Source organism: Desmonostoc vinosum, from assembly GCF_059505385.1.
This window is the reverse complement of sequence record NZ_JCACKM010000059.1, coordinates 1-41,255: the sequence shown is the minus strand read 5'-3', so window position 1 is coordinate 41,255 and position 41,255 is coordinate 1. Positions and strand designations below refer to the sequence as shown.

29 protein-coding genes and 1 pseudogene are annotated in these 41,255 nt (G+C 41.2%); 12 read left to right on the top strand and 18 right to left on the bottom strand.

Annotation, left to right across the window (positions count from 1 at the left end; genetic code table 11):
- Nucleotides 1–206: 206 nt before the first annotated feature.
- The 3 genes from grpE to AC5JMF_RS10580 form a co-directional block, all read right to left on the bottom strand.
- Nucleotides 207–911 carry a nucleotide exchange factor GrpE gene (gene grpE / locus AC5JMF_RS10590; RefSeq protein ID WP_495795668.1) on the bottom strand — a complete coding sequence of 235 codons (705 nt, stop codon included), beginning with the start codon at nt 909–911 and terminating at the stop codon, nt 207–209.
- Nucleotides 912–1,239: 328 nt separating this feature from the next.
- Complete coding sequence (locus AC5JMF_RS10585; RefSeq protein WP_495795667.1) at nt 1,240–1,731, bottom strand: Dps family protein; 492 nt, start codon at nt 1,729–1,731, stop codon at nt 1,240–1,242.
- A 109-nt stretch (nt 1,732–1,840) separates the two neighbouring features.
- Nucleotides 1,841–2,101 (bottom strand): ParB N-terminal domain-containing protein, encoded by a 261-nt coding sequence (locus AC5JMF_RS10580; protein ID WP_495795666.1) that lies wholly within the window; start codon nt 2,099–2,101, stop codon nt 1,841–1,843.
- 118 nt (nt 2,102–2,219) lie between these two features.
- Between AC5JMF_RS10580 and AC5JMF_RS10575 the strand changes: the two genes are divergently transcribed.
- Entirely contained in the window at nt 2,220–3,887 is a 1,668-nt protein-coding gene (locus AC5JMF_RS10575; RefSeq protein WP_495795665.1) for a SpoIID/LytB domain-containing protein, read from the top strand.
- Nucleotides 3,888–4,223: 336 nt separating this feature from the next.
- Here AC5JMF_RS10575 and AC5JMF_RS10570 read toward each other — a convergent pair whose 3' ends face one another.
- Nucleotides 4,224–4,523: a ferredoxin gene (locus AC5JMF_RS10570; RefSeq protein ID WP_495795664.1), complete on the bottom strand. Its 300-nt coding sequence runs from the start codon at nt 4,521–4,523 to the stop codon at nt 4,224–4,226.
- Between the two features lie 257 nt (nt 4,524–4,780).
- Here AC5JMF_RS10570 and AC5JMF_RS10565 point away from each other — a divergent pair, with 257 nt between their 5' ends.
- The 4 genes from AC5JMF_RS10565 to AC5JMF_RS10550 all read left to right on the top strand — a co-directional run bounded on the left by AC5JMF_RS10565 (nt 4,781) and on the right by AC5JMF_RS10550 (nt 7,832).
- Nucleotides 4,781–5,797 carry a Gfo/Idh/MocA family protein gene (locus AC5JMF_RS10565; RefSeq protein WP_495795663.1) on the top strand — a complete coding sequence of 339 codons (1,017 nt, stop codon included), beginning with the start codon at nt 4,781–4,783 and terminating at the stop codon, nt 5,795–5,797.
- Nucleotides 5,797–6,564 (top strand): type I methionyl aminopeptidase, encoded by a 768-nt coding sequence (map, locus tag AC5JMF_RS10560; protein ID WP_495795662.1) that lies wholly within the window; start codon nt 5,797–5,799, stop codon nt 6,562–6,564. The genes AC5JMF_RS10565 and map overlap by 1 nt, the downstream gene beginning before the upstream one ends.
- 59 nt (nt 6,565–6,623) lie before the next feature.
- Nucleotides 6,624–7,436 (top strand): DUF4058 family protein, encoded by an 813-nt coding sequence (locus AC5JMF_RS10555; RefSeq protein WP_495795661.1) that lies wholly within the window; start codon nt 6,624–6,626, stop codon nt 7,434–7,436.
- 90 nt (nt 7,437–7,526) lie between these two features.
- Nucleotides 7,527–7,832 (top strand): threonine dehydratase, encoded by a 306-nt coding sequence (locus AC5JMF_RS10550; RefSeq protein WP_495795660.1) that lies wholly within the window; start codon nt 7,527–7,529, stop codon nt 7,830–7,832.
- 192 nt (nt 7,833–8,024) lie between these two features.
- Here AC5JMF_RS10550 and AC5JMF_RS10545 read toward each other — a convergent pair whose 3' ends face one another.
- A complete protein-coding gene (locus AC5JMF_RS10545; protein ID WP_495795659.1) occupies nt 8,025–10,220 on the bottom strand; it encodes a lytic transglycosylase domain-containing protein in 2,196 nt (731 codons plus the stop codon).
- A 371-nt stretch (nt 10,221–10,591) separates the two neighbouring features.
- Between AC5JMF_RS10545 and AC5JMF_RS10540 the strand changes: the two genes are divergently transcribed.
- Nucleotides 10,592–11,944, top strand: coding sequence for a lamin tail domain-containing protein (locus tag AC5JMF_RS10540; protein WP_495795658.1), 1,353 nt, complete (start codon nt 10,592–10,594; stop codon nt 11,942–11,944).
- A 101-nt stretch (nt 11,945–12,045) separates the two neighbouring features.
- On the opposite strand, the gene AC5JMF_RS10535 is transcribed toward AC5JMF_RS10540, so the two are convergent.
- The 3 genes from AC5JMF_RS10535 to AC5JMF_RS10525 all read right to left on the bottom strand — a co-directional run bounded on the left by AC5JMF_RS10535 (nt 12,046) and on the right by AC5JMF_RS10525 (nt 15,327).
- Complete coding sequence (locus AC5JMF_RS10535) at nt 12,046–12,957, bottom strand: hypothetical protein (protein ID WP_495795657.1); 912 nt, start codon at nt 12,955–12,957, stop codon at nt 12,046–12,048.
- Between the two features lie 695 nt (nt 12,958–13,652).
- Nucleotides 13,653–15,128, bottom strand: coding sequence for a sensor histidine kinase (locus tag AC5JMF_RS10530; protein WP_495795656.1), 1,476 nt, complete (start codon nt 15,126–15,128; stop codon nt 13,653–13,655).
- A 70-nt stretch (nt 15,129–15,198) separates the two neighbouring features.
- On the bottom strand, nt 15,199–15,327 hold the full coding sequence (locus AC5JMF_RS10525; RefSeq protein ID WP_495795655.1) for a hypothetical protein: 129 nt from the start codon (nt 15,325–15,327) through the stop codon (nt 15,199–15,201).
- Nucleotides 15,328–15,332: 5 nt separating this feature from the next.
- Here AC5JMF_RS10525 and AC5JMF_RS10520 point away from each other — a divergent pair, with 5 nt between their 5' ends.
- Entirely contained in the window at nt 15,333–18,215 is a 2,883-nt protein-coding gene (locus tag AC5JMF_RS10520; RefSeq protein ID WP_495795654.1) for a hypothetical protein, read from the top strand.
- Nucleotides 18,216–18,335: 120 nt separating this feature from the next.
- On the opposite strand, the gene AC5JMF_RS10515 is transcribed toward AC5JMF_RS10520, so the two are convergent.
- The 4 genes from AC5JMF_RS10515 to AC5JMF_RS10500 form a co-directional block, all read right to left on the bottom strand.
- Nucleotides 18,336–18,785: a hypothetical protein gene (locus tag AC5JMF_RS10515; protein ID WP_495795653.1), complete on the bottom strand. Its 450-nt coding sequence runs from the start codon at nt 18,783–18,785 to the stop codon at nt 18,336–18,338.
- A 752-nt stretch (nt 18,786–19,537) separates the two neighbouring features.
- A complete protein-coding gene (locus AC5JMF_RS10510) occupies nt 19,538–19,972 on the bottom strand; it encodes a hypothetical protein (RefSeq protein ID WP_495795652.1) in 435 nt (144 codons plus the stop codon).
- A 335-nt stretch (nt 19,973–20,307) separates the two neighbouring features.
- Nucleotides 20,308–20,961, bottom strand: a complete 654-nt coding sequence (locus AC5JMF_RS10505) for a hypothetical protein (RefSeq protein WP_495795651.1) — start codon at nt 20,959–20,961, stop codon at nt 20,308–20,310.
- A gap of 254 nt (nt 20,962–21,215) precedes the next feature.
- Nucleotides 21,216–21,644 carry a hypothetical protein gene (locus tag AC5JMF_RS10500; RefSeq protein WP_495795650.1) on the bottom strand — a complete coding sequence of 143 codons (429 nt, stop codon included), beginning with the start codon at nt 21,642–21,644 and terminating at the stop codon, nt 21,216–21,218.
- A 689-nt stretch (nt 21,645–22,333) separates the two neighbouring features.
- Here AC5JMF_RS10500 and AC5JMF_RS10495 point away from each other — a divergent pair.
- Nucleotides 22,334–25,030, top strand: coding sequence for a tetratricopeptide repeat protein (locus AC5JMF_RS10495; protein WP_495795649.1), 2,697 nt, complete (start codon nt 22,334–22,336; stop codon nt 25,028–25,030).
- A 6-nt stretch (nt 25,031–25,036) separates the two neighbouring features.
- The gene (locus AC5JMF_RS10490) at nt 25,037–26,683 is read left to right on the top strand and encodes a class I SAM-dependent methyltransferase (protein WP_495795648.1); all 1,647 of its coding nucleotides are present in this window, start codon (nt 25,037–25,039) and stop codon (nt 26,681–26,683) included.
- A gap of 196 nt (nt 26,684–26,879) precedes the next feature.
- On the opposite strand, the pseudogene AC5JMF_RS10485 reads toward AC5JMF_RS10490, so the two are convergent.
- The 6 genes and pseudogenes from AC5JMF_RS10485 to AC5JMF_RS10460 form a co-directional block, all read right to left on the bottom strand.
- Nucleotides 26,880–27,074: pseudogene (locus AC5JMF_RS10485) on the bottom strand (IS701 family transposase); the annotation flags it as partial.
- Between the two features lie 393 nt (nt 27,075–27,467).
- Nucleotides 27,468–32,714, bottom strand: coding sequence for a hybrid sensor histidine kinase/response regulator (locus AC5JMF_RS10480; RefSeq protein ID WP_495795647.1), 5,247 nt, complete (start codon nt 32,712–32,714; stop codon nt 27,468–27,470).
- 80 nt (nt 32,715–32,794) lie between these two features.
- Nucleotides 32,795–35,683 carry a methyl-accepting chemotaxis protein gene (locus tag AC5JMF_RS10475; RefSeq protein WP_495795646.1) on the bottom strand — a complete coding sequence of 963 codons (2,889 nt, stop codon included), beginning with the start codon at nt 35,681–35,683 and terminating at the stop codon, nt 32,795–32,797.
- 15 nt (nt 35,684–35,698) lie between these two features.
- Nucleotides 35,699–36,229, bottom strand: a complete 531-nt coding sequence (locus tag AC5JMF_RS10470) for a chemotaxis protein CheW (protein WP_495795645.1) — start codon at nt 36,227–36,229, stop codon at nt 35,699–35,701.
- 161 nt (nt 36,230–36,390) lie between these two features.
- Nucleotides 36,391–36,756 (bottom strand): response regulator transcription factor, encoded by a 366-nt coding sequence (locus AC5JMF_RS10465; RefSeq protein WP_495795644.1) that lies wholly within the window; start codon nt 36,754–36,756, stop codon nt 36,391–36,393.
- 244 nt (nt 36,757–37,000) lie between these two features.
- Complete coding sequence (locus AC5JMF_RS10460) at nt 37,001–38,197, bottom strand: response regulator (protein WP_495795643.1); 1,197 nt, start codon at nt 38,195–38,197, stop codon at nt 37,001–37,003.
- Between the two features lie 225 nt (nt 38,198–38,422).
- Between AC5JMF_RS10460 and AC5JMF_RS10455 the strand changes: the two genes are divergently transcribed.
- From AC5JMF_RS10455 to AC5JMF_RS10445, 3 genes are all read left to right on the top strand, one after another.
- Nucleotides 38,423–38,659, top strand: coding sequence for a hypothetical protein (locus AC5JMF_RS10455; RefSeq protein ID WP_495795642.1), 237 nt, complete (start codon nt 38,423–38,425; stop codon nt 38,657–38,659).
- Between the two features lie 48 nt (nt 38,660–38,707).
- Nucleotides 38,708–40,447 (top strand): pilus motility taxis protein HmpF, encoded by a 1,740-nt coding sequence (gene hmpF, locus AC5JMF_RS10450; RefSeq protein ID WP_495795669.1) that lies wholly within the window; start codon nt 38,708–38,710, stop codon nt 40,445–40,447.
- Between the two features lie 139 nt (nt 40,448–40,586).
- Nucleotides 40,587–41,132 (top strand): hypothetical protein, encoded by a 546-nt coding sequence (locus AC5JMF_RS10445; RefSeq protein ID WP_495795641.1) that lies wholly within the window; start codon nt 40,587–40,589, stop codon nt 41,130–41,132.
- Nucleotides 41,133–41,255: the final 123 nt, after the last annotated feature.

Here is a 41,255-nt window from a genome sequence, read left to right as displayed (position 1 = left end):
CTACGGCATAGCTTCGCTTAGAGCGACACAGGAGCGTCGCGTCATTACGAATTATTTAAGCGTTCCTACCTACACAAATAAGTTCAGAAATTAAAGCGAACTGCAATAGCTGTTTTAGTATTCCCAATGTCTACAATTTCTCAACAGGCAATGTCTATGAAAATGAAATTTACCGACAAAATTTCCGAGTTTTCTCCGTTTCCTTGCTAAACTATGTTGGATACGATGGGACTTACTTTAGCCCGATAAAGTAGCTTTTCGCCTTGACGGTAGCCAGTATAACGTACTTTAACTTGTTCCCCTGGCTGTACGTTTCCTTCCATCAATTGGTGTATCTGAGGATCATAGGATATTTCTGCTCCTACGGATGCGATCGCTTCTACTCCCCACCCTTGTAACAATTTCTCTAGAGGTTTTTGTACCAACGGCAATATTTTGACCGCTGCCAGTTCTAGATTTTCCTGCGCTTTCTGGGCTGCTGTTGGCCATTGTAATAATAAAGACTCCAGCAATTGCAAACTCGACTGCTGAAACTCCTGTAGCAATAGCTCTCGCTGCTGTTCTAATTGCAGTTGCGATCTTTGATACTCTGTTTTTAGATTTGCAACTTCTTGTAATAATTCTTGCTCAGTAGTTTTGGCAACTGAGTTTTGAGTGCTGAGTTTTGAGTTCAGTACTCGATTTTCAGTACTTGGCACTAAAAACATTGCTACTAATTCACTCAACGACACCTGTAGCACCGATGACAGCTTCAGCAACACATCTACCCGCATCTGCTCTAACTTTCCCTGACGCAATCGCAAAATTTGACGCTCTGAAACACCACTAGCACGGCTCAACGCCTTAAAACTAGAAATACCAATCCGTTGCATTAAATCCTGCAACTTCTTTGTAAAATCAGTATTGGTCATGGGGATTGGGGATTGGGGATTGGGGATTGGGGATTGGGAATTGGGGATTGGGGATTGGGGATTGGGGATTGGGGATTGGGTTAAACCTCTCATAAAAAAATCTCTCATAAATTTGAGAGACTTGGGATGATATCAAAGATTGAAGTGTTGAGTTTTGAAGGAATATTGCATATTTGAGATCAGGGGAATGAGAAAGACAAGGAAACTGGGGAGGTAGACTTCGACTTCGCTCAGTCACCGGGGAGAAATAACAAATACCCATTCCCAATTCCCCATTACCCCTAATCCCCACTTCCTCCGGGAGCGGTGGGCCGCAAGTTACCCAGTCCTATTCCTCCAACAAACTTCTCAACATCCAAGCTGTCTTTTCGTGAACTTGCATCCGCTGTGTCAATAAATCGGCGGTGGGTTCGTCGTTAACTTCGTCTACTACGGGGAAGACAGTTCGCGCTGTTCGGACTACGGCCTCTTGTCCTTCAACTAGTAAGCGAATCATTTCTATGGCTTTAGGAACTCCTGGAGTTTCTGAAATTGAACTCAGTTTAGCGTATTCGCTATAGGTTCCTGGTGCGGGATGGCCAAGCGCTCTAATTCTCTCAGCAATTAAATCAACTGCTAGGGCTAGTTCTGTATACTGTGTTTCAAACATCAAATGCAACGTTTGAAACATCGGCCCTGTTACATTCCAGTGGAAATTATGAGTTTTCAGATACAGTGTATAAGTGTCAGCCAACAGGCGAGACAATCCCTCGGCAATTTTAGCCCTACTAGCTTCGTCAATACCAATATTCACATTTTTTACTGTTGCTTGAGATGACATAATTTTCTCCTGATTTAGTAAATTTAGTTATTGGAGATTGGGAATGGACAAGAGGACGCGGGGACAAGAGGACGCGGAGAACATTTCTCCCTCATCTCCCTCATCCCCTCTACGCCAAGTGCATCTTCAGAACGCTGCGGGGAGCTTTACGGACTCTGGCTAGAATAGTTTCTTTGCCCAGACGCTGGCAAGCTTCATAACGATGGCAGCCAGAAAAGCCATAATATTGTCCATCTACTTCTAGGACATCTATCGGCTCTTGCTGCCCAATCTCCGCTATCGATTCCATCAAGACTTGCACTTTATTTTGATCATTTTGACGTGGCAACGGCCGCCGAATCTGATTTAATGGAATTTCTTGGACTCTCATTGTCAGGAGTTTTCTTAACTAGTTCTGTTTTATATCTCTAAATAAATCATAGTCGTTATGACTTCGTTTTGCAACTTTTATTTGGCGCAAAACTGCAAATGGTATCATTGGAGTACTCATGCGACAAAAACACCGCGCTAAGAACCAGTCGGAATATGGGCCCCAACGCCTCATTGAGGGGCAAAATCAGGAAACGATGAAATTTTCTTGCTGGCGTTTTTCCTGCACTGTACTAACAACATTTTGTTTATTGGGATTAACAGCTGCCTCTGGCCCAGATAGTAAGACAAAAGATATAGAACTGAGGATTGGGATTATACAGCGATTTGGAGAAAAATCAACGGCCAAGCTGCAATTGGAACCAACAAAAGGCGATCGCTTAAAATTGAGGTTTCGAGTCGGTAATAAGCAGCGAACCGTAGCCACTCAAAAGCCTGTCAAGCTGGAAACAGTGATCCAAACTTTATCCAAGCCAGCAGTTGAGGAAGTGATAGTTTTAGGTACATACCGCACCTTCGAGACTGCCGAAGACAGTGCCCAAAACTGGCGTTCTCAAGGCATAGATGTAGAAATAGCTCAGCCAGATCGCTGGCAAGTTTGGGCAAAGCGGGATACCTATAGTACTCCCCTACTACGACGGCTGCTATTGCAGAGCCTCCAAGCAACTGACAAGAAAATAGCATATCTTGATACAAAAGTTTTGCAACAAGTACCGCGAGTTAGTTGGGAAGTAGACGGTAAGCGCTACACCCCAGATTATGTAGAAATCAGCACAGACAAAAACTTGATTAAGGTGAATCAAGGCGAAAAACCAGAAAATACTCGTCTTTACGCTGGGCGATTGGATTTACAACCCAATGCGTATGGGACATATACTTTAGTCAACGAGGTGCCTTTAGAAACATATCTGCGGGGGGTTGTACCTTACGAAATTGGCACGAATGCACCAAAAGCAGCACTGGAAGCTCAAGCAATAATTGCACGGACTTACGCGTTAAGAAACTTGCGTAGATTTGCGGCAGATGACTATCATTTATGTGCTGATACTCACTGCCAAGTTTATTATGGAATAAGTGGAGCAGCGACAATCACAGATCGAGCGATCGCTTCCACTAGAGGTATGGTGCTAGCCTATGAAAACCAGCTAGTAGATGCCTTATACTCCTCCACTACTGGTGGCATTACCGCCTCTTTTAGCGATGTCTGGAATGGTGAAGATCGTCCTTATCTGCGCCCAGTAGTAGATGCTGCTACCAATTTTTGGAACTTATCGACACAAAGCCTAGCAGATGAAAAAAACTTTCAGCAGTTTATCAGTTTGCAACAAGGATTTAATGAAAGCAAGTGGGACATGTTTCGTTGGCGCAAAGAAACACCTATAGAGGATATCACCAAAGGCTTGCAGAAATTTTTACAGGTGAAAAAAAGTCCCTACGCCAAATTTAAGACAATTGAGGCAATGGCAGTAGTTCGGCGCAGCCAAAGCGGACGCATCCTTAAACTCGCTGTAAAAACAGACATTGGCATTTTTACCCTCAACAAAGATGAGGTTCGTAGTGCCTTTGCTGCCCCTAAAAGCACACTCTTTTATCTAGAACCTTTGAACAAAGGCAAATCGAATTTGTGGGGATACGCCTTCGTTGGTGGCGGATTGGGACATGGAGTTGGTTTAAGTCAAACTGGCGCTCAAAACTTGGCTAAACTTGGTTGGTCTAGTCCAAAAATTCTACAGTTTTACTATCCCGGTACTCAAATCAAAATTCTCAATCAAGAGATCAAGCTGTAATTACGAATTACGTTAGCGCAGCGGTAGCGACGTAGGAGCGTCATTACGAATTACGAATTATGTAAGGGTGTGATTAGTGGTAGCTTTTACCAAGCCCTGTTGGGGCGGGTGTAGGGGCGTAGGGCAGAGGTTTAGCCCCAACAACCCTGATATGAAAAATCAAGGGTTTGGGGAAGGTGGAGGAGTGTAGGTATTCAAAACCCTTACACTACACCCCTACTTCGACTTCTTTGCTCAAAGACGCTACGCATAGCTTGCTTAAGCGTAGGGGTACGCTCAGTAACGCACACCCTTACACCCAGTCTCAACAGGCAACCTTAGTACGTAAGTTGTATCTTAGTAAAGTGCTTCTTCTTGGTGAGTTTCAATTGTGACATCAGAAGTTGGGTAGGCGACACATGTCAGCACATAACCAGCTTGTATTTGGTCATCGTCTAAGAAAGACTGATCAGACTGGTCAACAGTACCTGATACGAGTTTACCTGCACAAGTTGAGCAAGCACCAGCGCGGCAAGAGTAAGGCAAATCAAGACCTTGTTCCTCAGCTGCGTCTAGAATATATTCATCATCAGGAACTTCAATTGTTGTGTTTAGTCCTTCTGCCTCGCTGACTAATGTCACTTTGTAAGTAGCCATTTAGTAATCCTCTCTTTTGCAAACGGCAGTATAAGTTATGCTAAAGCATTGCTACGGCTAATCTGATGATCAGTCGCTAGTTCAAATTTGCTTCAATTCTGATACTACGAGAAAAGCCAACATATGTAACTGGAATTTGAACCCGATTAGTAATGAAATTTAGTTAGTTAATACTGATAAGTTTTAGTTATAAATTATTGGTGGGGATTGGGGAACTCGGGGCCCCGCTCCCCTGCTCCCTCACATGCGTGAGAATCGTGTATAATTCAGAGGCAGCTTTGGAAAAAGCAAAAGTGCGTGTAGGTTTAGTTGGTACAGGGTATGCAGCGAAGTTACGGGCTGAGAGCTTGCTGAGTGATGAACGATCGCATTTAGTCGCAGTTGTTGGTCATACCTCAGAAACAACACAAGCCTTTGCCAAAGAATATCAAACCGAAGCATTGACTTGTTGGCAACAGCTAGCAGAGCGCGAAGATGTAGATTTGGTGATAATCTCTACAATTAATCGAGATCATGGAGCGATCGCTCGTGCGGCACTCACTAATGGTAAACACGTAGTTGTTGAATATCCCCTTAGCGTGGATCTGGTGGAAGCTGAGGAACTCATCGCCTTGGCTAAAGCTCAACAAAAACTACTGCACGTTGAACATATTGAAGTTTTGGGCGGATTGCATCAAGCTTTAAAGCAACACTTAGCAAAGATTGGTAAGGCTTTCTATGTTCGCTACAGCACGATCAATCCCAGTAATCCTGCTCCCCGCAAATGGACTTATAACCATGAGCTTTTCGGCTTTCCCTTAATTGGAGCGTTATCTCGATTACATCGACTCACTGATTTGTTTGGTGAAGTTTTCACGGTTAACTGTCATCAGCGATATTGGGAAGTTGAACCAGAATATTACCAGACTTGTTTTTGCATTACTCAGTTGTGCTTTAGTAGCGGACTGCTAGCGCAAGTAGTCTACGGCAAAGGTGAAACCATTTGGCAACCAGAACGTAAGTTTGAAGTTCACGGCGAAAACGGTGGATTGATTTTTGATGGCGATACAGGATGTTTTATCCAGCAAGGAGAAACAATACCCATAGAGATTGGGACTCGCCGGGGTTTGTTTGCCAAAGATACGAGCTTGGTATTAGACCATCTATTTGACGGTACTCCTTTATACGTCACTCCAGAAGAAAGTTTGTACACCTTGAAAGTCGCTGATGCTGCCAAAAGAGCTGCACACTCAGGGCTAACTATATTTGTGAATGATAATTTAGACAAAATTTAATGAAGAGTGAAACAATAGTTATCTTATCCCAGAGAGAATTAGACAAAATGCGTCAAGCAGGACGCTTGGCAGCCAAACTTTTACAGCACCTAGAACCAATGGTGAAGCCAGGAGTGAGTACCCTAGAACTCAATGATGAAGCCGAACGCTGGACGCAGGCTTATGGAGCAAAAAGCGCACCGCTTGGCTATAAAGGCTATCCTAAATCAATCTGTACCAGTGTGAATGAAGTAGTCTGTCATGGTATTCCCAATGCTAAGCAGATCCTCAAAGAAGGTGACATCATTAACATTGATGTGACGCTGATTGTTGAAGGCTACCACGGCGATACATCTAAAACATTCTTTGTCGGTACTCCTTCCCCAAAAGCGAAAAAGCTAGTAGAAGTGACGAATGAGTGCCGTAGTCGAGGAATTGCGGAAGTCAAACCAGGGGCGCGGATTGGAGATATTGGTGCAGCTATTCAAGAATATGCTGAAGCCCAAGGCTTTTCTGTAGTTCGAGACTTTGTTGGGCATGGTATCAGTAACATTTTTCACACTGCGCCAAATATCCCTCATTATGGTACACGTGGCAAAGGTAAGCGGTTAAGACCAGGGATGGTTTTTACTATTGAACCGATGATTAATGAAGGTACTTATGAGGTGGAAGTTCTCAGCGATGGATGGACTGCTGTAACACGCGATCGCAAGCTTTCAGCCCAATGTGAACACACCCTAGCAGTGACTGAAGAGGGTGTAGAAATTTTTACCTTACTTGAAGAGTAGGAAAGCTTTGCTGTGCGATTTAAAATGAAATCATCGCCAGCATTCTGATGGAATTGTTTATGTCTTACAACTTTCCAGGAATGAACCCTTACCTAGAAGCTCCCGTATTATGGCAAAAAATACATAAGCGGGCAATTGTGGCGATCGCAGACTCATTATCTCCACAATTGCGCCCTAAATACATCGTGGACATCGAAGAACGAGTTTATCAAACTAGTGGAGAAGATTCTTTGTTGGTTGGTATTCCCGATGTAGCAGTACAGCGTCAAAATAATGCCATCAACTCACAAACTGCACATGTGGCGATCGTCTCACCAAAAACCCAAGCTGTAAAAGTGACAGTTCCGATACCTGAAACTATCACAGAAAGTTATTTAGAGGTGCGAGAGGTAGCCACAAGGGAAGTAGTAACAGTAATTGAAATTCTTTCCCCGAAAAATAAACGTTCTGGAGAAGGACGCCGCGCCTATGAAAGAAAGCGTCAGCGAGTACTAAGGAGTTTCACCAATCTGGTAGAAATTGATTTATTGCGAGATGGCAAACCAATGCTAGTTTTTGGTGATGGGACACAGAATGATTACCGAATTTTAGTAAGCAAAGGAGAAAGTCGTCCCCAAGCTGATCTATACGCCTTTAACTTGCCGGAGGTAATTCCTTCATTTCCCTTACCACTGCGAAATGGTGATAGCGAACCCTTGGTAGATTTGCAGACTATACTATCTGGAATTTATGAACGCGCGGGTTATGAATTAGTTATAGATTACAACCAACAGCCAATACCAAAATTGTCTGAAGCAAATGCAGTTTGGCTAGATGCACTTTTGCAAGACAGAGGATTACGTCCAAAGGGAACAGGGAAACCACGTTGTTAAAGGTGGGATTATGGCACTATTTTTGTCTTGCTATCACGTTATTATGAAATTAAGTAACGATGATATTAAGCAATCATAGAGGGGTCTGCCATGTTTCGTTTACCTCCATTCATTCGGAACTTGTTTATTCGGATTGAAGGCTTTTTATCTTTTGTTTTCGGTAGCATTTGGGGTGCTATAAAAAGTTTCTTTGGTTTTTTTGGTAAACTCTTTGGATTGAGTGATTCGGGTTATTTCTTAGCGTCTGATGAGACACAAGGCGTCAAGCAGGCTCAACAGCCAATTGAAACTAAGCAAGACACTACTCCAGAAATTCCCGCTACTACTCGTCGCCGTCCCAATGCCAGAACAGAAGATTACTACTTGAATATGGCTCGTGATCTGAAAAAGAGATAAGCTCAACAACAATATTGTCTTGGATACCTAATTTAGACAAATGAGCCTGTAATTGAGCCTGCATTTTCTGTTTATCTAAAATTACACTCATTCTTAGATGCACTATCTTTTTAGGCTGTAAACTCGCTGCTTGTGGACTTGTGTATACACCGTAGCTCCGGGAGCGGGGGGGCTTGAGTTCCCCAGCTCCCATCACTGCGTCGGTAATTGCGGGTGTTGAGATGAGTATTTGGCGACGATGCTGGAAATCTCAGGATTATAAAGTCTGAGGTAATTCCAGTAGTTACCAAATACTTGGCGCACGTAATTTTTGGTTTCGTCAAAGGGAATTTCTTCGACAAATTCGTCTGGGTCTTCTTTTGACAGAGTTTGTAGCCATTTGGAAACGTTGCCAGGGCCAGCATTGTAACTGGCGATCGCCAGCAAGGAGTTATTGTTATATTGCTGATGGGTATGATCCAAATACCATGTCCCTAACATGATGTTGTTATTGGGATCTTCTAAGTTGATTTGTTTGCTGTCTAGCTGAATTTTGGGGGCTATCCATTTGGCGGTGTCTGGCATTACCTGCATTAAACCAGTAGCGCCAACAATAGATTTGATTTTAGGCTCAAACCGAGATTCTTGCCGAATGAGGGCAGTGACTAGCAAAGGATTAAGTTGACGTTCAGTAGACCATTTTTGAATCACTTGGAAGTAGGGAAATGGATAACGGGCTTGCCAGTAAGTAATTTGTTTGCTGAGAGTTTGGTATTGAGCTTGTTGTTCGGGTGTTTCTTGGTCTTCGACTTTGGAAATTTGATCAATTCCAGAGATGTTTTCTCCCCTTGCCAATCGCATCAAGCCTTCGGTAAATTGCTCTGCAACGGTAGGCTGAGTTTTGTTTTGAAATTCTGTTTGCCATTGCAACCATGCATCGCGGTCTTGACCTAAAAGATATAATTCCTTAAAGGTTTCCGAGCCTGCGGTAGGTACAGGACGCTCGGGTGAAACGATTTCGGGATTTAATTGGCGCACGTTGTCAAAGTTGCCAACATTGAGTCCCAAAAGTGATGCGGCTCGCCATGCATAGTAAGAGTATGGAAACTGACTAATCACATATTCATACGCAGTTTTGGCTTCCTGCTGTTTTCCTAGTGCAGTCGCCCATTTACCCACCCAAAAACCTGCTCTAGGAGCCAAAATACTGTTGGGATTTTTGGTAACGATTGGTTCTGCCCATTGCCATGCACCTATGTAGTCTTTAACTTTGGCTTTATCTTGCGCTACTTTCCAGCGATATTCTGCTGCTTCTTCAGAATTTTCGTACTTAGCGATGAGTAGTTGCCAAGCTGCGTTAGCTGACTTTTGATCTTTGAGAGTTTGGAAAGTCTTAGCTTTTTTGGCGACTGCTTTGCTAGCTTGTTCGGGAAATTTATTGATTACTTGGTCAAGATATGGTATCGCATCTTTACCTGTTTTTGACATTTCTGCTAAACGCAAAAGAGCAGTCCCTGTTTCTTTGGCATTGGGAAATTGCTGTACCAGTTGTTTATAGGTGGCGATCGCAACTTCTCTATCTTTGCCTCCTACCTGCAAACCTCTGGCTGTTCGGTAAAGGTTGAGGGGTGTTTTGGGTGCTTTGGCATAAGCTGTGGCTGCTTTGCGAAATTGATTATTTCCCCAGTAGGCTGCACCAATAATTTCCCATTCTGCGGGTTTGAGGGTTGGTTGTTTGATTAGTTGATCCAATACACCCACCGTTCCTGCTTGATCGTAGGCGTATTTTGCCAAAATCAACTGTAATTTTGGCTGATTGGGATTTTCTTGTAGTCGTTTGCGAATGATTTCCCAACTTAGGGGATGAGAAGGAAATTGGGCGATCGCTTGTTCTTGTTCCTTGGGTTGGGCAATCAGATATAGGGCTTTAACTGCTGCGGCTTCTTTGGGATAAAGCTTTAACACTTTGCGCCTGAGATCTGAAGCTTTGCCATCCTCACCCAGCAAATCTTGTGCTTGCGCCTGTTTGAGCAAAACATAAGGTGCGAGGGTGGGATAATTTTTATCCAGTCCTTCTAGTAAAGTCAGCGCTTTTTGGGCTTGCGTTCTTTCAATAAAATCACTCGCCAATAGGTAACGGGCGCGTTCCCGATCTGGCGAAGAGGATTGTTGAGCGATCGCTGCTAATTTTGTGGCTCGTTCTGGCAGAGATTGTGATATGAGTGGGAATACAGCTGACTTGGCTTTGTTTGCCTCAGATATTTGTTCAGACTGGTTTTTACCCAGCTTGAGCAATTGCCCCAAGGTTCTTCCCATCTCAGGTGCTGACACCATCGCACCCGCCAAAAAGGCGAACAGTGCAGCACCAGCAAGTATAGAGATTTGTTTTTTTTGTAGTTTCTTCAGCATGAATACTCGCTGAAAATTTCCGATCAATTTCCTGAAACTTTAGCATTCCTGGCCGGAAGTGTTATTAATTTTTAATCTTAGATTTTTAATTTCGCGTAGAAAAATGTTTTTGCTGAACTTTTAGCGTACTCATGATTTCATCCCATCTATCCATGGTATGTAGTTAGTTCAGGATGAGGAGGATGTGGTACCCTGCGGGTTCTGCTTCGCAGTACGACTCCGCTCACCAACCGGGGGACGCGGGGGACGCGGGGACGCGGAGAATAATCAATGACAAATGACAATTCCCCATTCCCAATTCCCCACTCCCTACTCCCTACTCCCTACTCCCCATTTTCAAGTATTGCTAACAATAACCGGAGGTATATTTTATGAACGATATCTATCAACAGATCTGGAATAGCGATGACAACGGATTTTCTGTTAGTTTGAGAAGTGGAGACAGTTGGCAAAATCCAGATGCTGATATTCTTTTGGATTTGCAGACAGAAGCAAGCGGCAAAACCAATATCGATCTAGCTACTCAGCCTCTGTTTTTCAAAGTCAATGAAGAAAAATTAGAGGGTAAAACTTACACTACTTTTATCAATCTTCTAGATAATTTTATTGCTAATTTCCGTTCTGAAGAAATTCTCACAGCGCCAGAACAAGAAGAAATCGAGAGATTTCTTGATGCCATTCAATCTACTAACCCAATGAAGTTGGCGTTAGAGTACATTAATCAAGAACTGGGAGAAAATCTTTCAGAGCCAAAATTTCGCTCTAAAATTAAACAGATTTGGTTTGAGTTATTCACTAACTACTATCAAGGAAAATCTACGAACTTCTGCTCTGGCTTTGAACATGTTTTTGTAGGAGAAGCAAAATATGACGAAAATTTCCGCAGCACTAGGGATAGAACACAAAATTTAGGAGAAATTTCTGGTTATCACTCCTGGATTAAGTTCTACATTGATGAAAAAGTTCGGAATGTTAACTTTCTTGGCTACAAATATGATTTACAAGGTGATGAAATACCTAAAAATCCAAATGTAGTAACTTTGCAAATGCTACAGTATTTAACTAATGTTCGAGGCGAAGTAATTGCTCAACTATTCAAGAAAAAAGGTGGTTTCTTTGTCGGCCCTAGTCCAGAGTGCGAAATTGCCATGGGAACTGTTGCTTACTTTGAGAGTATCAATGACAAAGTTAAGCAAGATAAACGGCGTACTACTATTAATAGTGGTCTCTACGATTTAGTCATATACCGTAACATCACAGTTAATGGTAGTCGAGGAGAGTTTATTCGTTCATTCTTTCCGATATTTCTCGGCAATAAAGGCACGGAAATATCACCAGAGATTCCTAAAGATCGTCCTGATGTGGAAGTTGTACCAGTAGAAATTAATAATAACGAATCGGTAATAATTGTAGAAGCATTAGCAAATCCTGTAGGTGCAGAGGATAGAGGAGAATGGGTAAAATTACAAAATATCACAGATGAACCAATTAACTTAACAGGTTGGGAGATGCGTGATAAAGCAGGTCGTCCTCAACCATTGAGTGGTATTTTGCAACCCAATGAAGTTAAACAGTTTAGAATTACTCGCTCTAATCCCAATTCAATGCAATTAAGTAATCGAGCTGGATTGATTACTGTCAATAATAAACAATCACAAATTGTAGCTGCTGTTAGATACAACCGTGCTAATAGTGGCGAAATTATCCGCTTTGAGCGAACTTAAATAGGGGCTGGGGTGTGGTTCGACTTCGCTCACCATTCCCCATACTTCGACTGCTTCGACTATGCTCAGCACAAGTCCGCTCAGTACAAGTTCCCAATTCCCTAATTCAAGAATACTGAACCGTTTCGCTGAATTCTCATTGCACTTCTACCTTCGCTTGCATCACCTGTTTCATTAAATCTGACTTCTAACATTCCTGCTTGTGAAGATGGTTGTGGAGTAACCAACAAAAATCCACCATCTTCTCGTTGGAATGTAATTGTAATTGGGGTGCTTAAACTTTTTAGCATTACATCCGACCTACCTTGTAGCGATCGCGGTGCAGTATCACCGATTACTTGGTAAGTCACTTTAGCCATAGTATCATTTACCAACCTGACGTTAACCCTACCATCTGCTAGTGCGATCGTTGTAACGGGGGGTTGTTGTGGTGCTACTAATGGTTGAGTTGTAGGGGTTTGTGGGCTGACTGGAACTGCTTGAGTGGGTCGATTTCTAGGGGTTCGTGGGCTAACTGGGACTGTTTGATTTGGTTGAGTTGTAGGGGTTTGTGGGCTGACTGGGACTGCTTGAGTGGGACTCGTCTCTCGTACTTGCTGTTGTTGGGTGAAAGCATTCGGTGGACACCCTTGAGGGACTAAGCTTCTACTGTTGAAAGGGTCTTCGTAAAAAACACGAGGGCAAGGATTAAGCGCTGTAGGAGTTCCTGTCTGGGGTATTTCTCCACCAACCCCTAGTCCAGGTTGAGAAGGTGTTGAGGTTGTAGGACTAACAGGAAGTAGCCCTTGAGCTGCTAATCTTTGAGTCAAAGCATTAGGTGGACATCCTTGAGGAACCACAACTCGATTGTTGTGTGGTTCTTCATAAAAAATACTAGGACAGGGGTTAACTTTAGATGTAGGCTGCTGTGCTAAAGCTGCTTGAGGAATTACTGGCAAGCTAATTAGTAATCCTCCGCATATAGCACCGACTAATTCAGCCGACTTGCGGAAATTTTGACAATACTTATTCATTTTTGCCTCCTGATAAAATATCTAAATACTAATTTGTAATTGAGAGAGTCAGATATTATCTGAATTTTCGGGCTTGAGAAAATTTAGTATTATTATGCTTGGCTAACAATGGCTAAAATTGATGCCATTAAAATAGTAAACAAAACTAAAATAGTTTTGTCTAGATTCTATAAACTTAGAGGTTGTTTGAAAAGTCTAAATTAATACTAACCCCGGCGATTAGAAATCGCGACTATACAGACAAAACCCACCTCTGTGAGTTTCAAGAACTCGATTTTCCGTGTTTTCCAAAGGAGATGGACTTCGCTTGTGTAATAGCAAATTATATTTGTCCAAAACTTTTCAAACATCCTCTTAAATAAGCTTTATCTTAAAACTATAAATACGTGATAACTATTTCCTCTAACCATAGAAGTGAAAAAATAATAAATTTAAATATATTTTTCAGCCATAAGTAGGAAGTAAATTAGGGGCTAGGGATTAGAGGCTAGAGTGTAACTCATGCAATTAAAATTATGTGCCATATCAAAGCCAACAGTTTGTACAACTACTTTAGAAAAATATAAAGAGTCATAAAAATATTAAACTGCTAGCCGCTCAAGTGATGGCTAAATATTGCACCTGTTGTTATATCAACTTAGTAAATAAGTTTATTTTTCTTCATCTGTCACAGGAAACAAATATTTATTGCAGAATTATGACTCCAGAGTTATTGGTAAAATGACGATCAAAGTCGTGCCTTTACCAACGATGCTTTCTACGTGAATTTGACCTTGGTGATGTTCCACAATAGCTTGAGCGATCGCTAGCCCCAATCCTGAACCAGTAGTACTTTCTTTTGCTGTATTTCCCGTTCTATGGGTACGGGCTGGGTCTACGCGGTAAAAACGGTCAAATAAGTGTGGTAATTCCTCGGCTGGAATGCCAATACCAGTATCAGTTACTTTTATTTGTAACTGGGCGCTGGCGTAACGTAATCCCGAAACTCGATTCACTCCATCTAAACGTGCTAATTCTACGTTCACCCGTCCTTTGGTTGGCGTATACTGCAAAGCATTACCAATTAAGTTGGTAGAAAGGCGAGCTAGTTGATCCCAGTTACCCGCAAGCGTAAACCAACTGTCAAGTAATTCCGGGTTGGTTTCAGAAGCAGGAGGATCAACCAGCTTTAGATAAAGCATGATTTCTTTTTCCGCAGCTAGCAGTTGTTGTTCTTCCACTACATCCATTAGCAAAGCATCCAACGGGCAAGGTGCAAAAGTATCTTTGCTCATACCGCTATCCTGTCGTGCTAAAAAAAGTAGGTCATTGACTAACTTACCTAAACGCTGCGTTAACCGTTCCACCACCTTTAATTGTTGCCGATATTGTGAAGAAGTATTTTCGGCTGGTGCTAACTCTAAATCAGCAAGGGCGACTTGCACATTAGTTTGAATCAAAGTGATGGGGCTTCTGAGTTCGTGAGAAGCATCAGCCGTAAATTGCTTGAGGCGTTGGTAAGACTCACCCACTGGTTCCATGGCTTTACCCGAAAGAAACCAGCCACTCGCGGCTACAGAAAGCAGCATCAAACCAGTACCTAATGCCAAATCAAATATTAATTGGCGACTGGGTTTAGTGACTTCAAACCAGGGATGACTAACGCGCAAATATCCCAATACTTGGCGTCCAACTTCTACCCGTTGTGTGACTTGTCGTAATAGGAGTGGGGAGTGGGGAGTGGGGAGTAGGGAGTGGGGGAGTTTGTTACTTTCCCACCTTGCCTTTTCTTGCTTGACTATGCGTACAGTTTCGCCAGTGCGGTTGGTACGAATGGGAATATTTAGGGGTTCGGATAGAGTTGACCACAGTAATTCCCCAGTTGGGTTGAACCATTCTAAATCAATGTGGTCGTCTTCTACCGTGTCGGCATTGTTGCGGAGACTGGCTTCTATATTGATGCGAAACTGATCAACGCCGCTGTTAATTGGTTCGATGACTAGCGTAGATGCACATCGGCTTGTCGTTAGACATCGCTCGACTATCTCTACTACGTGGTTAAGTGTATCGTCAATTCGCTCTACTAGGGTACTGCGGACATATAAGTAAACACCGCTAGCAAATAGCAGTAGTAATACGGCAGTTACGGTAGTATACCACACAGCAAGACGGCGACGAGTAGCTTGAAACATATTTTTGTAGTTAACGCAATCTCTTTTTTTACGTATTTATACAGTTAATTCATAGTGATTTTTTTCATTTTTAGTGATTCTGCTGAGGTTTAATCTCTGCTTGGAGGTTAGAGTCTACTTGCAGTAAATCTACGGATGCTTGTTTCATTCTGTACGTAATAAATAGCAAGGTTTTGCTCACATCAACACTAAAAATCATCACTAATGAGACTCACAATAAATATACGTATTATTTTTTTATGGTTGCTTTCACCTACTATTCTAATAAAAGTAGTATTTACTGAAGTAGTTGCGATCGCCTTAGCATCAAACAATCAAAATGACATTGATGTAGTCGTAGTTCATAGTGCAATCTCTAGTGAAAACTTTCAACCGTCTTTTAAAAGTTCGCATAAGTCGGTAACACAGCCAAAACAGAGTCAACCAAGCTTACCGAAAACAGCACAGCTAGGCGAGTTTATCATCGCTGATGTCATCCCCATCGAAGATTTTAAGGTACAACCTCCCAAACCACCCGAACGAGATGATAATGAACCGGAACCAGGCACAACTAAACCATCAAATTTAAATCAAAAAAAACCATATACACCAACGCAACAAATCCTCATTCAGAAACTGCGTCAAGCTAAAAAGCAATATCAAAAAAAAGTAGTTCTTGATGCTCTTACATCTAGTGCTAGTAAATACTCTTGGATTGTTAATCCTACAGATAATCTGACTTTCAATGCTCAATCATTTAAACCTAATGAAGACGAAAACTACATAGAGACAGAGATTAATATTAGAGAGTCACAAGAAAGTCAGATTATTGATAAATTTACATATGCTAATTTCCCAAAAAATGATCAATTTTATTGGGTTATTAATAATAATCGGTTGGTATTTGAAACTATAGGTTCACAAGCGGGTGTTATTTATCAAGGAAGAGAAACAGACACATACATCACTCAAAATGTGACATCAAGTCAATCATTTTGGGGATTGCAAACCCTGGTAAGCTTACCATCTGATTTTGAAGCTTTAGATGGAGAAGTTGATAGTAACTTGTCTATCGTTTCCATCGCAGGACAAGTAATTAATCCTCAAAATATACCTGCTGGCAGAGTTGTAATTAATAGCGGCGTTGATTTACAAAGCGCTAACGTCACAGTATTAGAAAATCGTACACCAATTATTGGTAGCGGTTCTACTTATAGCCCCGATGGTGGCGAAGCTTTATTCCAAGCCTTAGATGCTAGCAATACTCCTCAAATTATCCAAGGCTTCCCAACAATTGACTTAAAACCTCTGTTAGACGATGGCAACACTAGACTCCGAGAAGGAGAAATCATTCCCAATAACGTATTAGAAGCAGCTGGTATTTTTTGGGGAGACATTATTACTGGAGAAGGCTTTGGTTTTTCAGCCCCAGTGACTTCATCACCAGGTATTAAGATTGCTCAGCGTAGCAAATTTGATAACTATGATTTATTGAATATAGCAGTCAATCCTTTCCTTACCCCAACAGAAAGAGATTTACATTATCTGAATTCTTTATTTTGGGTATCTTTTGGCAAAAGGACACCCACCGCTGAGACTCTATCTGAAGAACAAGAAACTTATAATTGGTACAGATTCTACGTCAGCTATCCTCATAACCGTAGTATCTTGCAATATGATCCTGTAGAAGTTAGTGCCACTTATTCTAATATTTTTGCTGCTCCAGGATTTTCTCTAACACTGAATGCCAGCGATGTTAGTATTGATTCTACGCAAACTATTAATTCCACATTAGGAATGGCATTGGGTGGAATTTTTGAAGCGATTGAAATCGATAAAATTGACCAAAGCTTAGCAGAAGCCCGTCAAGCATTTAAGAATGGAGAAGGTTTTGCACCTTTAAATACAGCTGCAAAACCTTTTCAAAGAAGACAAATTAATCAAAGACTGAATCGTACCTTAGCTTATGCTAATTCAGCAAGTCGCCTAGCACAAGTTTCTGGAACTTTCACACTACCAAGCAAAATTAATCCTAATGACTCGAATATCCTACAAATAAGGACAGGGAATCATCGACGAGCAGTTCAGTTTTTAGAAAGAAAAATTAAACTTTTAGTTCCAGGTGATACATACTTCTCACAATTAAATCTTTCTAACGAAAAGTTTGGCCCTCTGACTTTTGCTGGAATTCCAGTACCTTTGAATAACACTTCAATTAATCCTATAAATGAGTCTTCTGCTGCACAAATTATTGTTACCGACTCTCAAGGAAGACAATTTGTACAGAATTATAACTCTGAGGATAATACAGTCATACCGCTTAACGTCCGTTCATTTGATTTAGCATTCGATTATATGGAACTCACCAGAGTTGACAAAATAGGTACTACTTTTAAAAACTTTTCTGGTGATTTATTATTGCCTTCTGTTGAGCTATTAACAGCAGGCTCGTCAGGTGACTTTAACTATAGCGCTAGTTTAGGAACTTGGTTCAATATAGATGCTAACTCAGCCCCAGGCGTTGATAACAATAATTTGGGGTTAGAAGAACCAAGTTTTGGTATATATAGTAATATTTTACTTAACTATATTAAGACATATGTACATTTAGACTCAGCAAAAAGACCTGTTGCGATCGATAATCATGTACCATTTTTGAGAATTACCTGGAATAGCGCTTCAAATAGAAATAATCCTTTTACTACTTTCCTGAGTTACTTTTTTGAACATCAAGAAAAGACATTTGGATACTCTTTATCTCCTGGCATAGCATTTGTTGAAGATAACAGTAATGGAGAATTATTAGGACTTTTTAATGGACAGTTTAGTACTAGCAGTGGTTTGAATCTTAAAGCAAGTTTAGAGCTAGGTAAAGAAACTTTCTTTGAAATCCAAGGTTTGCATAGAGTAGTTCCTAACTTTTCTCTTGGAACTTATTTTAAAAATTACAGTGTGGGCAATAGAGGTTTGAATACTAGAGTTTCTGGTTTTACCTATGGAGGTATTTTCAAGTATAACTTTCCCGACAATAATGTTTTTATAGAAACCAGAATTGGTACAGGCGATAGTGGATTTGAACTTCAGCTTCAAGGTGGTTATCGATTCTAATTTTAGTGTTTGTAGATGCGCCTGATGTAGTAGACATGATCAATCATGCAAAGTATAAAAATCGCCTATTTAATATTCCTGAAGCACTTTGCAGTATAGCAATTACGAATTACGCAAAGTTTATTCCATAGCTCCTGATAAATCTTGAAATCCACCCGCCTGAATAATAGCTGCTGCATCTTCTAGGTTGTTGACGTTTTTTAAAGCTTGCACTGTTTGCCCTGTCACAGAGACAAAGGGATTATTATTAATAGTTGTAGTACTTGCAGGTGTTCCCGCAGAAATAGAAAGAGATTTTATACTTTCATTAGTTGTGCCTAAATTGTTAAAAGTGGGTGTAATTGTCAAAGTAGGGTTAGAACCTGAGTTAAAATACAGACCTTCCGGTAAGAACACTTCACCACTCAAGCTTTGATAAGCACCAGAAGGCCGGACTATTGTTACAGCACTACGGACAACAGCTTGGTCTGCATTTGCTGGAGCTATCAACAAATTACTTATACCTGCTAAGCTCAATAGGCAAGCACTTCCTTTGATTGTTATAGATAATTGGCTAAATAATTTATTCATGATTCATCAACTCTTGATATTTTTTGGTTTCACGCCATGCACAAATTCCTCCAAAGTGTCATTCCATGTGGCATGGCAGCATTAGAGTTAAGCATGGCGTGGTTTTGTATTTGTAATCTAATCATGACTTTTAATCAGGATTTGAGTACTACGATACTGAAATTTTTTGTAGTATTAAAGTTAACTAAAAGGGAAAGCAATTCAATACCAAAAAACCCGGTTTCTTATTGCAGAAATCGGGCTTTCGTATATTTATTGTTATTTGAATACTGACAATTGCTGAAAATAAATAAAATTATTATACAAAATTCTCTTTCAGTATTTTTAATAGCTGCCAGTAGTGGATTGTTTCACTGTATTAGATTGAAGAGGTATAGGTTAGATTTCGTTCCTCAACCCAACCTAATAGCGAGGCAAGCTTAAAATATTGGGTTCAAAAAATCTAGGTTACTCAACCCAACAAATTAAACTTGCTGTGCCACTACAATTTTTTGCATTATTTTAGCTGTGTCAGTTTAGTAGAGTGTGTTGTCGCCAAGCGTCGCACCACCAATAATTTTAGGTGCGTTAGGACTGATGTCCATAACGCACCTAACCAGATTCCTTATTTTTAAACACTAAAGTGCTTAGGCATCAAGTAAAAATAAGTAGTGCGAGCATCTTGCTCGCGCGGGCAAGATGCCCGCACTACAAATATTAAATTGTTCAACTTATTTTTACATGAATCCTTACTACAAACTATCAAAATAAATCTATTCCAAACCGTCAACGCCAGCAGCGGCTTTGATAATAGCAGCTGCATCATCAATGGTTACAGCGTTCACACCAGGAGCAGTATTAGTACCTCTGAGAATAGCTACAACAGCATCAGATAATGAACCTGGTACACCTGTACTTTCATTTCCACCTGCATTGAAGGACAGACTGCTTACAGATTGATTGGTGTTTCCTTGATTCATGTAAACAGGTGTAACTGTTAAAGTTGCACCTTCCGGCCCTGTGAAATAGTAACCATTAGGTAGCAGCACCTCACCGCTGATACTTTCTGTCAAAGAACTTGGTCTAGTAACTGAAACAGCAGCACGAGCCGCTGCTTGGTCTGCATTTGCGGGGGCTACTAAGAAGTTACCAGCACCAATCAAACTTAACAAACCAATACTGCCCTTAAGAATTACAGATACTTTCATGATCAACAATCTCTCCGTATTACTTGTCTTTGTGTAATCAATATAACCTTATTTGTGGAGAGTAGTTTCAGTAGTAAAACTGGAGTTTGTTAGTACATAAGTAGTATTAATAAACACATAGGATAAAATATTTTTATAGTGTAAGATATATAGAAAATTTTTTAGTGTTTTTATTACGTGCTAAATTTAGCAGCTGCTAGTGCAATAAACAAGCCGGACAATTTCTTAAACTCCAGAAATATTAACCCTGCTTCCAGTTTGAAACCTGTACTTTTTCTTCGAGTTAGTCTATGGTTGCAGTAAAAATTTTGTCCGGCTTTATAGTGTGTAAACTGTTACTCTAAACCTTCAGTACTAGCAGCGGCTTTGATGATAGCTGCTGCATCGTCCACAGTAGGAGCTTTAACGCCAGAATTGTCACCTTGGAGTATATCTACAACAGCACCAGCGACTGTCCCAGAGGTACTTGTGGCTGTGGGTGTACCTGCATTGAAGGATAAACCAGTTAAGGATTGGTTAGTTTGTCCTCCGTTAGCATAGTTGGGTGTAATTACTAAAGTTTTACCAGGTGTCCCGGGTATTTCAGCGCTTCCAGGCGTTCCTCCTGACAAGAATACTGCATAGAATGGACTGCCTGGGGAGGGTTGGTAACATGGATTGCCGCCACATGTTGAGAGTGTTGCACCTGGTGGTACAGGAATGGCACCACCACCAGAATTGTAGTATTGAGTAGGAGGTGTTGGAGGTACGGCGGGAGTTGTAGGAACTGCTGGTATTCCTTGGAAGTAATAACCATTAGGCACAAGCACTTCGCCAGCAACACTTTCAGTTAAACCAGTGGGTCTAGTAACTGTAGCAGCACTGCGAGCAGCACCTTGTTGGCCTGCACTCGCAGGTATTGCTAAGAAATTACTAGCACCAGCTACAGCTAATAGACAAATAATGCTTCTTTTAAGGATTGCAGAGTAATTAACGTCAAATAGTGTCATTTTCTTTTTTCAATATGTGAAAAACATGTAGAAAAGATGCATAGTATCCCAACTGCTCTTTTCTACATGTGTTTTACTCAACTGCTAAATCAACAGTTGTCAGTCTCTAGATAACCCGGACAATTTTCTAAAGCCTAGAAGGCATTAATTTCTATTTCAGCTAGCTTGAAATCTGTAATTTTGCCTTTTCTAGTTAGTCTACGCTTTTGTCTGGATTTTTGTAGTGTGTAAACTTGTGTAGTGCAAAACTGAGTTTATTCTAAACCATCAGCGCCAGCAGCAGCTTTGATGATAGCAGCTGCATCATCAATAGTTGTAGCGTTAACGTTAGGATTGTCACCTTGGAGTATATCGATAACGACACCAGCAATTGTACCTGCGCTATTTGTAGCCATCGGCGTACCAGCGTTGAAAGCTAAACCTGTCAGGGATTGGTTGGTTTCTCCCTCGTTGGTATAGGTAGGTGTAACTGTCATAGTATTGCCGCCTGTACCACCAAAATAATAACCTTTAGGTAGTAACACTTCACCACTCAGGCTTTCAGTAACACTACCAGGTCTGGTAACTGTAGCAGAAGCGCGAGCAGCAGCTTGGTCTGCTTTTGCTTGCTCTGCCAATAAACCACCAGCACCAACCAAACCTAACAAACAAATGCTTCCTTTAACGATTGCAGATACTTTCATGTTTACGAACTCCTCGTCGTTGTGTGTATCTTTGCGCTCTTAATATAGCCTTCACTTTCAGTAGTAGTTTCAGTGTAAATGCTGAATTTTTTAGGAGAATTACTGGTGTTAAATTTTGAATATTAATGGGCATAATTTCTAATATTGATTTTAAGTTCAGTGTTGTATTTTTCGATAAATACGGTAAATATGGACTCATATTTGATTTTTGAAATATACGTAGGGTGCGTTATGACATAGGCTAACGCACCGTGCAAAGGCTTTGGTGCTGTACTCTCGCCGATAACACACCCTACAGATACTTAGATTTTTTCAGAAGTCAAATCGGATTCCTATAGAAATTTAAGATTAATTCTTAGTTAAATAATTTCTATTGCTGTTTTTGAGTAAGTAACTTTATACAGAGTATTTTTATACAGTTAAGTAACTAACAAGATAAATTCAGCAAAAGTACTGATGTCACATCGAAATTTTGATGATGTACTAGGTATCGCTTGTGATATTTACGCGATATGCAACTTTCTCTTGAGTTCCTAATTTAGTGAGGCTACGGTGTACACGCAAGTTTGAATTGGTAGTCAGCAGTGGTGTGACTTCGTTAAATAATTCGTAGTTAAAAAGCTTGCTTGAGAAACAGTTGCATATTGCGTAATGTTTTTAATTTTACTTATCAACTTGGGGCTAAATGCATGAGTGACGGTATTGCTTTGCTCACTAAAGGTGATTACTCAGAGGCTGTTGCCTATTTCCAAGAAGAAATTATTAAAAGCCCAAATGAGCCAGAAGTTTATTTTCAATTAGGAACTGCTTTGGCGTTAAGTAGTCAAACTCAAGAGGCGGTGAGTGCTTTTCAGCAAGCTCTACAAATCAATCCAGAATATGCAGAAGCTTACAGTAATCTAGGTGTATTATTTTCTCTTCAAGGACAGATTGAGGAAGCTATTACTTGTTATCGTCAAGCTGTACGTTTACAACCAAATTTTCCTGAAGTTCTGCATAATCTGGGGCTTTTGCTGAAAGAACAAGGCAAGTTAGATGAAGCGGTAAGCAGTTTTCGAGAAGCTTTAAACCTAAACCCCAATTATATCGAAGTTCTAAATAATTTGGGTTTCATTTTAAGGCAGCAAGGAGAACTAGATGAAGCTATTACTCTATTTAGAAAAGCCCTGACGTTGAGTTCTGATGATGTTGATGCTCTCAATAATTTGGGTTTAGCTTTGAAAGCAAAGGGCATGTTAGCAGAAGCTGTTGTCTATTTCAAACAAGCAATTCAGCTAGCACCACAAGAAGCGATCGCTCACAACAATCTAGGCACAATTTACAAAGATCAAGGACAAATTGAAGAAGCGATCGCCTGCTACCGTCAAGCAATTGAGCTTGACTCCAACTATGCAGAAGCTTACCGGAATTTAGCATTAATCCTCACTCGCAAAAATCAGTTAGAAGAGGCAACAGAATACTTACAGATAGCCTTACAATTACAGCCAGATTTTCCCGAAGTTTTAAATAATTTGGGGATTATTTGCAAGCGTCAAATGAAATTCCAAGAGGCGATCGCTTACTTTGAAAAAGCGATTGAGTTACGTCCTCATTACGCTCTTGCTCATAAAAATTTAGCTGATATCTCTGTGCTAACAGTTCGCATAGATAAAGCTATTACCAGTTATCAACAAGCACTAAGTTGGGGATTGACTGACCAAGATGCTTGTGTTTCTCTGTGCAGTCTTCTGCGTCAGCAATCTCGCATGGAGGAAGCTCTATTTTGGAGTCAAAAAGGTCTAGAACAATATCCAAAATGCGCTCCTCTACATTATACTCAAGGTCTGATTTATATTCAGATTAGTAAAGCAGATAAGGCAGTTGAAAGTTTACAACAGGCTCTGGACTTAGAACTGGAAAAGCCTGAAATTTACTATTACTTAGGAGAAGCTCTCATCTCTCAAGGAAGGCTGACTGAAGGTAGAGATGTGTTGCAAAAAGGCTATTGTGTAAACCGCGATCCTAATTTTCGAGTCCGACGAGCTTTGTCTTTGCCTGTAATTTTAAGTTCTTGCGAAGAAATTGATCAAGAACGCGATCGCCTGCTTCATGAAATGCAAGCATTGGATGCTGAAGGCGTTACACTGAGAGATCCGGTTGGTATTGCTCCAGGAGTGAATTTTTACTTAGCCTATCATGGTCGTAGCGATCGCCAACTGCAAGAAACACTTGCTCGCTTTTACTTAAATAGTTGCCGAAATCTCGATTGGGTTGCTCCTCATTGTAAAGGCGATCGGCCTCTACGCAAGCGCTTGCGAATTGGCTTCTGTTCCCAATTTTTGCGTAGACATACAATGGGCAAACTCTACGGAGGTATTCTTGAGCAATTACCCCGCGACCAATTTGAGGTAATTTTGCTCCGCCTGCCTGACTTTAAGGATGCTATGACTGCAAAAATTAATAGCTATGCAGATAGTATTATCTCCTTGGACAGCAACTTAGTCAGGGCACGCCAACAAATTGCTGAGCAAGAACTAGATTTGCTGTTTTATACCGACATTGGGATGTCTCCCATATCTTGCTTCCTGCCTTTCGCCCGACTCGCACCAGTTCAATGCATGACTTGGGGACACCCTTCCACCACAGGTATCCCCAACGTGGATTATTTTCTTTCAGCAGAAGTTTTTGAATCTGAGAATGCTCAAGAACACTATAGCGAGCGTTTAATTCAACTCAAGCAACCAGGAATTTATTACAATCGGCCAACTCTGCCTCTTCCTGCCAGCCGTGAAACTTTTGGTTTGCCCTCTGAAGGTTCCTTGTACCTTTGTCCTCAAAGTTCATTCAAGTTTCATCCAGAGTTTGACCAAATTATTGGGGATTTATTGCGACGTGATCCGCAAGGATGGTTTGTACTGCTAGAAGGAACATCCTCTCACTGGGATGAGCTATTGCGGCAACGTTGGGCAAAAGCTATTCCCGATGTTGCCGACCGAATTTTAATTATGCGACGGCTGAGTTATGAAGAATATCTACAACTGTTGATGTTAGGGGATGTCATGCTAGACCCCATTCACTTTGGGGGTGGCAATACATCCTTAGAAGCATTTGCCGCTGGACTACCCATTGTTACTTGGCCAGGTGATTATTTGCGTAGCCGACTTACCTATGGCTTTTATCAACAAATGGGTTTGCTAGATTGCGTTGTTGGGGATGCTAAATCCTATGTTGAGACGGCATATCGCCTCGTGCATGACTTGGAATGGCGTAGCCACATTCAACAAGAAATCCAAAAACGAGCCTCAGTATTGTATGAAAATCAAGCCGCTATTGCTGAGATAGCTCAATTTTTCCAACTTGCTATCACTGCTTACGACTGTCATCAAACTATTCGCACCTGGAGGTAATCAAACATGCTGGTTTCTATCATCACCCCCGTAACAGGTAATCCTCTGATGAAACAGGCGATTCAAAGCGTCCAAGATCAGGATTATCCACATATTGAACATTTAATTGTCATTGACGGTCAAGAGCGGGAAGCGGCAGCTCAAGCTATTTTGCAGGAAATTGAGTTTAAAAAACCTCAAACCCATGTTCTTTGCTTACCCTACGCTACAGGCAAAGATGGGTTTAATGGACACCGGATTTATGGCATGTCGCCTTTCTTAGCTAAAGGAGATTATTTAGCCTTTCTAGATGAGGATAACTGGTTTGAGCCAAATCACATTAGTTCTTTAGTTCAGCTTGTTGAAGAAAAGCAACTTGATTGGGCTTATGCTTTAAGAAAAATAGTCAATTCCGATGGCAGTTTTGCTACATACGACAATTGCGAAAGTTTGGGTAAATGGCAAGTCTTCTACAACAACCATCATCTCATCGATACTAATTGCTACTTTCTTAAAAAACGAATTGCCCTTCAACATGCTCACCAACTATACATGAGACATGGTGAACCTACAAACGAACCTGACACAGTAAGTATTAAAAGTTCAGCGATTATTTTGTGTAATGAATTGCTAAAAACCTATCCTCACTGTGATACTCCTGGCTTTTACACAGTTAATTACCGAGTTGGAATGAGTAAGTTTTCTGTAAAGCTTGAATTCTTCCATCAAGGCAATGCTGCCATGCAAACTAAATATCCTCAAGGTTTTCCTTGGCAAAAAGAATTTTTAATTGAAGGACACACTCAGCTTGTATCTAACGCAGTCCAAGATAATTCTTTTGTTCCTGCACTTTCCGCTCTTCAAATATCTTTAGCTGACTTTGAAAATAATAGTAAGGTTACTGCATTTAAAGATTCAACTCAAGCAATTGTAGACAGCTTGGGTTTAGAGAATCCTTACATTAATTTTAACTACCAAGATTATGCTTTAGATTTACAAGGCTGGGGAAGTAACGATCCTTTATTTAACCAGTTAATCGACCAAATCAAACCCAAGGTAATTATTGAGGTTGGGACTTGGAAGGGTGCTTCTGCTGTTCATATGGCAAAGTTATTACAGGAGAAGCACATTGATGGCACAATTATCTGCGTTGATACTTGGCTTGGAGGTTTAAGACTTCTGACGGGACAAAATGCTGTTAGCTTATCGCGAAAGCACGGTTATCCAACAATTTACTATCAATTCTTAGCAAACATCATGTATAATAATTTACATGATTCTATTGTGCCATTGTCACTGCCAAGTGCTACCGCTGCCCACTGGCTACAGCAAAAAGACTTCAAAGCTGATTTAATTTACATCGATGCTGGTCATGAAGAAGATGATGTTTATGCAGATATGACACAGTATTGGGAATTACTCAAACCTAATGGGATAATATTTGGGGATGACTATGCTGACCTAAGGTACATCGGTCTTATGGTCGCTGTTCATAAATTTACTAAAGAACACAATCTCACACTAAAATCAGCAGGTAATAAGTGGTGGTTGCAAAAGCCTGCTGATCCTCAAGAGGTAATTAGTGCTTTAAATCGTCGCATTTCTCAATTGGAAATGATGTTGTTAAATCGTGATGTTGAACTTATTTCCAGTAAAATAATTACTAATTCGTAATGCTGGTTATGGTTCTTCAATTTATTGATGGACTAAAAAAGAATTACGTCTTATCAATTACTTTGGAGAACTAAGATACCCGGCTTCTTTGAGAAGCCGGGTATCTGGGCATCGCAAGTAATTTTTTTGTAAAAGCGATAAGCATGATGGCATAGCGATCGCCTGCTACACTAAGTTAACGGGACTTCAAGAAAAATCAAGCCCAAATAAAGCCGAAACTGGCTTTATGAGCGGCGAATACGTCACGATTGACAGTCAACCACTCAACAAATCGAAAAGAAATAGCAGTTCTAAAGGCGTTATTAGCCTCAGTAAAAGTGTTCAAAGGTTTAGTTGCCCACCTACGTCTAAAACCGCCAGTTAATTGATGCCAAAGAATAAAATTCCTCGCCCCCTTGTGGGCGAGGAATTTGGTAATTGGTAATTGGCCTATTACTAATTACCAAAGCGGCGGGGCGGCTTTCCTCCCCACCCACGAGGGGATGGCTTTCAAGGGTAGGTTTTTCATATTCAGTCTGAAAAAGCCTATTTTTCCGTTCCGAAATCTTTCTCCGCGTCCCCGCGTCAACCAAAACGCGAAATCTAAAAAACCTACCCATAAGAGCGAGGGGATGGGGGATCAAGCGCCGCTTTCGATAAATCATCAAACCTTTGACACCATTTTTCAAAGCATGGAGGCATGGCTGTAGGTGTTGTCTCTTTCATCAGGGTTAGTTTGATGTGAAAGCTTTGATATATCTACATTATAAGCTTTTTTGATCTCTTTTTTGCCTAAGTCCCGATGCTAAGTATTGGTGGTACTATTAACAAGTTTCTCTCCTTTGAGCATTCGCCCCGCAGCTTCCAGAAGAGCTTCTTCAAGATAAGGCTTGGTGAAGTAGCCACTAGCACCGAGTTGTACTGCCATTTGTCTGTGTTTGTCTGCGCCTCGTGAGGTGAGCATAGCGATCGGTAGGTGGTTGAGGTTGGAGTCTTTCTGAATACGAGAGAGTAACTCTAGACCATCGCAACGAGGCATTTCGATATCACAGAAAACAATATCACAAGGTAGACCAGAGCGAAGTTTATCCCAAGCTTCCTGACCATCGCGTGCCTGTTCTACGCGATAACCCGCTTTATTAAACGTCAACGAGAGCAATTCTCGGACTGTAATTGAGTCATCAACAATCAACACCGTTGGGTCAATCTTCACAGCAGAAGTATCGGGCACTCCTTTGTGTTGCCAAGTACCACCAGCTTGATTGGATATCCGTCCCTGGAAGATGTCGATGATTTCCAGCACGTCTGCAATGGGCATTATGCGACCATCACCGAGGACTGTAGCACCTGCTACACCGATTGGTTTAGGTGCTGGCCCTTCAAATTGCTTGATGACTATTTCTTGTTCACTCAGTACTTGGTCAATTTGCAGCGCAATCAGAGTATTGCCCGATCGCACTACAACCACAGAAACCATATCATCATCTCGATTACCGCCATAGACGTTACCGCGACTGAGTTGGCGATTAAAGGTCAACAGTTCCTTAAGTGGTCGGAAAGGCAACTGGGTATCTCGCCAGGAAATAAATGATTGCCCATTAGCATCTTGCTGGATATTTTTGACTGGGATATCCAATGTATCTTCGACACCATCCATCGGGAAGGCAATTCTCGCTCTATCTGAGACGCAGCAGAGAGCTTTACAAATACTTAGAGTTAGTGGTAAGCGAATGGTAAAAGTTGTGCCTTTACCGATCGCAGAATCGGTGTTAACTGTACCCCGAATTTCACTAATTTCGGAGCGAACGACATCCATACCTACACCGCGACCAGACATCTCATCTGCTTGGTCTTTGATGGTAAAACCAGATTGAAACAGCAGGTCATAAACTTCTAAGCGGGACATGGTTTTTGCTTGGGCTGGTGTAATCGTGCCAATCTTGACGGCTTTGGCTTTAATGCGTTCTGGGTCGATACCTGCGCCATCATCACCCACGGAAATCACTGTTTGGTTGCCTTGGTGGAAGGCGCGAATGGTGATAATACCTACAGGTGCTTTACCAGCTGCTTGTCGTTCTTCTGGGGTTTCAATGCCATGAGCGATCGCATTATTGAGCATATGAGTCAGCGGGTCAGTTAGATGATCCAAAATCATCTTGTCAATTAAGGTATCGCCACCTTCGATGACTAACTCCACTTGTTTGCCACATTTAATGGCATTATCGCGCACTCCTCGGCGCAAGCGGTCAATTGTTTGGGCAAAAGGTACCATGCGTGCCCTAGTTAATCCCTCTTGCAGTTGGGTGGTGACTTGGCGGAATTGCCGCGCAACTCGTTCTGTTTCTTCGGTCACGAAATCAATGTCACTAGCCGACTCACGCACCCTGACAATTCGCTCGATCATCTGCTGAGATAGTGTGTGGAACGGGGTAAAGCGATCCATTTCCAATTCGCTAAAACCCCTGTCGGTGTCGGAGTCATAAGATTTGGCACTGGAATCTTGAGTTTTGCGACCGGCGAGTAGAGAAGCTTCAAGAAGCGATCGCTCATACAATTCTTGCATCCTGGCTCCAACATCAGAGAGTTGTTGTACTTGAATCAACAAGTTATCTAGGAATTGCCGCAACCGTTCGTGATTTTGCTCTAAGGTATTGCGGTTTACCACCAACTCGCCAACCAAATTGCTCATATCGTCCAGTTGTTTGACTGGAACTTTCATTGTTTCTTCAAATTTGGCAGCGCGGCGAGTTGAGGAACGCGGAGTTTTATTTGTGTTTTGTTTTGCCAGTGATGAGTGCGATATTGTTTGATCTGCTTCTGCTAGCAACTTTTCTAAGTCACCAAATTCATCTCCTGCACCTGACAAAGATACAGCTATGTTTGCCGTGTTGTGAGGCGATAGCAAAACTGGTTGATTTTGGGGTGTTGTTAATGCCTGATTGTTATCTGTAACTAATAATGCTTCTAATGCAGCAAAATCCACTTCTGGTGTAGAGATAGACCCAGAAACGGGTGCTACTTCCTCTGCCCTCAATAATGCTTCTAAATCAGCAAATTCGTCTTGAGGGGGAGTTTCATCTTCTGAAGTAACTGCCGTTGGTGTTGTACCCAATTCTTCAGTTGCAGCCTCATCTGCTTGTGGCAGATCCTCCACCTGCTCAGACAAATCCATTGCTAGATTTTCATCTAATTTCAAGTCAAATGCTGTTATGTCTTCTTGAGCGATCGTTTCTGTCAAGTCACTATTTACTGTGTTTTCTAATAACTCTTCTTGGTTCGCTGCTGGCAAAGAGGTTTCAGTAAATAATAAATCATCGATTAAACTTGGTTCTGCACTGTCAGTTTCTGTAAAATCGAATGCAGTCTCTGTAGGATTATTTTCTGCTATGTCTGCAATTTCTAAGTTGAGTATAGGTAGTGCTGAATCTAGTTCTGTAATAGATAATTCTGTTACTTCCGATTGCATATCAATCGAGTTTTCTGTGGCAATATCCTCAAATAATTGTGGTGGTAAATTTTCATTGATATTGTCGTAAGCATCAAGAAAATTACTTGATTGCGTTTGGGGTGTTGAGTCGGAAGTTAATTCAATAGCTAGTAAATCATCAATAGAATTGTCTGTAGTTTCCGGATGAATGACGATATCTTCAAATAATTGTAGAGGCAACTCTTCATCAACAGTATCAAACAAATCAATTTCTAGCTCAGCAAATGTTTGCAGAGAATCTTCAGCCGATATCTCAGGCAGCTGGTTAGTGAATTCTGGAATAAATTCTAAAGCTTCAGGTTGTTGCGATAAACTACTAATTTCTTGTGGAGAAATTTCACTATTATCTATGATCGATTCCGTTGTTGGATTACTTGGTGCGACTTCTGAGAATAAATCATCTTCAATATCTGATGAAAATATTAGATCCAAAGGCTGCTCTTGTTCTGGAAAAGTGATGTCTAAATATTCTAAGTCAAAATCGACCACGGGGTTGAGTATTGGTTGCTGGCTATCAGCTAAAACATCATCAGCAGATACTGCGAATAAGTTTTCTTCATCGAATTCGTATTGTTGCGAGGCTATGGTTTCTTGATTCCAGAGGTTGCTTAACTCATTTTCGGAAAATGAAAGCTCAGATGTTGATGCTGAGAGTGTATCAAGCAACTCGCCAATTTCTGACTCATTTGTGAGTGGTGTCTGTTCTTCTAAGTCAGATAATAAATTGTCTAGAGAAAAAGCTTGTGGTTGAAGGGGGATATTTTGTGGTTGTATGTAGTCACTATCAGCAGTTGACTCTGTCAAATCTGCATTCTCAGTGATAGAGTTTGGTTGATTGGTGGATAGCTCTATACTGGCAATAGTTTCCGCTCCTGTGGGTAATGATTCATGATCATTTAGTGACAGATCTAATAAATCTTCCGCCACATTGCTGTTGTGAAAATCATTTTGACCATCTTCTACAGAAGAAAGCTGTAAATCGTTATAAATATCTGATATTTCTTGTGTATTTTCTGAACTATTAATATCGTTTAAGTTTAAAGATGTGGTAGATATTGGTTGAGGTTCTAGATGATCTTTTTCTAAGAAGTTGTCGCCAAATAGCAAAGACAAGTCTTCTGTTGTCTTTGTTGTTGTGGGGCGTTGTTGATGAATTATTTTTTCATCAACTAAGAGTAAATCGGATAAATCACTTTCAGTATCTTCAGTTTCATTGCTGTTAGCATCAATATCAGATTCCTCGACAGCGATGATGTCTAAAATTTCTTCTTGTTGCCAGGTTTCGTCTAAATCAGGAGTTTCGCCTTCAAATAGATCAGCAAGGGTATTTAACTCTGCTATTCCTACTTCTGGCCCATGAGGATCGATACTGTTATTTCTCGGAGCTATTTCGATTTCCTGATCTGGCAAAGAACTAAAAGGAATATCTGATGTTGGATGTAAATCTAGTGAGAGATTTTCACTAGTATTTGCATCTAAGTTGAATTGCTCAATTGGCTCAGATAAACTATCTACATTACTTGTAGATGGTGCTAACTGTAGTAATTGTTCGGTGTTATCAATAGCAAAATTGTTGGTGGATGGAATCAGTTCTGTTGTGGTTGATGTTTCTGTGACGATCGCAGACTGTTCTACAGTTAAATTAGGCGTAATTTCTAACAACTCAATTTCTGGAAAGCTCAAGAGTCCTTGTAATTGTTGACTAATGACAATTTCGGTTTCTCTATTTTGTATGACTAATTCTTGAGCTTGTTTAATTTCGGTAATAACTATTTTTGCTAAAGTAAGATATGTGTTTTCGGAGTTGGCGATCGCATCTGCTGCCGCTTGTAATAAACTACACCAATTAGGCAAGTTAAAGCGATCGCCAAGTCTAGCTAATTGCTGACAGCATTGTTGAAGATTTTGACGGCTTGCGGATGTTGCTGGTTGCTTAAATAATTGCAACATTTCTCGCAGTGTTTGTAAAACCTGGGTTTGAAACTCACTCCAATCATCTGTTGCTTGTAGCGCTAATGAAGAATTTTCGAGAGATTTATGCTGAACTGCTTCAGGCAAAGGAGAAATTTCTCGTGGTAAGAAAATTTCTGTAAGTGTGCTGGTACCATCTGCGGTGTTTGCATGTTGTTTAATCGCACCATTACTGTGTACCAATAATTCTAGATGCTGATTCAGCCATTGAAAGACTGGTTCAGCTTCTGACATCAAAGTATTAGCGGCTTCTTCTGTCAGACCAAACGGTTTGCTTAAATGCTCTAATAAGGCTTTGAGAGTGTCAGAGACACCAAGAAATAAAGACTCTAGCTTTTGGTCAATTTTAACCGGATGTTCTTTGAGAACCTTGAAACAATCTTCTAGACGGTGGGCAGTGTGCTGGATGCTGCTTAAGCCTAGCATCGCCGCTCCTCCTTTAATGGAGTGAGCCGCCCGGAAAACTTCGTTAACCATTTCCGGGTCGTTGAGGGTACTTTCGAGATTTAGCAGCCCCTGCTCGATAGTATTGAGATGGTCTCTTGCTTCTTCAATAAAGTAACCCAAAATCCGCTGTTGTTGATCCGGCAGCATAATAAAATTTCTGAGTGCTGAGTTTTGAATTGTGTTCTTTGTCCTTCGACATTTACAAATGACAAATGACAAAGGACAAATTATCTAGATTCGATGGTTTCCACGCGGAAGCGTTCAACGGAGGCGATTAAGTCGCGAGATACGCCTACTAAGTGTTGTAGGGCACCAGAAACTCGTTGTGCTTCTTGAGAAGTTTCTTGGGCTGTGAGTTCTACTGATTGCATGACCTGAGCGACGGCGCGGGAGGTTTCCGTCTGTTCTACAGTGTCACTGGTAATTGAGCGGACAAGAATGTCGATACGATTTGCCACTTGAATAATATTTTCTAGCGATCGCTTGGCTTCTTCTGCTAATTTTGTACCTTTAATTACCTGTTGTGTACCTTCTTCCATTGCGGTCATGACTGAGCCTGTTTCGCTTTGGATTTGCATGACGATTTGTTCGATTTCTTTGAGGGATTTGGCTGATTTATCCGCTAGCTGACGAACTTCATCGGCAACGATGGCAAATCCACGTCCGGCTTCTCCCGCCCTTGCTGCCTCAATACTGGCGTTGAGTGCTAACAAGTTAGTTCTAGAAGCAATTTGAGAAATCAATGCCACAATTTTAGAAATTTCTTGTGATGATTCCGCTAGACGCTTCACTTTGCGAGTTGTTTCGGCAACAGTTTCGCGGATTTCCAAAATCCCTGCTACAGTATTTTCCACCGCTTCGCCACCTTTGAGAGCGATCGTGCTAGCATCACGAGCAACTGTTTCTGCTTCTCGTGCTGCTTCTGCTACCCGCTGAATCGAGTCGGTCATCACTTGCACAGAGTTGAGGGTGACTGCTAACTCTTCTGCTTGGCGTAAGGCATCACTCGATAGAGCTCTTGCGAAGGTTTCGGAATTAGTTGCACCTTTTGTGACATCTCGCGCGGCAACTTTTACCTGTTGCACGATATCTCGCAGGTTTTGAATTGTCAGGTTAAAAGCGTCGGCTACGGCTCCTAAAACGTCGGCTGTCACCTCAGCTTGGACAGTCAAATCTCCTCTAGCTGCGCCTTCTACATCGTCTAACAGGCGAATTACTTGGCGTTGGAGATTTTCTTTAGCTTCTTCTTGTTCATCGGCTTTGCGTTGGGCTTCATTGGTGGTCGTGAAAATTACACGGGCCATTTCATTAAAGCCTGTAGCTAACTGTCCTAATTCGTCCTCTGAATAGACTGTAGCTTGCACATTGAGATTTCCTTGACGCACAGCATTAAACTGTGTTTGTAAGTCCTTGGTTGTGCGGCGAATTTGTTTAAGTGTGAGATTCCCCATTAAGCCTGCGGTAGCAAAACCTGTAATCCCGGCGGCTAAAGCCATTGCCCAACCAGTGTTGCGTACCGATTCGCGTTGTTGGGGTGGCGAAAATGTGGTGACAGCGAAACTAACTGTGGCGACAACCAACGCCGAGGCTACACCTACAGCCCCAGCCACTAACCATTGTTTCTTTTCTATGGAAGCGTTTTCTAATGGTGCTAATAAACCCTGCTCAACCGTTACATGCGGTTCAATCTTCGCGGCGTCTGCTTGAGTAAATACTGGGACTGCTTCTTGAGAACCTGTAATGGAAAATAGTTCTTCATCGCGATCGCCCGCTGTATTACTGGTGGAAACCTCAGCAACTTTAGCACGGGAACTACCACTAGTTTCTAACGAACTAGAAAGCATTGCCATATTACCGAAGTTAGAACTTTCTTCGATCAAGTCAAAACCCGGAATATTTCCTAAATCATCAAATTCTTCAAAGTCATCCAAAAACTCGATGTTGCTCTTGGAATTTTCTCCATTTATCAGACGATTTGTGTTTTCATGATCAGTTAATACTTCTGACCCAAAAGCAGACTCGAAAGCCTCAAGATCAAAACTTTCATCATCAAAGTTATTTTGATTGATGAGTTCACCTGAATTAACCTGCTTCTCGGCCAAATCAAAATTACTATTAAAAGCTGAAGAGGTGTTTCTCAATTCTGGTTGGAAGGCTGTTTCGTTTCTAGTTTCCTGCTGACGCGACCATTTATCTGATGCAGTTTGAGTCATATGAGCTTGACTATTATATTCAAAGCTTTTTGTTATCGAATCATTATTTAATTCCCTCTCGACAATTACTAAAGTTTCATCTTCATTATTTTTTTGAGAATCTAAATTGCCAATTCTCGAATCTAGTTTATTTGATTCAATTACTAAATCAGGAGTATTTACCCAAGTTTTGCTGGTTGATGAATCAACTTTTGCAAAAGGTGAAGAGTGATTATTATTCTTAGCAAATGTGGAATTTTCGCTTGGTTCAGTAAAACTATCTTGTGAGCTATCGTCTTGCCAAAAAGCCGGTAGTTCTAGTTCCGTTTGACCTTCCCATTGCTCTTGTGATTCTTGACTAGATGCAAAAGGATCATCGGCAAAACTAGCGAATGAATTTGATGTTTTGCTAAATTCAATACTATCTGAAGGGATATCGAATGGACTGTCTAATGATAAATCTTCTAGAGCATTCATTTCTGGTTGATGCTCTGCAAAGGAGTTAAAATCGAGGCTATTGCTATCAAACTCGTCGCTATTATCCAGTTGTTGTAATTCTTGTTCACTGTATACCAGAGGATGAGCAAATTCTGCGGTATCTATTTGCGCTTTAGCTTCTAGTGTAGCGACTTGACCGCCCATTGATTGGAGGTATTGATTTATATTTGCCAAACCATTATTGGCAAAACCAATGATTTCCAGATCGTCAGTTAAATGTAATACTTGTTGATATTCTGCCTGTGCTATGTGATATTGTTGCAAAACGTAGTAGATGTGGCCCCGTAACAAGCGAGAGTTAGGGTCACTCGGTAGGTTTTGCACTACTTGGTCAACCAGGGTAGCGGCAACTTCATAGTTCCTTTGAACATAAGCTGTCATCGCCTGTTGATATGTTGGCTCGTAATCATCTATACCTGCTGCCATTTCCTCCTCCCAATTTCATCCCGCCCATCGCGCACTTCGCACAATTGCCATTTGATCGAGTAGTCGTAGACACTTATTGTTTTTAGCATCTAATAACCACTCTCCGCGTAAAAACGGAGCCATAGTATCTGGAACATTATTTGGTGACGTGAGATGCTGGACATCTAGCCAGTCCATGCCACCGATTTCTTCCACGGCTAAACCTACTATCGTGTCTTGTTCTTCAATAGCAATCACTGGAATCTCGGCTCGGTCTGTGTTTAATGCAGTTGCTTCGCCGAGAAATTGACCCAAATCAGCTACCCAAATAACTCGACCTCGTAAATTTAGAGTACCCAAAAGTAAAGGTGAACCATTAGGAATTGGTGTGATTCTATCAGGACTTAGTTCAATTACTTCTCGGATGCCGATTGCTTGTAGTGCAAACTCCTGATGCGAGGGAATATAAAACCTCAGATGTAACTCACCTTCAGGACTTTCTACTTGTAATTCGGGTCGAAAGTGGTCTTGACCATTACCACTTAAAAAGTCCGGTTTACTGACCATATTATTCACATCCCGCTAAGTTAACTAGTCGCCTGCGGACGCGGTCTTGGGGAGCCACTGCGGTCTTGGGGTCTCCCCCATGAGCGACTGGCGTGGGAAACCCTCGTTTACTCGCTGTATCACCGCGTCCTCATATCGCCTGGTCTGAGTGATTTTCATCTTTATCCTCGCAGCAGTTGTTTGACTGTTCCCACCAACTCGGTTGGTTGAAATGGTTTGGCTATGTAAGCATCGGCACCTTGTTTCATACCCCAGTAACGATCAAATTCTTCGCCTTTGGAAGAACACATAACCACTGGAACATTTTGAGTTTTTGGGTCAGATTTTAATCTCCGACAAACTTCGTAGCCGTTCATCCGGGGCATGACAATATCTAATACCACTAAATCAGGAGGTGCGCTTTGAATTGCCTCCAACGCTTCTAGACCATCGCTGGCATGGGTAACTACTAAACCAGTTGCTTTCAGGAGGTCTGTGATCATCTCCCTTTGTGCGATACTATCTTCCACAATCAGAACTGTACTCATAAATGTCTATCTTCCTCCTGATGTAGAGGTTCCTAGTTGGAACATTCCCTGATTCCTCCGTAAGTATTAAATGTATAAATTATCCTAAATGCTCACTAGATTACTGAATATTGGTGTTTTACGGTATTGATTGATTCTGTGATAGCATTTTTTACCTCATCTTGATGGAATCAACAAATATCGGATCTCTTTTATACCCCTTACACAATAGATTTTACGAATATAGTTCAATTTTTCCCATGATTTATGCTCTATTATTGTCAACACTGTTGGTGTAGATGTATTTCTCTACGAGCATGAGCAGCTCAGTATCTGTGAATGGTTTTGTCAAATAATCTGTTGCCCCGACCATATTAGCTCTGACTCGATCAATAAATCCATCTTTACCAGTAAGCATGATAATCGGTATTATCCGAAATGGGGTGGATTGTCGCAGCATGGCGCAAATCTCGTATCCTGCCAGTTCTGGCATAGTGATGTCGCAGATGATTAAATCTGGCTTGAGTTGAAAAATGATACCAAGCGCCTCTAGAGGATTGGTAAAAACGATCGCTTCATAACCTTGGGTTTGTAGTATAGACTCTACAGTTTTACAGATGGCGATCGCATCGTCAATACATACTATCCGTCCTCTGTAATTTTCCGGTAAATCCTGAGTTCCTATGTAATTCTCTGCTTTAGAAGTAACTGAATATACTATTTGCAGCCAACCTTGCTGTACATAGGGATATATTGCCTTGGCAACTGTCAAAATATCTCGGTTGAGATAGCGAGCCAATTGACGCAGGGATGTTTTACCATCTGCCCATTGCTGTAGCTTATCTAATGTTGCTGCTGGTAGTGAAGCCAGCCGAACTCTGTCAGCCAATACTGGTAATTCTTCAGGAGACTGAATATATGGATATAGTTGCTTCCACTCTTGTACCTGCTTGATAATTTTGGTCACAAGAGGGGCAACTTCTAAAGTTTTTAACTGTGGTGCAAGTGCAACACCCTGGCGAAAAATGAAATGACCTTGATGTAAACTCAGCAAGTCGAACAGGGTTTCATGCACCAAGGAGTTGATGATATTAGCCGCTATCTTGGGGTTGATGATGTTTTGCTCCAAGAGTGCCCAAATATAGCCGTACTCTGGCATATTCATTGCTGCGAGGGAAGTCAGCCGTTTTTCATTGGGTTGCATCTCGACTCGGTAATGACGTAAATAATCGTTAATCCGAGAAAAACAACTCTCGCCTGCTTGGCAATAAATTATTTGACCGTTACCAAAAAAAACAAACCACGACTGTTGTTGAGGGCGATGTCTCAAAGCCTCGTCTCGTTCCAGTTTTTTGCTAGGTTGAAAACTTTGAGTCTCTACTAATAGTTGTCCAGTTCGTTGTCCTAACTCAATTAAGTGTAGGATGCTACAAATATCAATTTCATTTAAATTTCCCTGCATTTAGCTAAAAGGTACTCCCTTTAAACAATTCAAAATTCAAGTTGCGCTTTAAAATTGAAGATTGTTGACGACGGGGATTTCAAGCCCGACTGAAACACAAGCAAAGAATACATTCAGCCATCAACTTTAAACTTTCGTAATACACTTAGTCAAAGCTAGTGTTAACACGGAAGTCATCATCACAGCCATCAGTACAAAATATAAAGGCGCGGCCAAGTCGCTCTGTTGATATCTTGCAATATTCTCAACAAGGACTCTCAAGGTTCCAAGCTAATAACACAAGCACTTGAATTGGATTTAGTTATCGCAATCATAGATGATGAACCTGTGGAAATTACTGGGACTGTTGCAAGATATCAGCGTTATAAATATCAAGACGAATATCAAGCGTCTATAAATAATTGTGTCTGTCTTGTTTTGCTCAATTTAGGTTCAGTGAAACAAGTTAACAGAATTATCTAAGGTATATACCAAACATTGACTTTGAGTGCATCAATAAGGAATAACGGTGTGCTGTATTTAGCAGAAGTACAAAAGCAAAAAGGCGGCTTACTTGGTGGTGGTTCCAAAGCGGAACTAAAACTACTAGCTTGTCAAAAAACTGACCAAAATTGGAATCCTGTAACAGAAGAAGTAATTGCTGCGGAGGAAGCTAGTAAATTAAATGATGGTGCATTAGTACTAGTTGAGATCAATCCAAATCGTCAAGTGCAGCGGGTTCAGGAGGCTGGGCGGCCGCTAGTTAATATTTTGCAGAATTTTTCTCGCCAGTTGGAAAAGTTTAAGCTCAAAGAAGACGAGATTGATCAGTGGAAGCAATCTTTGACGTTTCAGGCGCAAGAGTTGAATCGCCGCGAAATGGATATGGAGGTGCGCTTAGAACAGCTGCAACAAGCGGAGGATGATTTTCAACGGTTAGATGAGCAAAAACAAGAAGTTGATGCATCCCGTGAGGAAATTGAGCGTTTACAAGCCGAAATTGATCGCAATCGTCAAGAACTAGAAGGGGCTTGGGAGCATTTACGGGGTGAACAACGCCGCCTGGAGGAACGTGAAGCCGATGGCCAACAGGGGACTGTTTTAGATGAGGAACAAAGTCGAGTGATGAGTGAGTTACTCGATCGCTTATCGAGTCGTGTTGCTCCCACTGAAGCAGTTAGGGAACACTTGCATTTTGCTTTTGAATTAGTAGAAAACCAGCAAACCACTCTCAATCCACACTGGCAGAAACTAGAGCAGCAAAAAACTCTGGCTACTCAACACCAACAGGAAATCGAACAGCTAGCGCAAACATTGAGCGATCGCCAACATGCATGGCAACAAGCCCAAAACTCTCTAGCACAGCAAACAGGACTGTTACAAGTAAATACAGCAGATCTTGCTAACAAGCAAGAATACGCGCGAATGCTCCAGGAGCAATTACGCAATCAAGAAGATTTATACCAACAGATTCATTCGTTGGCTGCAACCTCTGATGGTGTTGTTCTCAGCCAGCAAGTTGATGTGGCAACTTTGCAAAAAATGCCTCTAGATGAACTACAAAAAATAGTCAAAGACATTCAAGATAAGTTAGAAATCGACTCTAGTTTTGTTCACGATCAAGAACAAGAACTGAAATACAAGCAAGAAGCTATAGAAGAACTAAACAACAAGATTAATCAAGCATCTAACCAGGACATTATCAATTTAGAAATGGAACTGACAGATGAAAAAGACCTCTATCAGATGTTAAATTCTAGCTTGGTGGGACAACGCCGCAATTTGTTACAGCGGCAGAAGGTTCTTAAACAACATCAAAATATCCTGTTGCGGCGACAAGGGCAGATTATTGACGATGTAGAAGAGAATCAACAAATTAATTTGGGGCCAATTCTGTCACAAATTGAAATTCAGCGACAACAATATTCACAGGAAATACAGAAGCTGGAAAAAGAAATTGAGCAGATGCGTGCTGGGATGGAATTAGCTCAAGGGATGGTTGATAATCAAACTCACGACTTGGAAGAGAAACGCCAAGAATTAAAAGCGATCGAAGAAAATTTACTGTCTGTGCGAACCGCAAGCGCTCAATGTTGGGGTCAAATTAATCTCTATCAAGAAGCATTACAGCCAATTCAAGACGCCGTTGATAGCTTACGTCATAAACTACAGGGAGTTGCTGAATCTTTGAATCAAGTTCAAGAAACTGGTGATTATCAACTGCAAGCGATCGCCCAAATGCGTCAAACTCTCCAAAGTTTGATGTCTTAAAAAAGATCAGAAAAATGTATTAGTTATGTCCCTAGTTTTTTCTTAGGGTAGCCCGACAAGTCAAACTATAGAGATTGAAAAACTGAAAATGGCAATATGGGTACTATATGTGAATATCTACTCATTGACATTTACAACCATGAATGCAAAAGCAAAATTATCAACTTATGCGACTCTAACCATTGCCTTTTGTTCTCTAACTATTGGGACAGTTCTAGCTCAAATAAAACTGACAAACCAATCAAAATTATTTATTAATGGTATTGGACAGGTTAGAGTTGGGATGACTGTATCTCAAGCATCGCAGGCTGCTGGGACACGGTTAATTAGTGATCCACCTAATAACGATTGTTACTACGTTAAGCCTCAAAGGGAACCAAAAGAGATTGGCTTTATGGTGACAGCAGGTCGCATTGCTCGGATTGATGTATGGAGAAATAGAGAAATTACTACCCTCAAAGGCGCAAAAATTGGTGATACCGAAGCGCGAATCAAGTCACTTTACCCAGGACAAATCAAAGTTACATCTCATGAATACATAATAGGAGGACACTACCTCACCTTGATACCAAAAGACCGTGCTAACCGAAATTATCGTGTTGTATTCGAGACTGATGGCAAGCGTGTTACGTCTTTTAGGTCAGGTAAACTACCAGAAGTTGAGTATGTTGAAGGATGTTCTTGATTTAAACCAACAACACCTTTCAGAGGGAGTGGCGATGTGGGAGTAGGGAACCCACGCCTTAAGGCGTAGGATTGAAGTAAGGACGCATTGTGCCTCGTTGCAAGCAATCTCGGCACAAATCTT

Coding starts and splice junctions, on each gene's coding strand:
- AC5JMF_RS10490 (WP_495795648.1), top strand. CDS start 25,037: ATGCTGGTTTCTATCATCACCCCCGTAACAGGTAATCCTCTGATGAAA.
- AC5JMF_RS10525 (WP_495795655.1), bottom strand. CDS start 15,327: ATGATTTTTAGTGTTGATGTGAGCAAAACCTTGCTATTTATTACGTAC.
- AC5JMF_RS10585 (WP_495795667.1), bottom strand. CDS start 1,731: ATGTCATCTCAAGCAACAGTAAAAAATGTGAATATTGGTATTGACGAA.
- AC5JMF_RS10570 (WP_495795664.1), bottom strand. CDS start 4,523: ATGGCTACTTACAAAGTGACATTAGTCAGCGAGGCAGAAGGACTAAAC.
- AC5JMF_RS10535 (WP_495795657.1), bottom strand. CDS start 12,957: ATGAATAAGTATTGTCAAAATTTCCGCAAGTCGGCTGAATTAGTCGGT.
- AC5JMF_RS10550 (WP_495795660.1), top strand. CDS start 7,527: ATGTTTCGTTTACCTCCATTCATTCGGAACTTGTTTATTCGGATTGAA.
- map (WP_495795662.1), top strand. CDS start 5,797: ATGAAGAGTGAAACAATAGTTATCTTATCCCAGAGAGAATTAGACAAA.
- AC5JMF_RS10580 (WP_495795666.1), bottom strand. CDS start 2,101: ATGAGAGTCCAAGAAATTCCATTAAATCAGATTCGGCGGCCGTTGCCA.
- grpE (WP_495795668.1), bottom strand. CDS start 911: ATGACCAATACTGATTTTACAAAGAAGTTGCAGGATTTAATGCAACGG.
- AC5JMF_RS10555 (WP_495795661.1), top strand. CDS start 6,624: ATGTCTTACAACTTTCCAGGAATGAACCCTTACCTAGAAGCTCCCGTA.
- AC5JMF_RS10460 (WP_495795643.1), bottom strand. CDS start 38,197: ATGCAGGGAAATTTAAATGAAATTGATATTTGTAGCATCCTACACTTA.
- AC5JMF_RS10540 (WP_495795658.1), top strand. CDS start 10,592: ATGAACGATATCTATCAACAGATCTGGAATAGCGATGACAACGGATTT.
- AC5JMF_RS10500 (WP_495795650.1), bottom strand. CDS start 21,644: ATGAAAGTATCTGCAATCGTTAAAGGAAGCATTTGTTTGTTAGGTTTG.
- AC5JMF_RS10480 (WP_495795647.1), bottom strand. CDS start 32,714: ATGCTGCCGGATCAACAACAGCGGATTTTGGGTTACTTTATTGAAGAA.
- AC5JMF_RS10495 (WP_495795649.1), top strand. CDS start 22,334: ATGAGTGACGGTATTGCTTTGCTCACTAAAGGTGATTACTCAGAGGCT.
- AC5JMF_RS10470 (WP_495795645.1), bottom strand. CDS start 36,229: ATGGTCAGTAAACCGGACTTTTTAAGTGGTAATGGTCAAGACCACTTT.
- AC5JMF_RS10465 (WP_495795644.1), bottom strand. CDS start 36,756: ATGAGTACAGTTCTGATTGTGGAAGATAGTATCGCACAAAGGGAGATG.
- AC5JMF_RS10475 (WP_495795646.1), bottom strand. CDS start 35,683: ATGGCAGCAGGTATAGATGATTACGAGCCAACATATCAACAGGCGATG.
- AC5JMF_RS10520 (WP_495795654.1), top strand. CDS start 15,333: ATGAGACTCACAATAAATATACGTATTATTTTTTTATGGTTGCTTTCA.
- AC5JMF_RS10515 (WP_495795653.1), bottom strand. CDS start 18,785: ATGAATAAATTATTTAGCCAATTATCTATAACAATCAAAGGAAGTGCT.
- AC5JMF_RS10510 (WP_495795652.1), bottom strand. CDS start 19,972: ATGAAAGTATCTGTAATTCTTAAGGGCAGTATTGGTTTGTTAAGTTTG.
- AC5JMF_RS10575 (WP_495795665.1), top strand. CDS start 2,220: ATGCGACAAAAACACCGCGCTAAGAACCAGTCGGAATATGGGCCCCAA.
- AC5JMF_RS10445 (WP_495795641.1), top strand. CDS start 40,587: ATGAATGCAAAAGCAAAATTATCAACTTATGCGACTCTAACCATTGCC.
- AC5JMF_RS10530 (WP_495795656.1), bottom strand. CDS start 15,128: ATGTTTCAAGCTACTCGTCGCCGTCTTGCTGTGTGGTATACTACCGTA.
- AC5JMF_RS10545 (WP_495795659.1), bottom strand. CDS start 10,220: ATGCTGAAGAAACTACAAAAAAAACAAATCTCTATACTTGCTGGTGCT.
- AC5JMF_RS10505 (WP_495795651.1), bottom strand. CDS start 20,961: ATGACACTATTTGACGTTAATTACTCTGCAATCCTTAAAAGAAGCATT.